Below are 57,671 nucleotides of genomic sequence, written 5' to 3' on the forward strand. Positions count from 1 at the left end.
TCCTTTCGCGACGTCTTCTCCCATCATCAATGTATTTACTTTCCCTGCCATCATAAGAGATGCAATCCATCCTATTAATAAATATGGGAATACAGATTGTAAAATTTCTAACTTTCTCCCTTGCACAGATCCAGCAAGCCAAAATAATACCTCTTCAAGTGCTTTTTCATTTAACACAAGTAATCCTTGTGTTAATGATGAAAATAATGCACTAATTGCGACCCCTGCTAACGTTAACTTAAGAGGAGTAGTCCCTTCTTTTCCTAAAGAACTAGAAGCAAATACAAGTACAGCTGCAACCGCCGCTCCTAAAAAGGCAATCCATGTGAAAGCTGATAATGATGTTACTGAAAAGATTACAATTGCTACAACTATAAAGAACGCAGCACCTGAATTTAATCCAATAAAATCTGGAGAAGCAAGTGGATTCTTAGTTAAAGTTTGCATAAGACAACCCGCGATGGCTAAACTAGCACCAACACTAGCTGCAATTAACGCCCTAGGCAGACGTACATTTTGAATAATAATATGTTCATTGGAACCGTTAAAATGGAAAAAAGCATCCAATGCTAGTTTCCAACTCGTATTTGTATATCCGAAAATAATACTTCCCCAAATACAAATAACGACTGCAATGATTCCAACAAATAATCCAATCCATTTTGCTCGATTTGTTTTTAATAACATGCAGCGTTTCCCCTTCAATGTATAATGATACGTTGTTAGTGTATTTCAACTTAATTCTCATTGTCAACGGAAATGAGAATTATTTTCACCCATATGTATTGACAATCAAAAGATAAAGGCTTAATATCATGCTTGCTATTGAAAAATATTCTCAACATATAGGGGGTACATAATGAATTTCATGCGGAAGAAATCGTTTACAGTATTTGTATTTTTACTAGCATTTTCAATGCTTTTAAGCGCTTGTGGAAAATCAAATAACAAAGAAGAATCTACAAAAGAAGATAATAAAAAAGAAGTGGTTACTGTAGAACATGCAATGGGTAAAACAGAAGTTCCTGCTAATCCAAAACGTGTAGTTATCTTAACAAATGAAGGAACTGAAGCTTTACTTGAATTAGGTGTGAAACCAGTTGGTGCTGTAAAGTCTTGGACTGGTGACCCATGGTATCCACATATTAAGGATAAAATGAAAGATGTAAAAGTTGTTGGTGATGAAGGACAAGTTAACGTTGAAACAATCGCTTCTTTAAAACCAGACTTAATTATCGGTAACAAAATGCGCCACGAAAAAGTGTACGAACAATTAAAAGCAATTGCACCTACTGTGTTCTCAGAAACATTACGTGGTGAATGGAAAGATAACTTCAAATTTTATGCAAAAGCATTAAATAAAGAAAAAGAAGGTCAAAAAGTTGTAGCTGATTACGAATCACGTATGAAAGATTTAAAAGGCAAACTTGGCGATAAAGTAAATCAAGAAATCTCTATGGTTCGTTTCATGCCTGGTGATGTTCGTATTTATCATGGCGATACATTCTCTGGTGTTATTTTAAAAGAACTTGGATTTAAACGTCCTGGAGATCAAAACAAAGATGATTTTGCAGAGCGTAACGTATCTAAAGAGCGTATTTCTGCTATGGATGGTGACGTATTATTCTACTTCACATTCGATAAAGGAAATGAGAAAAAAGGATCTGAACTAGAAAAAGAATATATAAACGATCCTCTATTTAAAAATTTAAATGCCGTAAAGAATGGTAAAGCATACAAAGTCGACGATGTTATTTGGAATACAGCTGGCGGTGTAATTGCTGCTAACCTATTACTAGATGACATCGAAAAGCGCTTTGTTAAATAATACACCTCTAGTCAGCACCCTTCTATGGTGCTGGCTATTTTCTATTTCACTGAAGTGTCACATTATTTCATTTTGTATTTTTATTCCCAATATGTTATATTATAAAAGTGAATAGAATATATTTTCTCTATATTAGAATAGATATTTTAATCTAAATTTTCTGATTAATCACTATTTTATTTTCTTTTAGAATTCAATTATTACATTTGAAAACGCTTATCATCTCGTTTTCAGGGCAAAATACAGTAACGGTTGAAGAAAAATAGAACTTTTTTAGAAATTTTCTTTCTATTTCCATATAATTCTATTGACTTCTAAATATTTTGTAAATTAAAATGATTACATAAATATCCGTTATACAGGATTAGGGGGAAACAAAAATGGATGCAGCTTTAAAATTAGACAAAGCTGGAGAGCAACAATCACCAAAAAAACATCCACCAGGGTTATACTTGTTGTTCTTTACAGAAGCATGGGAAAGATTTAGTTATTACGGAATGCGTGGCTTATTAGTTCTTTATTTAACAACGAGCTTAGTAAGCGGCGGTTTAGGATTTGATAAAGCAGTTGCAGTTCAAATTTACGGTATTTTCACAATGTTAGTATACTTCACACCGATTATCGGTGGTTGGTTAACTGACCATTTCATTACGAAGCGACATGCCATTACTATTGGTGGTATCATCATGGCACTTGGTAACTTTGTACTATTTTCAATGAACACAAAAACCGGACTATTTTTAGGATTAGGATTATTAGTTATTGGTAATGGATTCTTCAAACCAAATATTTCGACTTTATTAGGTCAATTATATAGCGAAAACGATTCTCGTCGTGATAGTGCCTTCACTATCTTCTACATGGGAATTAACTTAGGGGCTTTTGTTGCTCCATTCATTTGCGGTTATTTCGCAGATTATAAATATGGATTCTTAACAGCTTGTATCGGTATGATCATAGGTCAGATTGCCTTTAACTTATTAGCACCTCGTTACTTAGGATCTATCGGAACAACTGTTGTAGGGAAAAAATCTAAAGAAAAAAATGCAAAAGTAATTGAGAAAAAACCTTTAACAACACAAGAGAAAAAACGCACTGCTGCAATTTTAATTTTAACTTGTTTCGTAGTATTCTTCTGGGCAGGATTTGAGCAAGCTGGTAGTTCTTTAACACTTTACACAGATAAGTTCGTAGATCGTACAATCGGTGGATTTACAATTCCAACACCTTGGTTCCAATCTGTAAACCCACTATTCATTATCTTATTAGCATTACCAGTTTCTGCATTATGGATTAAACTTTCAAAAACAAAAAATGGTGATTTAAAAATCCCAACAAAAATGGCATTAGGTATGATTTTACTAGGAATTGGATATCTAGTTCTAACTTTAGCTGTATTAAAAACTGGTAGCGATGAAAGTAATATTACAATAAAGGCAAACTTACTATTCATTGTATTCACTTACATGTTCCATACAATCGGTGAGTTATTCTTATCACCTATCGGATTATCTATGGTAAGTGCAATCGCTCCTGTTAAATTAGCATCATTATTAATGGGTGTATGGTTAGCTGGTACTGGCTGCGCAAACTTATTAGCAGGACAATTAGCTGCTTTCACTCAATCTTTAGGATATTTAGAAGTATTCGCAAGTATCGGTATTATCGTAATTGTACTGGGATTAGTACTTCTTATGTTCTCTAAGAAAATTGCACATATGATGGAATAACAAAAAGACGCTTCTCAATTGAGAAGCGTCTTTTTTATTATTTCTCCTCTAAAGCTGTCACGTCCACATGAACGCTCTCACCAGGATTAGATACATCATACACTTGAGCACTCCCCTTCTGCTCATCACAGCTCTCAATCCATACTGGTACGCCCTCATATGTAACGTCAATTCTACTTGAAGAAGATAAAATTTGTTTCACACGTTTCACATCCATACTACTGTCCCTCCTTTTGCTTACTACACTCCTTTCTATTTTTTCTTTTCCTTTTAGAATATATTCCGTAAGGCAGCATGTTGATTGGTAGTCATTTCTTCCTCACATGCTAATATTTACTCTCTCGCTACCTTTCTGACAAATAAAAAAAGACGTATATTCCATACGTCTTTTTCCATAATATTCAAATTTTAAGAAAATAATGTTTTTACTACCGCACTTACTTTATCATTATGGATTTGATAATACACTTCTAATCCTCGTCTTTCAAAGCGCACTACTTTATTTTGCTTTAACTTCGTTAAATGTTGTGAAACCGTTGATTGCGGAATTTCTAATACTTCCTGTAGTTGTGTTACATTACATGTTCCTCTTTGCATAAGTTCCATTACTAGACGTAGACGAAGTGGGTGAGCTAACGCTCTTAACATTTGTACATCTTCTTCTGAAATACGACATTCGAATTGATTTTGGCTCATAAAGTTCCCCTCATTTTCGTTTTTATTTGCGTTTTTATGTTCTTTTTATTTATTTATATATCTGTTCTTATATTTCCTGTTACGACATAACTTTATCAACCTATAAAGCCGAAAAATTTTTCCATCTTTATCAGCAAAAATTCAGGAAAAAATCCTTGCTGATTTTGAATATTATACTATATGATATAACGAAAAAGCAAAATAATGGCCTACGAATACTTTGCTTGCAAACGTTGTTTTATCAAGCTTTTTGTTATATTTTCACCTCATTGAAACGCACAGTAACGGTATTGTAAAATACCGTCTATAATTGATAACCTATCGTAATGTAGTTGAACTATAATTAACCTCTTTGTTACGCTAAAAGGAATTTTCAGTAAAAAGAGATGATGTGATATTAAAAATTTGTTTCTAATTTTTTATTCGTATTGCAAGCGGTTGGACTGTTGTGCAAAACTTCCTATTTAAATCCACTCACCAATCCTCCCTCACACTAGATCAAATAGGACAGATCAGTTCATATATCAAACTTTATACTCGATATAAAAGATGGCATCTAATATACACTTATAGGAAACATGCCAGCTGAATAAGCAAAATAATATGCAAATAGTTTATACAGCACACTTAAATTCATTTGAGTGTGTTTTTTGTCTACTTTATGAACAAAGCTTTTCTTTTAACACTATTATGGAATAATTATACTTTTTTACGTTGACAATAGTGTTGAAGGAGAATATACTAAGCATGTAAGTTGATTGTGAATAGTTTCACAAATAATGTGAATTTCTTCACATATAATAGATAGGAGTTGTCATTATTATGAGTACTTGGACACAAATTTATGACCCATTAAACAATATTTGGTTATCTGCACTAATCGCAGCACTTCCAATCTTTTGTTTCATCATTTGTTTAATGGGATTCAAAATGAAAAGTTACATGGCTGGTCTTTATAGTGTGATTGTCGCTATTATCCTTGCAATATTTGTTTATAAAATGCCAGCAACAGTAGCTGTAGCATCTGCTGGATTCGGTGTTTTATCTGGATTTTATCCAATTTGTACTATCGTTATCGCCGCAATTTTCCTTTACAAATTAACTGTTAAAACAGAGCAATTCAATATTATTCGCGATAGTATTTCAAGCATTACAAATGATCAACGTTTACAAGTATTATTAATCGCTTATTCTTTCGGTGCTTTCTTAGAAGGTGCAGCTGGTCTAGGGGTTCCAGTTGCTATTACAGCCGCACTACTTGTAGGTATGGGCTTTAATCCATTAAAAGCAGCAGGTATTTGTTTAGTAGCTAATATTGCTGGTGGTGCTATGGGTGCTATGGGTATTCCAGTTACAGTGCCAGCACAATTAACTCAACTTGACGCATTAACTATTGGTCGTCAAACTGTTCTTATTTTACCTTTCATTAGTATTATTTTACCTTTCTTACTTGTTTCAATGGTCGATGGAATTAAAGGTATTAAAGAAACTTGGCAAGGTATTCTTGTAAGTGGTGTTTCTTTCGCTATTACTCAATTCGCTGTGACTTACTTCTTAGGTGCAGAACTTACTAATATTTTCGCAGCAGTTGTAAGTATGATTGCTCTTGCATTATTCTTACGTGTTTGGCAACCAAAATCTTCTACTAAAGAAGAAAAACAAGAAACTAAAGTATCACATACATTCAATCAAATTTTATACGCTTGGTCTCCATTCGTATTCTTAACTGCATTTGTAACAATCTTTAACTTAAAACCGATTAAAGCTTTATTTGCTCCAGATGGTGCGTTAGCAAACTTAGTATTTAACATTCAGTTCCCTGGTCTTCATAATGCTGTTATGAAAACTACACCAATTACAAAAGCTGATACACCTTTCGCAGCTGTTTTCAAATTTGATGTATTCTCTTCTACAACTACTGCGATTGTACTAGCAATTATCGTTTCACTTATCGTTTACCGCGTAAAAGGTAAAATGGTTAAAGAATTAATGATTGAAACAATGAAAGAATTAAAAGCTCCAGTATATACAATTTGTAGCGTTATCGCTTTAGCTTACGTAGAAAACTACTCTGGTATGTCATCTACACTTGGACTTGCATTCTCTTCTACTGGTAATGCATTCCCAGTTCTTTCTCCAATCTTAGGATGGATTGGCGTATTCATTACAGGTTCAGTAGTTTCAAGTGGTTCTTTATTCGCACCACTTCAAGCAGTAACAGCAGACCAGTTAAACATCGTTCCTTCTACACTCGTTGCCTTAAACGTAGTAGGTGGTACAATGGCAAAAATGGTTTCACCACAATCTGTAGCAGTTGCTTGTGCCGCAGTTGGACTAGTTGGTAAAGAATCTGCTCTATTTAAAACAGCAATGAAATACAGTTTAATCTTCTTAGCTGTTATTAGCTTACTTCAATTAAACGCTGTATTTAATATCTTTTAAAAATAAAACACCGATCCAAGTGGATCGGTGTTTTTCACATTACATTTTTTTATTTTTTAATAAAGAAGCTCCAGCAATTTCAGGGTGAGTCATTTCGAATGGATCTAAAATAATATCCAATTCCTCTTCTGTCAGTACACCATGTTCTAAACATAACTCCCTAACAGATTTCCCTGTTTCAATTGCTTCACGTGCAATACGAGATGCTACTTCATAACCAATATGAGGATTAACTGCTGTAATAATTCCAACACTTTTCTCAACATATTGCTTCAGCAATTCTTCATTTGCCGTAATTCCTTCAATACAATATTCACGGAATACACGGAATCCATTATTCATAATACTAATAGATTGAATTAAATTAAATACAAGCACAGGCTCCATTACGTTTAACTCTAATTGTCCTGCTTCTGATGCTAAGCAAATTGTATGATCGTTTCCGATTACTTGGAATGCGACTTGGTTAATCACTTCTGCCATAACTGGATTTACTTTACCTGGCATAATCGATGAACCTGGCTGACGTGCTGGCAATTGAATTTCAGCTAACCCAACACGTGGTCCAGACGCCATAATACGAAGATCGTTTGCAATTTTAGACATGTTCATCATACATACTTTAAGTGCTGCAGATACTTCTGTGTATGCATCTGTATTTTGCGTTGCATCAACTAAATGCTCTGCACCAACAAGTGGGAATCCACTAAACGTTCTTAAATGTTTTACCACTTGTTCAATATACATAGGATTTGCATTCAATCCTGTACCAACAGCTGTCGCCCCCATATTCACTTCATATAAATGCTGACGAGACTGTTTAATTCTTTTTATATCACGCGCAAGCACTCGGCTATACGCTTCAAATTCTTGTCCAAGGCGAATTGGAACTGCATCTTGTAAATGTGTGCGTCCCATTTTAATAACGTGATCAAACTCTTTTGCTTTTTTACGAAAAGCAGAATGAAGTTCTTCCATTGTAATAAGAAGCTTTTCTAACATCATAAGAGTTGCAATATGAATCCCTGTTGGAAACGCATCGTTCGTTGATTGGGCCATGTTCACATGAGTGTTTGGGCTAATTTTCGCATACGCCCCTTTTTCATATCCCATACGTTCTAACGCTCTATTCGCAATTACTTCATTTGTATTCATATTAATAGAAGTTCCGGCTCCGCCTTGAATAGGATCCACGATAAATTGATCATGAAACTTTCCATCAACAATTTCTTGCGCTGCTTCTGCAATTTCATGTCCAATGTCTTTAGCTAAGTAACCAGTATCTATATTCGCAAGCGCCGCCGCTTTTTTCACAATTGCCATTGCTGTAATGAGTGATGGATGAATGCGATATCCTGTAATTGGGAAGTTTTCTACGGCACGTAATGTTTGTACACCATAATAAGCTGCACTTGGTACTTCTTTTTCACCTAAAAAATCTTTTTCTATACGTATATCCTTCGTTGCTATCATTTTTATCACCTATACTTTTTCATTCTAAATCCTTATCCAAAAAATCCGCCCTCTAAAAACACGAGTATCATTCAGAAGAATTTTTCAGTATCCACCTTCACTATATAGCACCTTTTTTGAAAGCGCAAACATTTATTTTTCTGTATATCCTTTTTATTAAAGTTTATAGAAAATCATTCTTCTACTTTCCTTATTTCCACTCGTTTAATTTGATGCATATCCTTTTCAAGGACTTTAAAATAAAAACCGTGTTTCTCAATAATATCTCCTTCAGCAACGATTTGTTTTTGTACCATAATCCAGCCACCAATTGTATCTACATCATCAGCAATTAAATGTATGCCAAGCAAATCATTTACTTCACTAATAAGCACTTTTCCTTCTACGATTTTATAACCTTCACTTATATGCTCTATAGGGGGATTCTCATCTTCATCGTATTCATCTCGAATTTCTCCAACAATTTCTTCTAAAATATCTTCTAGTGTAACAATCCCAGCTGTACCACCATATTCATCATACAATACAGCTAATGGAATGTGTTTTCTTTGCATTTGTAATAGTAAATCATGAATTGGAATATTTTCTAGCACTTCAATAACTGGCCTTGTATATGGCATAATTGAGCACTCCTCATCCCGATTACCATCCATATAACGAATAAATAAATCTTTTACATTAACCATCCCAATAATTTCATCTTTATCTTCACCAAATACAGGATATCTCGTGTACTTTTCTTGCGCGATTACTTTAATATGTGTTTCAAATGGTTCGTCCTCATATAAGCCTACAACTTCCGTACGAGGTACCATAATTTCTTTTGCTACTCTATTATCAAATTCAAAAATATTATTTACATATTTAAATTCCCTTTGGTTAATCTCTCCGCTCTCATAGCTCTCAGATAAGATTAACCTTAATTCTTCTTCTGAATGAGCTACTTCATGTTCAGAAGCTGGATGTAATCCGAATAAACCAGTTACAACCCTCGCTGAACCATTCAAAGCCCAAATAAACGGATACATAACTCGGTAAAAATAAATAAGTGGTTTCGATAACAATAAGCTAACTTGTTCTGCTTTTTGTATAGCAAATGTCTTTGGAGCAAGTTCCCCAATGACAACATGTAAAAATGTAATTACTGCAAAGGCAATAATAAATGAAACTGTACTGGAAATTGCAGGTGAGAATTTTAATTTTAAAAACAACGGCTCGAGTAAATGTTTAATGGTTGGTTCCCCTAACCACCCAAGCCCTAAAGCAGTAATTGTAATACCTAGCTGACAGGCCGATAAATATTCATCTAAATTTGAAGTTACCTTTTTAGCTGCCAGTGCACCTCGTCTTTTTTCGCTAACGAGTTGATCAATACGACTGCTACGTACCTTAATAATTGCAAATTCAACAGCCACAAAAAATGCTGTTAACCCAATAAGAATGACTACCATCAATAATTTTAAAATATCCACATATGCTCTTTAGCTTTCTTAGCTAAAGTTACACCTCCTTTTAAAAAGAAGTTTCACTTTAGTTTCTTCAATTATTGGACAGCAACTCTATATAAAATCCACCAATTTTCAAACCTCATACAATTCTAAAGGTAAAGCATCAGGGTCTTGGAAAAAGACGAATTTCTTCCCCGTTATTTCATCAATACGGATCGGTTCCGTCTCAACACCACATTGGTTTAAATGCTTCACAGCTTCTTCTATATTTGTAACAGCAAATGCTAAATGTCTAAGACCGGCTGCTTCTGGAAAACTTTTGCGCTCAGGCGGATTTGGAAATGAAAATAATTCGATTTGATACTCTTCTCCTACACATAAATCTAATTTATAAGAATCTCGTTCCTTTCTATATACTTCATTTATCTCTTTAAACCCTAATATCCTAGTATAAAAATCCTTTGACATCTCATAATTCGAACAAATAATTGCAACGTGATGCACTCTACATATATTCATGCTCTCTCTATTCCTTTCTTTACCAAAGATGCATATTCTCACTTGAAATGAAAAACATATATAGCAGAATATCTCTTTTAGGGGGCTTACCATGAAATTCATTACTTTTTTCGTCGGACTAATTGTTGTTTTCTTGCTCGCTTATATTGCTAGCAATAATAAGAAGCATATTAAATTTAAACCAATTTTTATCATGCTTATTATACAGTTAATTTTAACCTATTTACTATTAAATACAGAAATCGGCCTCATACTTATTAGAATCATTTCCAGTTTGTTTACCAAGCTACTCGAGTATGCTGCTGATGGAATAAATTTCGTATTTGGTGGTCTTGCAAATAAAGGTGAAATGCCATTTTTCCTTACTGTATTATTACCAATCGTCTTTATTTCTGTTTTAATTGGTATATTACAACATTTCAAAATACTACCATTTTTTATTCGTTGGATCGGGTACTTTCTTAGTAAAATAAATGGTCTTGGTAAATTAGAATCTTACAACGCTATCGCCTCTGCCATTGTCGGCCAATCAGAAGTTTTTATTACAGTGAAAAAACAATTAGCTCAAATTCCAAAACACCGTCTTTATACACTTTGTGCCTCTGCTATGTCAACCGTATCTATGTCTATCGTAGGTGCCTATATGACAATGATTGAACCTAAATATGTAGTAACTGCACTCGTTCTCAATTTATTTAGCGGTTTTATTATCATACTCATCATTAACCCTTACGACGTTAAAGATGACGAAGATATTTTAGAAATCAAAGGTGAAAAACAAAGCTTTTTTGAAATGCTTGGAGAATACATTCTTGATGGTTTTCGTGTAGCCATTGTTGTCGGCGCTATGCTCATCGGATTCGTCGCATTAATTAGTTGTATTAATGACCTGTTCCTCATTATATTCGGTATTACGTTCCAACAATTAATCGGCTATGTATTTGCACCTATCGCATTTCTTATCGGTGTACCCAGTTCTGAAATTGTCGCGGCTGGCAGCATTATGGCAACGAAGCTTGTAACGAATGAATTTGTCGCAATGATGGACCTTAGTAAAATTTCTAATAGCCTTTCTCCCCGTACAGTTGGTATTATTTCTGTTTTCCTTGTATCTTTTGCCAATTTTTCTTCCATTGGTATTATTTCAGGTGCGGTAAAAGGACTAAACGAAGAACAAGGAAACGTTGTTGCGAGGTTTGGCCTTAAATTACTATATGGAGCTACTCTCGTTAGTATTTTATCTGCAATTATCGTAAGCATTATGTTGTAATTAGGTAAAATTTTATCATTTTCTTATCCCTATCTTTTGTATACAATAACGAATAGGTGTCTTATAAATAATCAAGACATCTATTTTTTATACATGTACAATCGCTTTTATTTAGCGTAAAATATTTTTTATGTGTTTGAATACACTTCTAAATGTATACACTTTGATAGTTTTAAAGGAGAAAAAATGATGAAATCCGACACGAACAACAATACGCGAGCCAAAAAAGGACGCTCAAAGAAAAAACGCCTACTTTGGTTCCTTCTTATTCCATTACTAATTGTAGCACTTGGAGCAGGAGGCTACTCCTTCCATATATACAGTAAAGCAAAGTCCGTCTTAAATAACGCTTATGCTGAACTAGGTCGAGGAGATAAGTCCAGTAAACGTGAAAAAGCTGTTAAACCTATGACCGACAATATTTCCGTACTAATTATGGGTGTTGATGAAAGTGATATTAGGGAAAAAGGTTATGGAAAAGCAACTCGAACAGATGCGTTATTACTTGCAACAATTAATAAAAACGATAAATCCGTTAAACTTGTAAGCATTCCACGTGACTCACGCGTCTACATTAAATCACGTGATAAATACGATAAAATCACACATGCGCACGTATTCGGTGGTGTAGACAGCACAATTGATACGGTAGAGAACTTTTTAGATGTTCCAGTTGACTACTATGTAAAATTCAATTTTAAATCCTTTATTAAAATTGTTGATTCTCTTGGTGGTATTACTGTAGACGTTCCAGTTGAGTTCACAGAGCAAAATAGTAAAGATGAAGCAGATGCCATTCATCTAAAAAAAGGACGTCAACATTTAAATGGAGAAGAGGCACTGGCACTAGCTAGAACTCGTCATATCGATAGTGATTATATGCGTGGTCAACGTCAACAGCTTGTATTAGAGGCCATTGCTGAAAAGGCACTATCTCTTAATTCCATTAATAAAATCGGTGGCCTACTAGACGCTGTCGATAAAGATTTAAAAACTAATTTAACTTTTGATGATATGATGACAATTACAAAAAATTCAATGGATTCAAATTTAAAAATGGAAAAAATGCAAGTAGAGGGTACAGATAAATATATAGGTGGTATTTATTATTACGTTCCAAATGAAAAAAGCGTCGATACTATTTCAACTACCCTTCAAAAACATCTCGGTGTTACGAATAAAAATGAACATAAAAAATTATAATAAAAAGGCTGCTAGATCTTTCTAGACAGCCTTTTTATTATATTTTTCAACATATTTTTCATACACATTGTGACAAGAAGTGACAATTATTACAGCGGTGTAACATTTTTTATGAAAACATTACACACACAGTGAAAATAATAGTATACTAGTACGTACATAATGTTATTTTCATCATTTTTATACAAAAAATGTAATACATATATTTATACATAAATTTCTGGGGGGAAATAAATGAAGCTAAGTAAAATACTGATTGGTTCTGCAATTGCTGGGGGCATATTACTTTGTGTAGGCGGTGTTGGGGGATATCAATATGTATCCAAATTAAATAATCAATTAGATACTACTGCATTACCAAATACTACATTTGAAGGTATTTCTCTCGACGGAAAAAATAAGAAGGATATTCAAGCAATTATTAATCAAAAGGTAACTGAGTTAGATCAAAAATCCCTTACCTACATATTCCAAAACGATAAACAAACTTACACATGGAAAGATTTAGGAATAAATTATAAAGAGAAAGATATTATTGACAAAATCTTCAAAGAACAAGAAGGAAACGTAATGAATCGTTACAAAATGCGTAAGCAAGCTGAAAACGGTGAATTAAAACGTGACTATAAATTAACACCACAATTAAATGCAACAGCTTATGAAACCTTTATAAAAGATAAATATAATGAAACATTAAAAAATCCTGTTAACGCAGAATTAAGTATTGAAGGCTCAACAGTAAATATTAGTCAAAGCCAAAACGGAGAAAAAATTGATAAAGGGAAACTAAGCGGTTTAACAAATGAAGCTATTACTACTGGTAAATCAGATGTTACATTACCAGTTACATTCATAAAACCAGAACGTTCTACAGAAGACATACAGAAAATGGGTATTAAAGAAGTCATTGCTGAATATTCTACTCCAATGGCTGGCCGTAACGGAAATCAATCATTTAACGTAAATAAGTCAGCTAATACTTTAAGTGGGGTTATTGTCGCACCTGATGAAACATTTAGTTTTAACGGTCGCGTTGGCGTAACTGATGCTGCACATGGTTATAAATCTGCAGCAGTATATTCACAAGGTAAAGTAATACAAAGTGCAGGCGGAGGAGTTTGCCAAGTCAGTAGTACATTATACAGTGCAGCTTTAAGGGCAGATTTAGGCATTGTTTCTCGAAGCAATCATTCTATGCCAGTAAATTATTTACCACTTGGGCAAGATGCAGCAGTAGCAGATTATGGTCCAGATTTAAAATTTAAAAATAATACAGGCAATCATATTTATATTCAAGCATTTTCAAATGGAGGTAGTATTACTACACGCATTTTCGGTACAAATACTGGTAAAAATGTTGAAGTTTCTTCTCAAGTAATTAGTAGAACTAGTGATAAAATCACCGCGGTTACGTATAAAAAAGTAACACAAAACGGGGAAGTAATATCAAATGGACAAATTTCAAAAAGCGTATATAAAAGCGCTCCAAAAGAATAGGTAATATCAACCGAATAACATAAAGAAAAAGGCGTGATTTAATCACGCCTTTTTCTTTTGCAGTAATAGTAAAAAAGTTTCAAGATGGTCTTTCGTTTCTTCTAAAGACCACATACGATTTCCTTGCTTCGCAGCTAATACACACGCCTCTTCCCACGCGTTCTTTTTCTTCATATTTATTAATTCATCACGTAATTTCAAAACAATTTCTTCATCTTCTTGTTCAATAAACTCTTCCATCACGCTTACTATTTCATCCTCATGAATACTTAACGTACAGTACGATTTAAGAAAGTATTGTAATGTCGTATACATAATGTACTCCCCCTTCTTATTTATCAGATGGATAAGAAGTAATAATCTTAAACCCTAATTCTCCTGACTTATCTCTTGCTAAAACAGTAACAGTTTTTACTAACTTGTCTTTTACACTCATATTTTTCTTTATTACCGTTTTTCCAACAGGAAATGAATGAGTTGTATTTAATACGAGACGAGCCTCTTTAGAATTTTTTAACCAATCTTGAATTTCCTTGTCATGTTGCTTCAAGCTATCTTTTACAGCTTTCGTCGCTGTTTCTTTATCATAGTATGTACTTGCGGCTGACACTTTATCTGTCTTCAAGCGATTCTTCAAATCCTCTTCTGACTTGCCTACATGTCTTTCAATCGTATGACCATTTTTAGGTGGTCCTTCCATTTCATCTAAAATATTATCACTAATTTTTTCTACCGATGTAGCTTGATTCCCTGTCTGTTTCTCTGTTTTTTGTTCTTTTCCTGCACATCCGCTTAAGATCAGCATTAATGCCAATAAACTACTGAAGAAAAGACTACTTATTCGTTTCATCATATCACCTCTTCCATGATTATTATCGCAACTTCACTAAAAGTCAATTTCACAACGAAAAAATCTATCAGTTTTCATTTTTTTATCTATTTTTCCATATTTACTCCAGCAAATTCATCAACCCTCTATTTTTCGCCTTTTATAATATATACCCCCTATATTTTTCGTTTATTTCCCAGATAAAATCACCGATAACATAACTATAAAACTCTTTTATACAAAGGTTTTTATAGTATTTTTAAAAATATTTTAAAATACCCCTATTTTTACATACCCAATACCCATATAAGGTATAAAACACCCTTCTTATCAACGTTTTTCTACATTATGTAAATTTCCCCTTGCCTATACAAACGAAATGTGGTGTAATGCAAAAAAAGATAAAGGATTTTAAACAATGGCTGAAACGATTCAAAATTTCTTAACAGAATACTATTCAATCGCAATTCCACTTAGTATCTTAATTAACATCATCATTAGTCTTTTAGGTTTTATCCCTAGTATTTTTTTAACCGCCATTAATATACAGCTCTTTGGCGTAACAAATGGTACTGTTATTTCGATCGTAGGCGAAGCATTAGGGGCTATTATCTCGTTTTATATTTACCGCATGGGCCTTCAAAAGTTCACTCACGATAAAGTAAATAAATACCCAAAGGTAGAGCGTCTTCTTTATGTAGAAGGTAGAGAGGCCTTTCTACTCGTTCTATCGTTTCGCTTGATACCTTTCATCCCATCAAGTATCGTGACTTTATTTGCGGCTCTAGGTAAGATGTCATTACTCTCCTTCAGTATTGCCAGCACAATAGGGAAAATACCGGCATTGTTAATCGAAGTATATTCTGCCTATCATGTCATCAACGGAACAAATGAAGCAAAGTGGATTGTGACAATTGCAGGTTGTATCGGATTATATTATTTGTGGAAAAAATGGAGAAAAAAATAAAGAAGGAGCATAGGCTCCTTCTTTATTTTTGAGGTATTTTATTAATAGCTATCCTTTAAATCCTTAGTTAATACCAACAGCACTAAATGATTGCTTAACTGCTGCTACTTCCGCAGAAGTCGCACCATATAAATCAGCTGCAGCTTGTACTGCACCAGCACGAGCTTGGCTAAATGTAGTAGATTGCGTGAAATATTGTGTGTTTGCACGGTAATAAATTGCACCTAACTTATCTTTACCAATGCCCGTTACAGTTACACCCGAATGCGTACCACCATTTGCTAATAAATAAGCTTGTTTGTTAATGATACCACTGTTTGTATGAACCCCACCGTTATCACTAGTACCAGTGTAACGCTTAGAATAATGGTCTGGATCACCGTATTTCGCTGGATCACTCATAGAGCGAAGCGCATCTCCTGCTTTACCAGGCGTATAAATATCTTCACCAATCTCCCAATCCGGGTTACGGTTATCATAGAATTCTACTAAAGTACCAAAAATATCAGAAATTGCTTCATTTAGCGCTCCTGATTCATTTTGATAAATTAAGTCCGAGCTATTTTCAGTAACAGCATGCGTTAATTCGTGACCAATTACATCAATTCCACCAGATAATGAAGTGAATGTTACACCATCACCATCTCCGTATACCATTTGTGAGCCATTCCAGAATGCATTATTATACTTACTTCCGTAATGAACTGTCGATTTTAACGGAGCTCCTGCATCATTAATAGAGTTTCTGTTAAATGTAGCTTTATAATAATCATATGTTCTACCTGCATAGTAATGAGCATCTACTGCTGCTGCATCATACGCTGCATTGAAAACATTATCTGCATCTACCCATAAAGTTCCTGGCAATGTAGTACGATTTTTCGCATCATATGTGAAAATTGTTGCCCCGCGCGTATTATCTTGTAAGTAGTAAGATGAACCAGATAACGTTGTATTAAGTGATTTCGTATCTCCTAATACACCTTTACCAGTTCCTACTTTATTTGTTCCTGTTACAGGTTTTACTACTGCTTTCGCATCCTGTTTAGGAGCCTCTTGCTTAACTGGTGATTTATCTTCATTTGTTACATGATCCAATTTATTATATTTATTTAATACTTTACCGCTGTCTGCTTCAATGAAATAGTAGTAGTTTCCTGGACTTGGATCTAAGAAGTTTAGATTTACAACGTATGCATATGTTGTTTCTTCACCATTTTGATATACATATAAGTCCGCTTTTGGTTCTACCTCATATTTCGGTGTTACCCCTAAATCTTGTTGCGCGATTTCAATCGCTTTTGCGCCTTCAATCTTATTTTTATTTTTCAACTTTTCCTTCTTGTCTAAATCAGGTGCAACTGTTCCAGACAATACTTTTAAAGAACCGTCTTTACTTACGTGAGCTACTTGAGTAGAACCCCATACAGGTACTCCTTCGTAAACTTGTTGCATACGTACTACTGTTGAATCAGTTACAGCATCTTTCTTCACTTGTTTCACTTTGAAAGAATCTTGCGCACTCTTTTCCCCTAGCTTGTAATCACCTTTTGCTGCATTTAAGTAATCAAACACAACAGATTCCGCTTTCTTACCAGTCGCTCCAGTTAGATCACCAGAAATAAACTCAGGTGACTGTACTGTCTCATTGTACTTCTTCGTAGAGAGTACATTTTTAGAATCCGCAAATGCAGAGCCTGTCCCTCCAAATGTTGTAACTGCCATTCCTGTCGCTAACACTAACGCTAAACTTTTCTTTTTCATGAACCTTCCCCCTAATAAAAAATTTTTTTGAAAAAGAGTAGTTTTATATTAGCATTATGTTTCCACTATTAATATACTAAAAATTCAAATAATTATTTTCTCAAGTTTTGTAGAATTTTGAGGAACAAATATTGAAAAAACCCTTTCCGGTTGGAAAGGGTTTTCTGTTAAGAATTTATTAATTCTACTACTTTTTCGCCTTGACCATAAATATCCGATGTCCAAGCATATTGCGGTTCCAATACCACTAATACAGCTACCAAAGCCAAAGCACCAATAATTATTTTTTTCATATTATTTTCCTCCCTTTTCTTCTAATAAATTAATTGCTAATTTATAGTAGTTATTACTTTCCTTAAATTCTAGTAATTCCTCGTGATATCCTGCTAGTTCTAAATACACCATTTTTAATTCCTTTTTATTTTCTTCGCCTCTAAAAAATGGGATTGCCTCAACTTCTAAAAATCTTTTATAAACATCTTTCGTTTCAAAGTATTTATTCTTAAGCATTGAAAGTATATATAACATACTTTTATACTTTTCATCCCTCTTGGCAACATCTATTCCTTTATTAATCCAATCTTTCGCTTCTTCAAATTCTTTTAATTCAATACACTGCAAAGCGATCTCATACACTGCATCAATATAATTTAAATCCTCTTCCTTTTTGTACTTTAGGCATTGTAAATAATAATCTTTTGCTTTTGCATAATCTTTTAAGTTATAGTACAAGAAGCCTAAATTATTTAAAGCAATAGCTGTTATACTTTCTTTATCAGCAAAAGAATTTGCTTCCCTCAAAATATTATTATAAATAGATAGTGCTTCATTATATTGCTTTTTTTGTATATAACTCAACGCAATAAGTAACTGGCAATTTATCACATAACGGAATTTATATTCATTCTTAAATCCTTCCATTGCTACATTAGCAAAATGTAAAGTCATATGTTCAACTTCTAATTCATTATAAACAAGAGCCAAATTGAAATATATTCCATTCTCATGATAACCTTGTTCCTTTGCCATTACTTCTGTTCGAGTCAAATACTCCAATGCCTTCTTATATCTATGTTGTAAAAAATAATATAACCCTTTGCTATACGTATATAATAATTTTTGGAATGGTGAATACTTTTTGTACATCTTCTTTAAGCTCTCTAACTCTTTTTCGACAGCAGGAAAATCCCTTTTCATAATTAAATAACGTGTATACAGCAGTTTATAATAATTTATAATTTCAAAATCCAACACATGCTTCATTTCACCTTGCAACTCTTCATATATACGTTCTACTTGTTGCTTGTCTAAATGAACTAGTGCATTTAACCATTCATCTAGCTTTCCCTTCACATCTTCTTCTACATCTCTCAAATCCGTCACAGCAATTTCTAGTCTTGTGCAGAGCAATTGTAGAATTTCTTCTGATGCTTCGATCTTTCCATTTTCGATCTTACTTAAGTATGAGACAGAACAAATGCCCTGACATAATTCTTCTTGTGTCATTTTTTGCTGGAGCCGTTTATAAAAGACTTGTTTGCCTATTTTTTCTAATGTTTGTTGCATTGTCCTCCTCCATTCTCATTACCCCCATTACTCTAATAATACATAAAATTTGGAGAAATATAAATTGATAAATATAAATTTTCTAAAAAATATGCATAATTTCATTTTTTTCTCTCTTGACTTCACATCAATATCTCTTCTTTGCTACGAATGGTGAAAAATTGGTATACTATAACCAAATTATGGAGGTGTTCTCGCGATGACTCATTATAAAGACGATAGTTATGCCTTACATACAGACCTATATCAAATCAACATGGCTTATACATATTGGAAAGATGGTATTCATAATCGCCGTTCTGTTTTTGATTTATATTTTCGAAAGCTTCCATTTGAGAACGGCTACGCTGTTTTTGCTGGCCTTGAGAAAATTGTAGAGTACATAGAAAATTTCAGTTTTACTGAAAGCGATATCGCTTACTTAGCAGAATTACAATTCGAAGAAGAATTCCTTCATTATTTACAAAATATGAAATTCACTGGGACGATTCGCAGTATGCAAGAAGGTGAAGTTGTATTTAATAACGAGCCTTTATTACGTGTTGATGCACCACTTGGTGAAGCACAAATTATTGAGACTGCCCTCTTAAATATTGTGAATTACCAAACATTAATTGCCACAAAAGCAGCACGTATGAAACATGCTGCAAGTAATGATGAGCTTTTAGAGTTCGGCACAAGACGTGCCCATGAGTTCGATGCTGCCCTTTGGGGGACGCGTGCTGCCTTTATTGGTGGTTTCTCCTCTACAAGCAACGTTCGTGCTGGGAAACGCTTTGGGATTCCTGTAGCTGGCACACACGCTCACTCTTTCGTTCAAGCATATCGCGATGAATACGTCGCGTTTAAAAAATACGCTGAAACTCATAAAAAGTGCGTCTTTCTCGTTGATACATATGACACATTGAAATCTGGTGTTCCAAATGCGATTCGTGTTGCAAAAGAATTTGGGGATCGTATTGATTTCTATGGCATACGTCTTGATAGTGGTGATATGGCTTATTTATCGAAAAAGGCACGAAAACTACTAGATGAAGCAGGGTTTACAAATACAAAAATTATCGCTTCTAGCGATTTAGATGAATACACAATTATGCACCTTAAATCTCAAGGAGCAAAAATTGACGTATGGGGCGTTGGAACGAAATTAATTACGTCCTTTGAGCAACCTGCATTGGGGGCTGTTTACAAACTCGTTGCGATTGAAGATACTGACGGAAAATTAAATGATACAATTAAAATTTCATCTAACCCTGAAAAAATTACCACTCCAGGACTGAAACGAATTTATCGTATTATCAATCGGGTTAACGATCATGCAGAAGGCGATTATATTGCGTTAGATTCTGAAGAACCAGGAAAAGAAGAGCGCTTAAAAATGTTCCATCCAGTTCACACATATATAAGTAAATTCGTAACAAACTTTGAAGCCCGTGAACTGCATAAAGACATTTTCGTTAACGGTGAAAGAACATATGAACTACCAAGTATATTAGATATTCAAAAATATAATGAACAGAGCCTCTCTCTATTTTGGGAAGAATATATGCGAACTTTAAACCCTGAAGAATACCCTGTCGATTTAAGCCAAGAGTGCTGGGATCATAAAATGAATTACATTCAAACAGTTCGAGAACAAGTTGAAAAAAACATACAAAAGTAAACAGAGAAGTTTCCCCTTCTCTGTTTTTTCAATACTATATGGATATTTGTAAAAAATATATTAAAATAATAAGACGAATGTATCTTATTTGTAAATTTTAATATTATACTATTTTAAAGTAAAATAATATTTGATATTATTTTATTGAGTCAATTTCAACAAAATCACCAATAAAAAAGAGGACGCGGTTCGCGTCCTCTTTTTTATAAATCTTTCACTCGTAATACACGCATTGCATTTAACACTGCAAGTAGTGTCACACCAACATCTGAGAAAACAGCTTCCCACATTGTTGCAATACCAAAGGCACCAAGTAATAAAACGATCCCTTTTACACCTAGAGCAAAGATGATATTTTGCCACACTATACTTCTTGTGCGTTTTGCAATTTTTACAGCTGTCGCAATTTTTGAAGGCTCATCAGTCATAATAACGATGTCTGCCGCTTCAATTGCTGCATCTGACCCTAAACCACCCATCGCAATACCAACGTCTGCACGGGCTAATACTGGTGTATCGTTAATACCGTCACCAACGAAGGCAATTTTTTCTTTTCCGTGCTTCGCTGCATCAATTTTTTCAATCTCTTCTACTTTTTGTTGCGGTAGTAATTCCGCATGAACTTCATCTAAGCCTAATTCTTTACCAACAGCTTCACCAACTGGTTTTGCATCACCAGTTAACATTACTGTCTTTTTAATACCTAGTTCTTTTAACTTTTGAATCGCTTGTTTCGAATCCTCTTTTACCTCATCAGAGATAACAATATAACCTGCATATCTTCCATCTACAGCAACGTGAACTAATGTACCTACTGTTTCTGGTTGCTTAAATTCAATATTTTCTTTTCTCATTAATTTTGCATTACCTGCAAAAATTTCTTTTCCTTGTACTTTTACGACTGTACCGTGACCAGAAATTTCGTTATAATCATCGATTATTTTTTCATCAATTGATTTTCCATATGCCTTTCGAATAGATTGGGCAATTGGATGGTTAGAATATACTTCAGCAAATGCCGCATACTCTAATAACTCTTCACTTGTAGTACCTTCGCTCGGTTCCATTTTTGTAACTTTGAAAACACCTTTTGTTAATGTTCCTGTTTTGTCAAAAACAATATATTTCACATCATTTAAAGCTTCTAAATAGTTACTACCTTTTACTAACACACCACTTTTAGATGCACCACCAATACCTCCAAAGAATCCAAGAGGAATGGATACAACTAACGCACATGGACAAGAGATTACTAAGAACACTAAAGCTCTATAAATCCACTCAGAGAATGTAGCTCCTTCTAAAATAAGTGGTGGAATAAACGCCATGATTGCCGCTGTAATAACTACAACTGGAGTGTAGTAACGTGCAAACTTCGTAATAAAGTTTTCCGTTGGTGCTTTTTTACTGCTTGCATTTTGAACTAAATCTAAAATTTTCGATACAGTTGATTCACCGAATTCTTTTGTAACTTCAATTGTCAACACACCGTTTTGGTTCACAAAGCCACTTAATACATCATTTCCAACTTCAACTTCACGTGGTACAGATTCACCTGTTAATGCTGAAGTATCTACCATTGATGTTCCTTCAATTACTTTTCCGTCTAACGGCACTTTCTCACCTGGCTTAACGATAATATAATCGCCAATTTGTACATCTTCTGGTGATACTTGTTTCGTTTCATTTCCAACCTTTACATTCGCATAATCAGGACGAATATCCATTAATGAAGTAATTGATTTTCGAGAGCGGTTTACCGCAATGCTTTGGAATAGTTCTCCTACTTGATAAAATAGCATTACTGCTACAGCTTCTGAGTATTGTTGAATTGCAAAAGCTCCTACAGTTGCAATTGCCATTAAGAAGTTTTCATCAAATACTTGGCCACGAGTTATGTTTCTTACCGCTCTCCAAACGATATCTCCACCTATTAATAAATAAGCAAGGACGAATAACGGAATTGTTACCATTTGTGGTAAGCCCGCTAATGCAGCAATTGCTGTCAAAATTCCGCCGACCACTAATCTCCCTACCATCTTTTTCACATTTGCTTCACCATGATCATGACTATGCCCGTGGTCATGACCGTTCTTCTCTTCACGAACAACTTTCACGTCTGGCTCTAACTTTTGAACGACATTTGTTATATTTGCTACAGTCGCTTCTAGTTCTCTTTTATTCGCAACTTCTACTCGTAGTTTCTTCGATACGAAATCAACAGTTGCTTCTGAGACAGCTGGCATTTCCTTAACTTTATTTTCAATTTTCATTGCACAGTTCGCGCAATCTAAACCTTCTAATATAAATACTTCTTTAGCAATTTTATTTTTTTGTTCTTCTTGCACTTTAATATGCGGTTCTAATTTTGTAACGAGTTGTTTTGCTTCCGTAACAACTTCGTTTTCTTTATTTTGTGCCGTTTCTAAAATCATTGTCTTTGTTGCAAAGTTTACAGAGCAAGAATTTACTCCTTCTATATTCCCAACACCTTTTTCAATTTTCATTGCACAATTCGCACAATCTAAACCTTCTAACATCAGTTTCTTTTTCACTAACGCTTCAGCCATCGTTCTCCCTCCTCGCGTTCTTTTTATTCTTCTTCGTTTACGTGTTCAAACGCTTGCTCGAAGATATGAATTACGTGCTGGTCAGCTAACGAATAATAAACAACCTTTCCTTCTTTACGATTCTTCACAAGTTTCGCTTGCTTTAACACACGAAGCTGATGCGAAATAGATGATTGTGTCATTCCTAATAAATAAGCTAAATCACAAACGCACATTTCAGCTTCAAATAGCGCATGTAATATTCTCGTACGTGTACGGTCACCTAATACTTTAAATAGTTCTGCTACTTTACTTAAACTTTCATCAGTTGGAATTGTTTGTTTTACTTGCTCTACAACTTCTTCATGAATTATCGTTTGAGAACATGTCTCTTGTGGTGTTTCTACTTTATTTCCAGCCATTATAGCTCACCTCTTTAATTGAACATATGAACAATCATTCATGTATCTTATACTCTTATTATATGAGCGCCTACTCATATGTGTCAATGAAATCTGAATTTTTTTTATGAACATTCCGTTCACATTTTAATAAGTCGTATACATATTTTCCGCACCCTCTATATTCTCATACAAAAAAGGATGCACAATTCGCACACCCTTTTTCATATTCCGACATAAAAATTCAACAAAGTAATATACATTCCCTTTATTTCAACAAAAGAAAAAGCCTTGCGCGCTCCCTAGACGCACAAGGCTTACTATACTTATATCCCTTTTAATTAAGCTTTTAATTAGCTTGTTCTAAATTATCCTGCGAACTTCCATCGTCTTTTAAATGACTATGTTTTTTCGAATAAACAAAGTATACAACTACTCCAATTGCTAACCAAGCACCGAAGTACATCCATGTTTTTAATGGTAGATTTACCATTAAGAATAGACAACATGCAATCGAAATAATCGGCAAGATCGGTACAAGTGGTACCATAAATCCACGTTGTAATTTTGGATGTGTTTTACGAAGAATAATAACTGACACACCAACCATCGCAAATGTTAACAACGCTCCAATATTCGCTAAATTCGACAATTCTTTTAAATCGATAAATCCAGCAATTAAAGCACTACCAATTCCTGTTAACCAAACTGTAAATGTTGGCGCTTCTGTCTTTTTATTAATTTTCGCGAAAGATTCTGGCAATAAACCGTCACGGCTCATCGCAAAGAATACACGTGTCGTTGCATAAATGTAAGCAAAAATTACTGCCATAATACCAATTACAGCTCCAATTGCGATTACACCTGCTACTTTATCTTGTCCTACAACTTCTAACACATATGCCATAGCTTCTGGTACATCTAATTCTTTATAAGAAACCATACCCGTCATAACGAGACAAACTACAACATAAATGATTGTACAAATGACTAACGAAGCGATAATACCAATCGGTAGATCACGTTGCGGATTTTTTACCTCTTCAGCAGAAGTTGCTAATGCATCAAATCCTAAGAAAGCAAAGAATACTGCTGCTCCCCCCGCGAAAACTCCACTTAAACCGTACGGTGCAAATGGTATCCAGTTTTCTGGTTTCACGTAGAATACACCAACTGCAATGAATAAAACAACGATACCAATTTTAATTAATACCATTATGTTATTCACGCGTTTACTTTCTTTCGTACCTCTTGATAATAACCAAGTTATAACTAATGTAACGATAACTGCTGGTAAATTCACCATACCACCTTGAGACGGAATCGTTAGCAGTGCTTTTGGAATTTCAAGCCCTAATCCACTCACTAAGTTATGGAAGTAACCAGTCCATCCGCCAGCTACTGCGGCAGTCGTTACAACATATACGGATAGTAATGTCCATCCCATTAAATGAGCTACAAACTCACCAATTGTTGCATATGAGTATGTGTACACACTACCTGAAACAGGAAGTGTAGAAGCAACCTCTGCGTAACATAATGCTGCAAATCCACAAACGATGGCTGCAATCATGAATGAAAAAATAACTGCTGGACCAGCATCTCTTGCTGCTACTAATCCAGTTAATACTAGAACTCCTGTACCAATTATCGCACCAATCCCTAGCATTGTTAGGTCAAATGCCCCTAGCGTTTTCGTCAAAGTTTTACTTTTACTTTCCCCTAACAATTGCGTAACGGATTTCTTTTTAAATAGGTTGGCCACGATGTATGCCCCCTTTTGCCAAGAAGAGCTAAGAGATCTTCACTCTTAGCTCTTATCATGTTGTTTTATATATTGTTCGATTTTGTTTTGTATAATGCTTCTATTAGCAAGATACTGTTTCTGCTTCTAATAATTCTTTAGCACCTTTGTACTCTACACCGTGAGCTTCTGCAACTGCTTCGAATGTTACATAGCCATCTAATGTGTTAATACCTTTTAGTAATGCAGAGTTGCCTAGGCAAGCTTCTTTGTAGCCTTTGTTAGCAATTTGTACTGCATATGGTACTGTTACGTTTGTTAATGCAAGAGTTGATGTACGTGGAACCGCACCTGGCATGTTTGCAACTGCATAATGAACAACGCCGTGTTTTTCGTAAGTTGGGTTATCATGAGTTGTAATACGGTCAGTTGTTTCGAAAATACCACCTTGGTCAATCGCGATATCTACAACAACAGAACCTGGTTCCATTGATTTAATCATTTCTTCTGTTACAAGTTTTGGAGCTTTTGCACCTGGGATTAATACTGCACCGATTACAAGATCAGACTCTTTAACAGCTTCTGCAATATTGTAAGGATTAGACATTAAAGTTTTTACTTGGTTTCCGAAAATGTCATCTAATTGACGAAGACGTTCTGCGCTTAAGTCGATGATTGTTACATCCGCACCTAGTCCAACTGCAATTTTAGCAGCATTTGTACCAGCTTGTCCACCACCGATGATTGTTACTTTACCACGTTTAACCCCTGGAACACCTGCAAGTAAGATACCTTTACCGCCTTTGTTTTTCTCAAGGAATTGTGCACCAATTTGTGCAGCCATACGACCAGCTACTTCACTCATAGGTGCAAGTAATGGTAATGAACGGTTTTCTAATTGTACTGTTTCATATGCGATAGAAACAACTTTTTTCTCGATTAAAGCTTTTGTTAATTCTGGCTCTGGAGCTAAGTGTAAGTATGTGAACAAGATTAAGCCTTCACTGAAGTGTTTGTATTCGCTTTCAATTGGTTCCTTAACTTTCATAACCATTTCCATATTCCAAGCTTCTTCGGCTGTATCAACAATTTTTGCTCCCGCTTCAACATACTGAGCATCTGTGAAACCAGACCCTAAACCTGCACCCTTTTGAATGAATACTTCGTGATTGTTACGAATTAAATGTACAACACCTGCTGGTGTCATTGCCACACGGTTTTCGTTGTTTTTAATTTCTGCTGGTACCCCAATACGCATAATGAAATGCCCCCTTATAATTAACAGAAAAAAGAGATTCTTTTTTCTTTTTGTAATAATTAATAACTTATGTCCTTATTCTAGCATAACTTAAAAGTTATGAAAACGCTAACATATCATTTTCCTAAAGTTTTTATATTTAGAATAGTGTAAATATATAAAACATTGATTCTATTAGGGGTTTCGTGTCATTCCATTATCTTTCACTCTATTTTTATTATACTGCTTCAAAATAAACAGCAATCATTTATTATTTGACAATAATTTAACAATGTAAGAAACCTAAGCGATAACGTATACATATACAGTTATTACTTTACTCAATACTTTAGAGATATATTCTTTTCACAAAAAAACAGCTGCTAGCATTTAGCTAGCAGCTGGGTAACTTATAAATAACTTAGAAAATAGATCATCTGTCGTTTCAGTAATTTTATCAAACAGATCACTTTCTTCCGCTTCTTGCTCTTTTAACATCTTAATTGTTTCACGTGCATCTTCAGGGTAATCGGTTATAATACCATCTACGTTTAACTTATAATATGCCTTTAAATTTTCCATATCATTTACTGTCCATACGTAAATTGGTTTGTTTAACTTCCTTGCTTCTTTTACTAATTTCTTATTTAACATATATTCTTCTGCTACGTAAAAGTCAGCCTTCACATTCTTTAAGTTAGCTCTACTTGCATACAGTATATACCCTACTTTTATATCTGGATTTGCACGCTTAAACTCTTTAATAAGTGGATAGTGTAACGTTTGAATTACACATTGCTTCTCAAATTCATTATCTTTAATCGTTTTTAAGACTTTGTTTACAAAATCTTTTTCGCCCCCATGAAGCTTCACTTCTATATTAAGTTTGATTTTGCCATTTGCTAGCTTAATGATTTCATCAAGTGTACTTATTTGTCCTGAAAGTCCATCTTGACTAAGGGTAAGCTGCCTTAACTCAGCCATCGTTAAATCTGACACATGTACATTGGCATTTGCGAGACGTTTCAGCTTCAAATCATGTATAACCGCTAGCTCACCGTCTTTCGTTTGTAATACATCTATTTCAGCGTAGTCTGCTTTTGCATCAATAGCACCTTGCACAGCTTCTTTCGTATTTTCTACGCCTTTTGATATATACCCGCGGTGCGCCATAATAATCGGTTCTTTATACGAATTTGAAATAAACGTTACAATGAAGGCAACGACCATTCCCGCAGTAATAATCCCTACAATGTATACGCCAATGAATTTCCAACGATGTTTTTGGAAAAAGCATTTATCTGCTTTCGTTTTCGAATAATCTAATCCTTCTTCTAATAAAACATCTTCAACCGGTACCTTTTGTAAGTATAATCGCGTAATCGCCATAATATAAAATGGCGTCACGATAAAGCTGAATAAATACAATGTGCTCGTTAAAAATACCGAAATCGTTGATTCAGCTAATAATGCAAATGTTCCTTTCGGGCTTGTAAATTCATAAATACCCCATAGGCACAATAAATACATTCCCAAAAACATGACATATACAATTCCAATTGAAATAAAAAATCCTACTAAAAAGAATAGTACTTTAAAAAAGCTTTCCTTTACTAAAGTTGCACTTTTACGTGCTGCCACGCGAAATGGTTTTTGCTCTAAAACAACAATAGGTAGAACGAAAATCCATCTAAGATTCAAATACGCGACTACAGCAAAGAACGTGTAATAACCAACTTGTCCCATCGTTGTCTTAAACAGCTCTCCTGTAATAAAGTTAGGAATTTGAATTTGCGGGATTAATGCCGTTTCATATCCCATATTTAAAAGAGGCAACAATACGACAGCATATAAAATAAATCCTGGTAAGCAATATGTGAAAAGAGTAGGTAAATACGTTACCGTTTTATATAAAATCGGACGTAATTTCACCTTCTGTCTTTTATGAGCGAAATACGAAATAATAATAAGCACCGCAAATTCTGTAAAGATAAGAAACAGTGCTAACAATGATAAAATTACGATTGCTAAGATGCCATAAGGCGTCTTTAAAAACGCTAATAATTCATCATTTGTCGCATTTGCATAACCACCAAAATACAATAACTTATTAAAAATGATTCCAAATAGCGGAACAAACACAATCGCTGCTAATAATTTATAAGCAAGTTGAAAAGTTAATACATTCCAAAAGGCAAATTTAACTGTTTGAAAGGAATGTCTCATTACTCCTGGTATAGATAGTTTTTTACGGTGTTGCATATATTCCTCCAAATTCTAAAACGGTATTTGAGATGGATTCCATATTTCCAGTTCTAATCCATCTTTTTAATAATAATATATTCCGCTTAACATGAACACACTTATACATATAATGAAAAAAGTGATGGCTACTTCCCATCACTTTTTCATTTATTCTATTTTTTCTCTAGCCCTTGTCCAAATGCTTTCAAGAAGCTAAAACCGAATGTAATAGCTCTATTGATATCTGGATCTTTTAATACTTTAAAGAAATCCATCACTTTTGTTTTTTTACCACTATTTAATTCATCTGTTGCAAATTGCAATCCTGTAACTAAACTTGACGTAATTTGCTTCGTTATTTCTGAGTCAACTGAAGATAACGCTTCTCCTGCCCCCATCATATTATTTAACGCATTTTTAACGGGTTCACGATTTAATTGCTCCACAGCGATTTTTGAAACATCTTCCTTCGCAGCAAGTAAACTAATTGCCGCATCTAATATACCAGCCTTCTGCAACTGTGCTAAAAGCTGCATCGTTTCTTCTACTGCTTCACGATTATTAGATAGCTCATTTAGAAGTTCATCTGCTACTTGCTGTTTCTGTTCTTCCTCTGTTACAACTTTCTTTTTAATTACAGTAATTTCTTTCGCCACTATCTCCGCCCCCTAGTCCACAAGTGATACGTATTGTTTTCTTTGCCATTTTTGCTGGATTTCAACACCGTTTTGCGGATTACGCTTTTTATCTCTCGGGTTTGAAGATGGTAACGGACGATTCCCTTTTTCACGTAGTACACGCATCTTTACCATCGTTTGTTTGTACGCTGGTGTACACGTATAAAGATCTGTCGCCGTTCCAGTTAAAATATTGATTGCCTCTTCATTTACCGTTGCATGCATCGGTAAATATAGCTCTTTCCCCGTTACACGCTCTGTAACAAGTGCCTGTACTTTAATTTTCCCAAATGGTGATGCTAATTCTACAAGGCCACCATCTTTCACATTGCGCTCTAGGGCAAGTTCAGGCGAGATTTCAACGAACACTTCAGATACTTTAGATAAAATACCAGCCGATTTATTCGTCATATTCCCTTCGTGGAAATGTTCTAACATACGACCATTATTTAAAAGTAAATCATACTCATCTGGCGCTACAACTGGTGGTACCCATTCATCTAATGATAGACGAGCTAGTTTATCCGGGAAGTTAAATCCGTCCACATATAATAGCGGTGTATCGCTACCATCATGGCTACCCCAACATAAACTATTCCATCCTTCTAAACGATCGTATGTTGCCTGAGAATATAAAGGTGCAAGCGATGCAATTTCATCCATGATTTCACTTGGACTTTCATAATTCCAGTCCCCGCCAAGCGCACGAGCTACTTTTTGTAAAATCCACCAGTCTGGCTTTGAATCACCAAGCGGCTTCAATACTTCATATAATCTTTGAATACGGCGCTCTGTATTCGTAAATGTTCCCTCTTTTTCTAAGCTTGGTGCTGCCGGTAAAATAACATCAGCAAAACGAGCTGTTTTCGATAAGAACATATCTTGAACAACAAGGAAATCTAAATTCGCTAAAATATGTTGTACATGGTTGGCATTCGAATCTACTAAAGCCATTTCTTCACCCATAACATACATACCACGCAGTTTTCCTTCATCTGCCGCAAGTAACATTGCAATATTATTTAAGCCTGGTACTTTCGGAATTGTAGTACCGTATGCTTTTTCAAATTTCGCACGGAGCGCATCATCTGAAACCGCTTGGTAACCTGGAAGCCAGTTTGGTAATGTTGCCATATCACAAGCGCCTTGTACGTTATTATGTCCGCGTAATGGATATGCTCCTGCACCAGGACGACGATAATTACCCGTAACAAGCAATAGATTTGAAATTGCTGCTGAAGTTGTACTTCCTCCAGTATTTTGCGTTACACCCATTCCCCAAAGTACACAAGTACCATCTGCTTCATATACCATACGAGCCATTTCTTTCAGATTTTCTTTCGAAATCCCCGTAATTTCTTCTGTATAATCAAGCGTATACTTTTCTACCATTTTGCTATATTCATCAAAATTCTTCACATTTTCAGCTATGAACTTTTTATCGTGCCAATCTTGATCAATAATATATTTCGTAATACCAGCGAGCCATACATAATCAGTTCCTTGGCGCGGATGAATGAATAAATCCGCACGCTCTGCCATTTCATGTTTACGAAGATCCGCCACAATTAATTTTTGGTCATGTAATTTATGAGCACGTTTTACACGCGTTGCAAGTACAGGATGCCCTTCTGTCGGATTTGCTCCAACGATAATGACAAGGCCTGCTTCCGCAATATCTTTCACTGTTCCAGCGTCCCCGCCCATACCGACAGTTTTAAATAAACCGTCTGTTGCTGGAGATTGACAATAACGGGAACAGTTGTCTACATTATTCGTTCCATATATTTGACGGGCTAGTTTTTGCATAAGATAATTTTCTTCATTCGTTACTTTCGAAGAAGAAATAAACCCAAATGCATCACTTCCATATTCTGATTTAATATGCTGCATATTGGATGCAACAACTTCAAGAGCCTCTTCCCATGAAGCTTCAACAAACATATCCCCTTGGCGAATTAATGGCTTTGTAATACGATCTTCACTGTTTACAAAATCCCATCCAAATTTGCCTTTTACACATGTTGAAATACCGTTAACCGGCGCATCTGAAACAGGCTGCACTTTCAAAATGTGGCGGTCTTTCGTCCATACTTCAAATGAACAACCTACACCACAAAATGTACAAACTGTTTTTGTTTTATTCACTTTCGTCTTACGCATCGCAGCCTCTACTTCTGAAACTGCTAAAATACTACTATATCCCGGCTCTACATCCTTTACAAAATCAATCATCGGATCTAACACATCCGGTTTCAATCCTGTCATGAATCCAGCTTCACCTAACATTGATTTCTCCATCAACGCATTACATGGACATACTGTTACACATTGCCCGCAACTTACACAAGATGAGTCATTTATACTTACACCATTGTCCCATATAACACGTGGACGGTCTAAGCTCCAGTCTATCGATATAGTTTCATTCACTTGTAAGTTTTGACATACTTCTACACACTGTCCACAAGCAATACATTGATTTGGATCATATCGATAAAACGGATGTGACATATCCACTTCACACGCACTTACTTTTGGCTCATACGGATATTTCTGTTCCTCAATTCCCATCATATGTACTGTATTGTGGACTTTACAGTTACCATTATTGTTATCACAAACGGTACAATACAGTAGATGATTCTCTAATATTCGATCCATTGCCTCAGTCTGTGCCTCTTTTGCACGCTGGGACTGTCTTTCGATATGCATACCGTTCTCTAATTTCGTTGAACAAGCACGCAATAACTTTCCATTTACTTCTACAATACACGTATCACAAGTTTGAATTGGATCTACTTCTGGTACATGACAAATTTGAGGATGTTCCAAATTACTCTCGTTAAATAATTGTAGTATCGTCTTTTCACCTGATGCAGAAAATTCTTTACCATCGACGGTTACACGGACTGTCTGTTCTGCCATAGTTTCCCCACTCCTTACAACCAACTGTACAACACAATCATGAATCCGTTTTCAAAATCGCATTACTGTACATTTTTTTGAAACGCTCTACCCAAATACTTTCTTATGAAGTCGATTCTAGATGTTATAAGGTATAACTACGAAAGCTTGAAAATATCACTATTCTACAGTTCTATTATATCGTACATATACAATAATAACCAAAATAATCTGTGATCTTCTTGTTAATAGGTGTTTTTATTTTTCCCATTGTTTTATGATAAATGTGGGAGAGAAATACATATAAAAGGGGAATTAAATATGGGGCCTACGCAAGAGACTTATACAATTGTACGTTATCAATCTGGTACATTTTCAAAACAACTTGATGAGATTGTTACAGAATCTCCTATTACTATTAAATTGAATGGTGAAGAATATGTAACAGTCGTATGCACCCCAAATTATATTGAAGATATGGTAATTGGTTTTTTAATTTCTGAGGGGATTATTTCTTCCTATAACGATGTTGAAGAACTATGGGTTCAAAAAGATAACGGAATTGTCCATGTAAAATCATCAAAAGTGAATCCGCTCTATCAAACTTTATATAATAAACGATACGTCACTTCTTGCTGCGGAAAAGGTAGACAAGGTTTTATTTTCGTAAACGATGCGGCAAAAGCAAAAGACTTACATGATATACATGTAAAAATTACTCCTGAAGAATGTTTTTACTTAATGAATACTTTACAACAATCTTCCACTACCTTTCGCCAAACTGGTGGTGTTCACAATACCGCGCTATGTGATCGAAATAATATCCTTCTATCAAGAATGGATATCGGAAGACATAATGCATTAGACAAAATATACGGTCATTGTTTACGCAATGATATATCTGTTAAAGGAAAAATTATCGCATTTAGCGGACGTATTTCATCTGAAATTTTACTCAAAGTTTCAAAAATCGGATGTGAAATTGTTCTATCTAAATCTGCCCCAACAAAACTAGCATTGCAACTGGCTCACGATTTAGGCATTACAGTCGTAGGATTTATCAGAAATGAATCCTGCAATATTTACACACATCCACATCGAATTGATGGTTATCAATCGAATAACTAAAATAACTCCTCAATTGAGGAGTTATTTTAGTTATGAAAATGTAATATATTAAAGACTTGAATAGTTAATAAAGTTAATATATAATTTCGTTACATATTAAAAAACAAAACATTGTAGCATATATCTTTTCATTCTTTTACAAATTAAAAGAGACTGCTAACAAAACACATACACACTCTTATAAAAGTAATGGATTTATTTTATTTGAAATCGACCAAGGAGGTTACAACTATGGAAATTCGCTTATTAACGACAGAGGACGCAGAAATATATTTAAAAGTTTGTATGGAAGGTTTAACGAAGAACCCGGAAGCTTTTAGCTCTTCCTATGAAGATGTTTTGAAACATGAGGATCCTGTAGCTGCTATGGCAAAACGATTAAGCAATCCGGATAAGTATACTCTAGGGGTCTTCAAAGATAACGATTTAATTGGTATCGCTACTTTAGAAACAAAGCCTTTCATTAAACAAGAACATAAAGCAAAAATCGGTTCCGTTTTCGTTTCCCCAAAAGCGCGTGGCCTTGGAGCAGGACGAGCTCTTATTAAAGCAATTATTGAAAATGCCGATAAATTACATGTAGAACAACTTATGCTCGATGTTGTAGTTGGTAACGCTGGTGCCAAAAAATTATATGAATCATTAGGTTTCCAGACTTACGGCGTACAAGAGCGTTCATTAAAACATAACGGTCAATATTGGGACGAGGAACATATGGTTCTGTTCTTAAATGATTAATACTTCAATATAGTTTTCCAAAAGCATCTTTTTATTAAGAAAGATGCTTTTTTCATTACAACAATGTAATCTTCATGTCACCTTTATCGATCGTACCAAACCTTTCCATTCATTATACTAAAAATATAAAGTGAAACTTTACTCAGTGGGGAACTACATCCCACGCTGATCGCATGTACTTGATATGTAGAGGAGAATGTGACATGAAACAAAACAAACGAGCTATGCTTTTAATATTTACTACAGCAATTGTAACTTCTGGATTAGCAATTTTACCTTGGTTTATTATATGAACACTCCCCCTAACAATGAAAAAAGCTGATTGCTTCTTAAGAAGCAATCAGCTTTTTTTATATTATAAAATCCCCAAAATTTTATTTACGCAACTTATAATAATAACCATAGATACGGCAACGCACATGACAACCGTATTACGATCTTGCTTTTCTTTTTTTGAAATTTCTTCTTTTGAATTCATGTGTATGATCTCCTTTTAAAAAAAGTGTGAGATAGGAAATTTTTCTTATCCGATGCGAGGTGAATACGAAAACCCTCTCTATCTCACATACACAATAGAATGGAATTGTCATTTTATAAATAAAATGACATGACGTTATGTCGCAACATAGGGTATTTTGTGTCGCTACGTTTTCTATTATAAAAAATAGTTGTGCAAAACTAGTGCATTTTTTATGTCAATTACTCTGAGCGAAAAAATCAGCCCTCCATTCAATCACATAAAAAGAGTTTTTTATTATTTTCATGTAAACTATACAAGTAGAATGAACAGTTTGGGGTGCACAAGATTATGGTAAAAATTTTATTAGTAGACGATGAAGAACGTATGTTACGATTATTAGATCTGTTCTTAAGCCCTCGCGGCTATTTTTGTATGAAAGCTACCTCTGGCCTTGAAGCACTAAAATTAATCGAACAAAAAGAATTCGATATTATTTTATTAGATGTTATGATGCCAAGTATGGATGGATGGGATACTTGCTATCAAATTCGTCAAATTTCCAACGTTCCTATCATTATGTTAACAGCTCGCAACCAAAACTACGATATGGTGAAAGGCCTCACGATGGGCGCAGATGATTATATTACAAAACCATTTGATGAGCATGTATTAGTCGCACGAATCGAGGCTATATTACGCCGTACAAAAAAAGATGGCTTTGTTAGTTTCAATGGTATTGAGTGGGATAAAACGAAACATACTGTCACAGTTTATGATGAAAAAATCTCATTAACTCCTATCGAATTTTCGTTACTCGGACTATTTTTACAAAATACAAACCGTGCTTATAGCCGAGATGATTTAATCGAAAAAATTTGGGGCTATGAAACAGATATCGAATATAGAACAATTGACTCACACATTCGTAATATCCGTGATAAACTACGCAAAAAAGGATTTCCGATTGAAGATTACCTAGAAACGGTCTATAAAGTCGGATATAAATGGAAAAGTGAATAATTACTTCGGTCAGTGGGAAATCGTATACCACTGACTCTTTATTATGAATAAGGTATGGTGAAAAAATGAGTAAACTTTCCCTTAAAATTGGGACATACTTTTTAATATTAGCTTTATGTATTGAAACAATTGCTTTCGTATCTTTTTATAAAAGCCTTTCAAAAATGCGTATTGTAGAGGAAACAGATGCTCTTTTAGAGAAAGGTAATCGCTATAGTAAAAAAATTAAAAGCCGCGAGAGACGGGATGAATATTATAAAGAAATGAAACACGCTGAACATAATAAAAATCCTAAACGTCCTGTGTACCCTGAGTTCGATATTACGAATGAGGCTGCACACTTAGTTGAATCGGAATCAATTTCTAACTCCGATATAGCTATCATTATTACTGACCATAATGGCAAAATTATTTCCACCTCAGAACCCGTAACAAAAGATATGCAAAAACAACTTACTTGTAAAACAGAAACTGTCCCAGACGGCGGATTGGTCGTTGAAAGGAACTGGAAAAAATCAAAGTTCATCACAACAGTAAGCCCACTTAACACAACAAAGTTTCAAGGAAAGCTATATATGTTATTAAAAACATCTTTCCTAGAAAATATGTTACTTAAACTCATGAACCAATTTCTTATCATTAGCGTTTTAACAATTATTTTAACAACAATTTCTGTCTTTGTTTTTTCACGCGTTATTACAGAACCACTTGTAAAAATGAAGAGAGCGACAGAAAAAATGTCAAAATTAAACAAGCCAATTCAATTAGGTATTAAACGAAATGATGAACTCGGAAGTTTAGCAAAAACAATTGAAGATTTATCGAGTGAACTTACGTATATGAAAAAAGAGCGCAATGAATTTCTCGCTAGTGTCGCTCATGAACTATTAACTCCATTGACCTATATGAAAGGTTATGCGAAGGTAGCAAAGAGAGACTCTTTAACAAAAGAGGAGCGAGAAGAATACTTACAAATTATTGAGGATGAAACGGATAGTGTAACCGATCTCGTCCAAGATTTATTTATGCTTGTACAATTAGAACAACACCAATTTGTTATAAAAAAACAAAAAGTGCTTCTTCAGCCATTTTTAGAACGAATGGTAGAAAAAACAAAAACAACATTAACAAATAAGCAAATGCAACTTCATGTATATTGCAAAGATGATTTAGAAGTTTGTATAGACGAAAGACGTATGGAACAAGTTATGTTAAATTTATTACACAACGCTTATCAACATTCGCCAGAAAACACAGCCATTACGATACGTGTACTCATGGAAACAGATTCTTTTACAATAAGTGTACAAGATGAAGGTGAAGGTATTCCTGAAGAAGATATCCCGCATATATTTGACCGTTTTTATCGTGTCGATAAATCTAGAACACGAGCTACAGGCGGAAAAGGTATCGGGCTAGCTGTTGCAAAGGAAATTGTAGAATTGCATAACGGTTCTATTCTAGTAACAAGCCAATTAGGAGCGGGAACAAACTTTATAATCGAGCTACCTTTTGAATAATATGCGTGTGAAAACACCAGTAGCAGTAAACACTACTGGTGTTATTTTGTTCATAAAAACAGCTCATATAAGCTAAGCTTTTGAAATTATTCTTATTTCAATATAAAATAAAGGTACATTTGCAAAGATTTGGAGGGTGATATAATTGGATATCCATGTATTAACAAAAGACGAAGCAGAAATTTACTTAGAACTTCGCGTAGAAGGATTAAAGCAAAACCCTGAAGCATTCAGCTCTTCTTATGAAGATATTATTAATAAAGAGTGTGCGATTGAATATAAAGCACAAAAATTAGCACAAGATGAAAACTATACGCTAGGTGCATTTAAAGATGGAAAATTAATCGGGGTTGCAACACTGGAAACGAAACCATATGTAAAACAAGAACATAAAGCTAAAATCGGTTCTGTATATGTATCTCCAAAAGCGCGCGGACTTGGAGCAGGAAAAGCACTTATTAAAGAATGTCTTGAGCTTGCTAAATCTTTAGAAGTAGAACAAGTTATGCTTGATGTTGTTGTTGGCAACGATGGAGCGAAAAAACTTTATGAATCATTAGGTTTTAAAACATTCGGTGTACAAGAACGTTCATTAAAATATAACGGACAATATTGGGACGAAGAGCATATGGTCTTATTCTTAGATGAAAATAAATAATAAAAAACATCCTCATGTTTGGAGGATGTTTTTTACTTTCTTGTAAACCATGCCGTGTGTAATAATTGAATCGCTTTCGCAATTTCTTCCTCTGATAATATCGCAAACCCAAGTAAAACTACATTTTCAGGTGCAGTATCGTCTTTATAGTACGTAGACACAGGATATATTTTGATACTATGTTTCGCAGCTTCTTGAATTAATTCTTCTTCCCGCATTCCATTATGCACTTTTAATAAAATGTGTAATCCTGAATCTTCTCCTATCACTTCAACACGATTAGAGAAATACTTCTCTATTTCAAAAACAAGTCGATCTCTCTTCTTTCGGTAGACGACACGCATTTTATGAATATGTTTTTCCCAATAGCCTTCATTTAAAAATCTTCTAATCACTTCTTGGTCCATTCTTGAAACACTTTGTGTATAAAATAAATATTGCTGTTGATACTTTTTAATTAATTTCTTCGGCAACACCATATAGCTCATCCGTAGCGATGGTAATAATGCTTTAGATAGCGTCCCCATATAAATAACTTTCCCCTCTGTATCTAACCCTTGCAGCGCCGGTATAGGCTTTCCAGAATAGCGAAATTCACTATCATAATCATCTTCAATAATATACCTGCTCTCTTTTTTCTTGGCCCATTGTAAAAGTTGCATCCTTCTCGTAATAGGCATAATCATTCCATACGGAAACTGATGGGAAGGTGTAACAAATACAACATTCGCATTGCTATTTTCTAAATCTGCAATACAAATTCCATCTCTATCTAAAGATAACATTTGGACTCTTGCTTCTCCCTGTTCAAAAACAACCATCTTTCTATGATACCCTGGGTTTTCAACTGCATAATTGCTTCCCTTTAACAATTGAAACAACAGTTTCACTAATATTTGTGTTCCCGCTCCTAATACAATTTGACTAGCTGAACAACGTACACCTCTAGATTCATACAAATAATTCGTAATCTCTTCTCTTAAGCTCGCTTCTCCTTGAGGGTGTCCTAGAAAGAGAAGTTCGTTATTATGCGGCTGCCATATTTCATTTACAATTTTCCGATACATATTGAATGGAAAAGCATTTGTATCAATTCCTGTTTGTGTAAAATCAAATTTATAACTCTTCTCCTGAAACGGTACTTCTTCTATTCTCTCTCCGCTATCCTCTATATGAGCCATTTGCTCAATCTTGCATACAAAATAACCTTTTCTCGATATTGACTCAATATAACCTTCTGCAAGTAATTGTTCGTACGCTGCCTCTACTGTATTTTTACTTACTTGTAAATGTATCGCTAACTTTCGCTTAGCCGGTAATTTCGTAAAAGGGACAATTGATCCATCTTTAATCTCTTTTTTTATATACTCATACAATTGCACATATAATGCCTTTTTACTATTCATATTTAAATTAGGCGTTAATTCTAACATAGTATCTGACCCCTTAATAAAACTAAAATCTGATACTTTTTACAGTACCAGAAGTTATATATAATTCCTATTATCATGTCACACATAAAAAATCAAATACCGGAGAGGAGAAACATGATAATGAACAATGGTAGACGTATCGGACTTATTATGATTATTACAGGGGCTACATTATGGGGATTATCTGGTCCAATGATTCAGTGGCTATTTCAGCATACTAATGTATCCTCAATTGATTTTTTAACAATTCGATTGTTGCTTGCAGGAATATTTATTTTGTCTTTCTTACTTATAAAGAAACAAAATATATTTCAAATTTGGAAACACCCTAGATATTCTATACAACTTATTATTTTTTCTATTCTCGGCATGCTCGGTGCGCAATACGCCTTTATCGAAACGGTTCATATTAGTAATGCAGTCACAGCAACGCTATTTCAATTTCTAGGTCCTGTTCTTATTACCATGTATGTTGCATTTGAACAAAGAAAATTCCCTGCTTCCATGCAACTATTCGCAATTATAGCCGCGCTAATAGGAACATACTTTATTATTACAAATGGCTCAATTGAAAATATTGTTTTATCCAAAGAAGCTATTATTTTTGGACTATTAACAGCAATCGGATTTGCATTTTATACCCTTCATCCGGCTTCTCTCATTAAAGAATGCGGGACAACTGTAGTAATTGGTTGGGGGATGTTAATCGGAGGAATTGCACTACTTATTTATAATCGTTCATTCGGGTGGAATCAATTTTCACAAACCCTTACACTAAAAACTTTTTCTATGCTTATTCTTATCATTATTAGTGGTACCCTTTCTTTCCTTCTATATATCGGTAGTCTTAAATATTTAGCAGCAACAGAAACAAGCATTTTATCTAGCATTGAACCCCTTGTAGCTGCCATCGTTTCAATCACTTGGCTAAATGAATCTTTTGGAACATATCAATTATTAGGCGGCGTATGTATCGTTCTGTCCGTTATTTTTTTGACGATGCCTCAAAAAGAAGCCGAACCAACCTATACAACGGAACAAATATAAAATGAAACTTTAATTAGTGGGGACTATCTCCCACTAATTATTAACCTACACCAATCGGGCTTTTACGGGATAAAAATGTCAAAAGAGGTCGTACAAAACTTACGACCTCTTTTTATACTTTAAAGGAATTGTCCCGCCTTCTAGCAAATACAATTACACTAACAATAAAAACTAGGAGTGTGGCACCATGAAAAAAATCGGAACTATGCTACTTCTCTCCTTCCTCATCACTGGATGCACACAAACGCAACCGGATTCAAAAGAACAAAAAAAAGACGTAATAGCAACGTCATCCACTCAAGTGAACGCACCTTCCTTCTTTCACCTTAGTGTTTTAAAAGATGTAAATTGGGAAGAAACACCTTCTTTCATAGAAGGAAAAATGCCTTTAAAAGGCATCGAAGGTAAAGTCGCAATGGCTGATAGTCCTATTATCGCAAATGAACAAAATGAAATAATGTGGCACTTTCTAGATTCTGAAATACCAACTGGAAAATTGTCTATTATTGCGCTAAAACAAGGATCTGTAACTCCGACACAAGTACTCTTTCAAAAAGAAACTTCCAAACAAACTTGGACTACTTCAAATACAATCGATTCTACTACAAACGAACTCCCTCTCACTATGTCACTACCTTCATCTGGATTATGGTTATTAAATATATATGTGAATGAAAAATATTATGATCAGTTTGTAATCACTGCTGAGTAAAGTGACAAAAATAAACCACTTTCTTACAACAATGTAATTTCTACGTCATGTACTTCAATAGTTGAATTATCTCTCTTCTCTTATACTTAAAGTAAGAAATGAAACGAGGAGAGATGAGAGATGAAAAAAATGATAGAAGTGATCGTAGCAGTAACTGAGGTTTTAGTGAATGGTAAACAAGTTGCAATGGAATTAAATAAATAGTGAAGAAACATAAATAATTCTACACTTCTTCATTATTTTGATTTCTTATCTCAAAAAAGCAGTGCCTTTTAGGCACTGCTTTTCGCTATTAATAACGTGGTATTTTCGTAATTTGTGCCACGCCTGAATCAATAGCTGCTTTCGCTACTGCTTCTGCAACACTTGGAACAACTCTTTTATCTAATGGATTCGGGATTACATAATTCGCATTACGTTCTTCATCAGTAATGATGTTAGCGATCCCATATGCTGCCGCTAATTTCATCTCTTCTGTAATATCAGTTGCGCGCACATCTAACGCACCGCGGAATATTCCGGGAAACGCCAATACATTATTTACTTGATTCGCATAATCCGAGCGTCCAGTTCCTACTACAGCTGCCCCAGCCTCTAATGCATCCTCAGGGAAGATTTCTGGAATTGGATTCGCCATTGCAAACACAATTGCTTTCTCATTCATCGTCTGTACAAGTTCTTTCGTTAATACGTTAGGAGCAGATACGCCAATAAAAATATCAGCTTGGTGAATTGCTTCTTTTAACGTTCCACGCACATGTTCACGATTTGTCTTTTTTGAAACTTCAATTTGTGCTTCGTTCATCCATGTTTCACCTTCACAAACAATACCTTCTAGGCTAACTAACGTAATGTGCTTTGCACCAGCCTTTAATAATAATTTTCCAATTGCAATTCCTGCCGAACCCGCACCGTTAATAACGATTTTCACATTATCCATTTGTTTGCTAACAACTTTTAATGCATTAATAACAGCTGCTAAAACGACAATAGCTGTTCCATGTTGATCATCATGGAATACAGGAATATTCGTTTCTTCTTTTAATCGTTTTTCAATTTCAAAACAACGCGGTGCTGCAATATCTTCTAAATTAATCCCTGCAAATGTAGGCTCTAAATTTTTTACAAGGGTAACGATTTCATCTACATCCGTTGTGCCTAAACATAATGGGAAAGCATCTACATTCGCAAACTTCTTAAACAAAATACTTTTTCCTTCCATAACAGGCATAGCCGCTTTCGGTCCAATGTTTCCTAAACCGAGTACCGCTGTTCCATCTGAAACAACTGCCACCATATTGCCACGTGCTGTATAGTCATACACTGTTTCTTCATCTGCCGCAATTGCTTTACACGACTCCGCTACACCTGGTGTATACGTCAGGCTTAAATCATCCGCTGAATTTACCTCCACTTTACTTGTAATTTCAATTTTCCCTACTAATTCTTTATGCAATAACAATGATCTTTCATTAATTTGATTTGCTAACATACTTATAATCTCCCCTTAATTTGACAAGCTAGCTATATGAATATAGCTAGCTTGTTTGATCATGAAAACATTTTTAATAATATTGTCGCCGTTACAACCATTGCCGCCCCGCCTAAACGAGTTGAAATTTGCGCGAACGGCATTAATTCCATACGATTTGAAGCCGATAAAATAGCAACATCTCCAGTTCCGCCTAAACCGCTATGACATCCAGTTACAATCGCCGATTCAACTGGATACATCTTCATCACTTTCCCTACAAGAAAACCTGATGCTACCATTGTAAGAACAACCGATGCGCACACAACAACATATCCTACTGAAAGAACTGCTGCTACGTCTTTTAACGGAATATATAGCAATCCTAATCCAACCATTAAAGGCCAAGTTAAATTCTTCGAAATAAATTTATATAAATGGAATGCTCCTTGCTCCATTTTTGCTGGCATTAATTTAAAGTATTTCACAAGTGCTGCTGAAAAAATCATAATGATTGCCCCAGGAATACCGATGAACTTAGAAGCAAATCCTCCAAAGATGAAGAACGTACACGCAATTAATAAACCTGCTCCCATTAATGAGAAGTCAATTGGCTTCTCTGTATTTTGTTCTTTTAATAATTCTGCTTGATTGTCTGTTTTCACTAATACACCGTTACCACTAAGCTCCGGTTTCTTCTCACCTAAACGCTTCATATACCCTGCACTTACAATTGCGAACATATTTCCAATAATAGCTGCTGGAATAAGCTGTGATACAAACGTCGCTGATGATTCATTTAAAATATCACTATAAGCTAGCGACAATGGTAAAATCCCTTCCCCGATACCACCACTCACAATTGGTACGATGATAAAGAAGAATGTGTGCTTCATTTCAAATCCAAATAATGAACCGACCAATAACCCTACTGCTACAGAAGCTAACGTCCCTACTACTAAAGGAATAAACATACGAACGAAACCTTGTACTAACACTTTACGGTTCATTCCTAAAATACTTCCGACTACTAAACAAGAAATATATAAATATAAAAAGTTCGATTTTTTCATTAACATAGTCGCAGCTTCCATTGAAGCTGGATTCATCCAGTTAAAAAATACAAGTAATGATGGAATAAATAACGAAAGTATTGCTGGACCGCCGATATTTTTTAAAATTGGAATTCTCATCCCAATATCGCCTAAGAAAATCCCCATGATCATAATAACTGCAAATCCACCAATCATATCTGCTGGCAATTTATTATATACAGATGCCCCATAAATAATAGCAGCCAATACTACATATAACGGTAAAGGTATAACACCGATTTTTACATTCATAATTTTAGAAGCGAAAGATTCTCTTTGTACTTCATTTCCTTCAGAAAATGATACCGCTTCCACATTCTTTTGAATTCCCATATGGCACCCCCTCGTTTTCTTAATAACAATATTAAAACGCTTTCAATAGTAAAAATAGTTTTTGTAAGTTTTGTAATTGATTTTGTAATTAAAAAAAGTATAAGCGACTTATATTAAGTCGCTTATACGTAAAACTCTATTTTCTTTTGATCAACACATCTTAATTTACTTACAGGTCTGCCCACATGTTGGTACATCATTTCGTTTTCTAACACTCCAATGTCAGTCAAAAACATTACATATTTTCGAATAGAAACTCTTGAAATTCCAACTAATTGTGCCATTTCATCTGTTGTAAACACTCTTCCATTCAACGACTCGATCTTCTGCCAAATTAATTGCAACGTTTGCTTCGTTAACCCTTTCGGAAGCTCTTTCGTGACAGTAGGCTCCCTTTTTTCTTTTTGTAAAATTAACGAATCTAATTCCGATTGACTAATTTTTTGTTGTTCTTTCATGAAAGTAAGTTTTTCTCGATATATAGTTAATGCCTCTTTAAATCGTTCAAATGTAAATGGTTTAATTAAATAATCTACTACACCATATTGTAATGCTTTTTTAATACTTCCCATATCATGTACAGCTGAAATCATTATAATATCAATTTCTTTTTCTTGGTTCCGGATATACATTAAAAGCTCAAAACCAGTCTCTTCAGGCATAAAAATATCAAGTAATACTAAATCTACTCGTGATTTCTCTAATATTTCGATCGCCGACTTTACTGAGTTAACTGCTTGAACAAGTTCAAATCCTCCTACTTGCTCTAAATAATGCGTATTTAGCATTGCTACCATCGGGTCATCTTCTACAATTAAAACTTTAATCATATTTGCCTCTCATCCCTACCTTTAGGTATTTCAATTGTTATCGTTGTTCCCTTACCTACTAATGAATGCATATGAATTTCCCCATTTATTCGCTGTATACTTTCTTTTACAAGATACAAACCATAACCGCGGTTATCTCCCTTTGTGGAATAACCTTTCGTAAATAATTGCTCTATTTCTTTTTCTTGTATACCTTTTCCCGTATCTTGTACTGTAATAGTTAGTATATCCCCATGTTGTATCTTAACTTCAACTCGCTTCTTTTCACAATTCGTAACTGCCTCTAATGCATTATCAATTAAATTTCCGACAATCGTAATAAGTTCATGAGTAATACTTTCATCATCTATTTCCGGCATATAAGAATCTTCACTTATAATTAATTTTATATTTTTCTCTCTAGCATAGCTGAGCTTACCTAGTAAAAAACCAGCAAATACTGAACTTTTTATTCTTTTCATAACTCCACCAATTTCATATTGATGCTCTGATACCATGCCGCTTATATACTTCTGTAATTCTTCATACTGCTTCATATGTGTAAGCCCTAATACGACATGCATCTTATTCATAAACTCATGAGATTGTGCCCGTAATGCTTCTGCATATAGTCTAATACCAGTTAGTTCCTCTGCTAGTTTTCTAATCTCTGTTTTATCACGAAATGTTGCAATTGCACCAACTATTTCTCCTTTTACATATAAAGGAACTCGATTCGTCACAATCGTAATTCCATAAATATTTTGTTCTTCGTTTAATTGTACTTCTCCCGTTTGCAATACTTCTTTTATACGTGAATTTGGCATATACAACTCAACATCTTTACCGATAAAATCTTCTTCAAGTCCGCTTTTTTTAAATAGACGTTTCGCTTCATTATTAATTAATGTTACTCTAGCCTCTTTATCTACAGCAATAATACCTTCCTTTACAGATTGTAGCATCGTATTTCTTTCTTCAAGAATTTTTGCTATCCTGTGCGGCTCAAGACCGAATAAACTTTTCTTTATATGTCTAGCTAGCAATATTGCTCCTATAATTCCGACTAATACACCAACTCCGACACCAATATAAATGATATGTCTACTTTCCTTAACTCTCTCTTTTACATTATCTGCTGAAATACCAACAGCCACAGCTCCAAGTTGTTCACCTGTTTCAGAAAATATTGGTACAAACACTCGCATGGAAATACCTAAAGTTCCTTCTGCTAACGATACATGTTCTTTTCCTTTCAATGCAGGCCCTTCATCTCCCCCAATAAAATGATGCCCTATTTTTTGAGGATTTGGATGTGACTTTCTTATTCCATTCATGTCCATAACTACAATAAACTGAACACCTGTGTTTTGTAATATTCTATTTGTATACGTTTGGATTGCAGAGGTATCTGCTTTCCCAACCAAACCATCGATTACAATCGAATCATTCGCCACAATGTGTGCAATTGTTTTTGCCTTCTCTGCTTGGCTATCCTCCGTCGTCCGTTCTACATTATGACTAATTAATATATCTGTCACAAGTAAAGAAAAAATTACAACTGTACAAACTAACAATGTAATCGTTTTCCATAAATTCCATAGTCTTTTTCTTTTTTTCATCCCGTTAATGACTCCCCTAATTGCTGAATAGAAAAATAAGTAAGGTGATATTATTTTCACCTTACTTATCTGCTGTTATTATACTTTAAATTTACTAGTCATCGCTTGTAGTTCTTCTGCCATCTCAGCTAAGTTTTGCGAAGCTGAACTAATTTCCTCCATGGAATTAACCTGTTCTTCTGTTGAAGCTGCAACACTTTGCATACTAGCTGTATTTTCTTCTGCAGCAGCTGCAATTTCATCAATAGCATTTGTCACTTCATTTGCATCCCCAGCAATTCTCTTCGTTGTTTCTACCATTTGATTAACTTGAGAAACAATATGTGTAGTAGAACTTAAAATTTCCGTAAAACTTACTTTCGTTTTTGTTACAACATCAAGGCCCTGTTGAACTTCTCCATTCACATTATCCATCGCCTTAACAGTATGTTCAATATCCGCCTTAATTTCTGCAATTAAATTTGCAATCTCTCCAGATGACTCTCCTGATTGCTCTGCTAATTTTCTAACCTCATCTGCTACAATAGCAAATCCTCGTCCCTGTTCACCTGCTCTTGCTGCTTCAATAGCCGCATTTAAAGCTAATAAGTTTGTTTGAGTTGCGATGTTTTGAATTGCTTCAGAAATAGCTCCTACTTGCTTTGATTTCTCATCAAGCAGTTTAATAATAGCATCTGACTCGGATACCGACCTAGAAATAGACTGCATTTGTTTTGCAGTTTGTTCAACTAAATCTTCTCCCTCTTCAGCTCTTTCTCGCGCATGTAATGAGGAAATAGAAATTGACTCTGCGCTTCCAGTTACATCTTGAATTGCTGTATTTACTTGTTGCAATGTAGCCGCACCTTCTTCAACACCTTGACTTTGTGATTCAGCCCCACCTGATACTTGTTCCATTGCAATTGTAATTTGATCTGTCGCATCATTTGCTTGCTGTACGCTCGCTGTTAACTCTTCTGCCGATGCTGCAACATGTTCTGCTGAAAAGCTAATTTGGGTAATAACATCTTGTAAAGACGTAGACATTTCATTAAATGAATTCCCTAATTTCCCTATGTCATCCTTGGAATGGATTGTAATTTTCTCTGTTAAATCTCCCTTACTAATTTTATATGCCGATTCAGCTATTTTTCGTAATGGCCTTGTAATAGACTTTGTAATGAAATAAATTAATATACTACCAAATGCAATAGCGATAGCAATGACAATCAAAGTCTTATAAAACACTGGACTGGCAGCTTGGGTAATTTCTTCATCGAACATAACACCAACTACTTTCCAGCCCGTTTTCTCATTTGTTGCAAAGATTAAATTCTTTTTATCATCTTGTTCTGTATAAGACACATTTCCTTGTTTATCTTCATAAATTGGTTTAATCCAAGGATCAGTAACTTTTGCACCTGGTTTTCTAGATGGATGACTAACAATTTGCTTATTTTGATCTAAAATAACTGCATAACCTTTTTCACCAATGTTAATCATTTTGGAAATTTTTAAGATGTTATCTAAATTTAAATTAATTCCTATAACACCTTTACCATCTTTTACTTCTTTCGCAATCGTCACTACCATATTTTTTGTAGATGCTGACTGATATGGCGCAGTAACAATTACTTTCCCTTTATTTTCATGTGCTTCTTTATACCAAGATCTATCTGTTGGATTATACCCATCAGCCATTTGAATAAATGGTTCTCTTATAAACTTTCCCGTCTCTGTTCCAATATAAATACCTTCTACTTCTGGATGAAGCTTTATATATTGTGCTAACTTCGTTCTTACTATTTCTTCTTGTCCATTTAGATATGTATCCTCTGTTAAGATGTCTGCAAAGTACGTCGCATCAACAAATTTCTCTTCTATATTTTGAGAAATAACAGTATTTAAAATCGAAATATTCTCCTTTGCCTTATCTGTCATTTGATGCTCAAAATTTGTTTTGGCAGTTTGATATGAAACACCACCGATAATAATTCCTGGTATAGTTAAAATAATAAAAAATGAAATGATTAATTTTTTATTGATACTCATACATTTAACCCAGTTAAATATTTTTTGCATAATAAGCCTCCTTTATGTAATGTGGATACTTGTGTCATTTTATACAATTAATATATATAAAACAACATATAATGATAACATGTAATTTTTTCGTCAATTATGCATTTTTGCATATCCACTCCTTATACGTATTTTAATCATAAAAATAAGAGAACTTTAGCATTATATATGCTAAAGTTCTCTTATTTCTTAACAGCTTCTACTCTATAAAACTTCTCTTATAATCCTCAAATCTTTACCCTTCGCCTTATAGTCATATTACTAAAACTCTTCGTCCTAATTTATTTAGCGCTCTTTACATAACTAATTGCCTGACTTCCCATTTGTACCCATGCCTGTTCAAAGGTTTCTCTCGGTACTTTTACATCTAAGCTATCCTCAAGTGGATCTCGAATATATACAGATTCCTGATCATACCCAATAAGTACAACACAATGTTCATTATACGTAATAGAAACATCTCCACTATTTGTTTCCCATGTAGTAAATTCAGCTTCATCTAATGGTGCAAATGTTGCATTTGTGATCATGACTACAGGTTGCCCTGCTTTTATACTCTTATAAATTTCTTCTATATTCTTCCCTGTTAAGTCTACAGCTTTATTAGGTAAATATTTTTCCGCTAACTGAAAAAGTGGCCCATGATATACACCATATCCCGATTCAGAAAATGTATAAATATTACCTACAAATCCTTCATTCGGATTCCCGCGCACACCATCGTCTATAAAATCAACTTTTTTTATTTCATTTGCTAATGTCATCTTATCCACTGAAACACCAGCGTATTGTAACATCATCGCTAAGCTCGTCACTTCACAGCCTCTATCCAATTCTGGTAACTGCTGAATTAAGGGAACATTTGCTAAGATGACTTTTTCATCGTTATTACTAAACTCCGTTTCTTTTCCTCTTTGTATATTTGAGAATGTTAACTTCTCTACATACTTTGGAATTCCATTTGTATATACACTCCATATTGCTGCACCTAGTAAAGCTGTACATATATACCACTTCAATTTTCTTATCGCTTTCACACCCTTATTAATTCGTTAAATAAGAATAAAATGCGTCAGCATCCGTTCGTACCATCGGTACAAAATTTAGTTCTTTTCCTTTTTCAGGCTGATCTTTTTTTATCTTTTCCGCTAACTCTTGAATATTCATATTCATTTTATCCATATTAAGCTCATCTGCCATTTGTAGCACCTTTTGTTCATTAATTTCTCTTAATATTTGATATATATCTTTACCATACAAATCAATATGATGTTTTTTTGCTTCTTCTTGTACTTTTTGTTCGTACACTTCTTGTGCTAACTCTTCAATTTCTTTTCCTTTTTGAGAAATATCTAACTTTCCTGCTTCTTCTCTTACTTTCTTTCCGTAGATTTCTTCCGCGATGTCTTCGATTTCTTTTCCATCTGTCGAAATACCTAATTTATCTGCTTCATCTTTAATTTTAATCGCATTAATTTGAGTAATTAAATCTACAATTGATGTATTCTCTATAGATATACCTAGCTTTAACGCTTCTTGCTTTACTTTTGTTTCATAGATTTCTTCTGACAGCATCCCAACATCTTTTCCTTCAATCGATATGCCTAACTGCTCTGCTTCCCTTCCTACTTCTGTTTCATGAATTTCTTTTTCTAGTGTAATTTGTTCTTTTCCTTCCGTTTCAATACCTAGTTTCTCTGCTTTTTCTTCTGTATGCACTGCATGTATCTTACCATTGTTCAATTGTTCTTTACTGCGCTGCGTGTAATCTGTCTTTCCTTTTTGTGTTTCAGAAGGAGAGGCCCCCCCTAATATACTTAAACTCATTACTCCAATAGTGAATACCGTCATCATTTTCTTTTTCAAAATTAATTCCTCCCTCTTATACTTTCTTTCCCATCATTCCCCTAGTTTTTTTAATACTATACATACATCTCATCGCTGCTTGAGATAACATTATGATTGATAAACCCCACTCACATACACCTAATCTCTTCTTCATGTAACGAACTTTCTTTATGCCATACATAATATAAATAGTTTCTTAACTTTCCCTTAAAAAAAGACGACCTTGTAAAAACAAGGTCGTCTTCTTACTTATATTTTTTGATTTTTAGGGAAAATCACTTCAAAACAAGTGCCATCTCCCCATTTGCTCTCTACTGATATTTTTCCGTAATGCTTTTCTACAATCCAATTTGCGATTGAAAGACCTAATCCAGCTCCTTCTGACGTACTTCTTGCTTTATCCCCTTGATAAAAACGATCAAATAATTTCGGAATATCTTCTTCTTTCACTCCTATCCCGTCATCTTTCACCTGTATGCGAATTGAACTACTCGTTTGCGTGCAATCAATTTGAATATGCCCACCTTCGTTTGTATACTTCATCGCATTATCTAACAGTATGACCATCATTTGATGAATCCGCTCTCTATCCCCCATAAAAGATACACCACGTTCTACTTTTAGCATCATTTCTTTTTCTTGATAAGAAGCAATCTCTTTATATGGAGCTACTATTTCTTCTAACAATTTATCAAGTTCAAATATTTTCTTATCCATCTCAATTTGATTAGAATCAGAACGTGCTAGCAATAATAAATTACTAACGAGTTTCGATAACCGCCTACATTCTTTTGAAATTGTAGAAATATCCATCGCTTTTTCTTCTATCGTAGCGGATGGTGACTGGAATAAAACATCCGTTTTTGATTGAATAACTGCAAGTGGTGTCCTGAGTTCATGTGATGCATCAGAAACGAATTGTTGCTGTTTCTCCCATGAACTTTGAATAGGTACAAGTGCTCTACCAGCTAGGAAAAAGCCAATACCTATCGCACAGAGGCTTCCTATGCTACAACCTATAACGAGAATTAAAAATAAAGTATTTAACATTCCTTCTTCCGCTGTTATATCTCGCACGATTTGAACTATTTCTCCATCTTTTTGAAGCGAAAATGCTCTAAAATATCGTCCTTGTACTTCAATATCTTGTAACTCCTCTAATTTTTCGGGAGAAAAACTTTCCAAATTCTCTTCAAAAATAGAACGGAATTTACGGTTATCGCCCTCTATTTTCACTATTTTCCCATTCCAAGTTATTCTAGTTACTCGCGGATCTCCAATTTGGATATTCTCCATGCGTTTTCTTGGTGGTACTTTAACATCTAATTTTTCTCTATACTGAGCTATCATTTTTATAGATTGATCTACTTCACTATAAATACGCTTGTATGTGTACGAATAAATAATACTGCCTAATATACCTATTAATAGAATAAATACTAATGAGTTCACTATAGTCAAACGAATGCGTGTTTTTTGAAACATACTTCCTTTTTTCATTGTTCTTTTAATATATATCCAATACCTCGAACGGTTTGAATATCTTTCTGATAACCGAATGGCTCTAATTTTTTACGTAAATGATGCACATACACTTCTACAATCGCTACTGTCGTATCTGAATCAAATCCCCAAACACGATCAAAAATTTGTTCACGCATTAAAATCTTTCCGCTATTTTGAACAAGGTACTCTAGAAGCTCATATTGTTTTAATGATAACTTCATACCTTTTCCATCTACTTGAACATCTTTATCTTTTCCGAACAATTCAATGCCTTTATAGCGAATTGTTTGCTGCGTTGTTAAACTACCACTTCTGCGTAGTAAAGCACGAATTCTCGCTTTTAATTCAGGGGCCTGAAATGGCTTAACAATATAGTCATCTCCACCAAAGTCCAATCCCTTCACCCGATCTTCTAAAGAATCTCTCGCTGTCAAAAACAGGACTGGTGTTTCAATCTTTTCATCTCGTATTTTTTGAATCACTTCAAATCCGTCCATCCCTGGCATCATCACATCCAGCAAAATTGCATCATATATATTTTGAAGAGCTAAAAACAATCCATCTTCTCCATTTATTGCCGTATCTACTTCAAATTCATCACGTAAAATTTGTACGATAGACTCTAATAACGAAGCATTATCTTCTACTACAAGTAAACGCATGCTCTCACCTTCCATCAAATAGTTCAATTCTATTTATTATTACATTTCTTCTCTTCATAACAAAAGAATGTAGTTACATTACGTAATTTCATTTTTAACTATTTCCTTCTAAAATTTTGAAGTTTTATTATAAAAACTTTGTCTTAAATTTAGCTTAATAAAAAATTGAAAGAAATAAGATTCCTCTTATCTCTTTCAATTTTTTATTACATATACCTTTTTACTCGGCAACTCTAAACAATTTAGCTGACCGCCATACACAGCCCCGCCATCAATCCCAATAATACGATTACTACCAAAATACACTCCGCAATCCTCACTACCATGAAGCGTTTTTGTTTCCGTATGCCCAAATACAATAACCTTTTCACCGCTATATCCATTATGAAATTCATTACGGATCCACATTAATGTATATGGTTCAGATTCAGAAACTCGTTTCATCGGTTCAACCCCAGCATGTACAAATATATACTCTTCTGTTTCAATGTAATGATCTAATTCTTGAATAAACTTTATATGTTCCTCTAATACACGAGAGTGTAAAATCGGTTTTTGGAAGTCTTTCTCATTAACCGCAATATCTTCTTCTACAAATCCATAGCTATATAATGTCTTATCTCCACCATTTCTTTTTACCCAATGGTTCCATGAACGTTCCTCATTTGTCGTTAACGCCTTAATCATCATATCTTCATGATTTCCTTTTAAAATGAGTGCTCCCTCTTTTTTCAATTCTCTTACCTTTTCAATTACAGCACGCGCATTTGGACCACGATCTACATAATCTCCCAGTAAGATTAATTGATCCTGTTTCGCATCATATTGAGCTTCTTCCAATAAATGTTCGAACTTTTCTATCTCTCCATGAATATCACTAATAACAAGAATTCTTTTCATATTATCCCCCCTCTTTCTAATTATAGTTCAAAACGACAGAAAGTTCAGAATTAAAATCCCGCATTAACGGGCAGTAAGCCCCCCACTGATTACAGTTTCACTTTATTACAAACTAAACTATTATCCTTACAACAATGTAAGTCTCTTGTCATCCAATTCGATAGTTGTAATTACTGTATTTCCTTATACTGAGAGTAAGAAATGAAACAAAAAATAAGGAGAGATGAGAGATGAAAAAAGTAATGGAAGTTGTAGTAGCGGTAGTAGAGGTTTTCGTAAATGGTAAACAAGTCGCAATGGAGTTAAATAAATAATGAAAAGGACAACATTCACTCTAGACCCTTTACTCATATAAAAGAGATAAGACTTCATCATTTCTTTGATCCCTTATCTCCCTATAAAGAAAGCCGTATCCCTTTTAAGGATACGGCTTTCTCTTATTTTTGACTCGTACGAGCTGAAATGCTAATTGCTCTATCTGTTGCTTTGGCAGCTTCATCTAACGCTTCTTTACTATTCTTCCCGTCATACATCGCTTCTAATGCTTTTACAACTGCATCTCGTGATTCTGGGAATACACTAATTAAAGCCCCTTGTGTTGCTGGAGATTGCTTCGTCGCTTGCAATTGATCTACTGTTACTTTCAACTGTGGATATTTTTCATATTGCTCTTTTACTAATGGCTCATTATATGCATCTGGATTAATTGAGAAATAACCTGTTGCAGTATGCCATTTTGCTTGTACGTCTGGCTTCGTTAAATATTTCATAAAGTCCCAAGCACCTTGTTGCGTTTCTTCTGAAACCATATTCGTCATCCATAATGATGCTCCACCAATAACAACACCATTTTGTTTCGAATCCTCAGGATACGGAATATATGAAACACCTACATTAAACTTAGATGCATCGATTAAATCAAGAACACCTGCTGAAGAATCTAAATACATAGCAACTTGTCCAGATTGGAACGCGGCACGAATATCATCCCAACTTGCTCCATACTTTCCAAGTGCGCCAGCTTTATTTAAATCATCTAACATTCCAAATACTTTCTGTCCTTCTTTACCGTTAAATACCGCCTTCTTTGCAGCATCTTTACGGCCGTTTTCGTTATCTACATATAAAGCACCTTGTGTCGCTAACAATTCTTCAAAGAACCAACCGTAGTTAAGCATGGAGAATCCATATTGTTTTACATTTCCGCCTTCTTTAATCGTTAACTTTTTCGCTGCTTCTTGTAATTCCGCATATGTTTTTGGAGCTTTCTCTGGATCTAAGCCCGCCTTTGCAAAAGCATCTTTATTATAAATTAATACTGGTGTAGATGAATTAAATGGCATAGAATACATTTTTCCATCAACTGAATAATAATTTGTAATTGCTTTTTCTAATTTTGACGTATCGTACTTATCTTTTTTTATCCAGCTATCAATTGGTGTGATTTTTTTGCTATCAATCATATATTTCGTTGTAATTTCACTCGATTGAACAAGAGCTGGCGCTTCTTTCGTTGCAGACATCGTTCTAAATTTCGTTAAAGACTCTTCATATGTCCCTTGGAACTCTGCCTTTATCTCATATTTATTTTGCGACTTATTATAGTCTGCAACAAGACCATCTAATACTCCTTGTGTTTTTCCACCCATCGCATGCCAGAAGCGAATTACAGTTTTATCACCATTTTTTTCAACAGGTGCTACTTTTGCCTGTACTTCAGGTTTTCCCTCTGTTTTACTATTTGAACAAGCTGCACTAGATAATGCCATTGTTGCTACCATTAATAGAGCAGCACCTTTTTTAACTAGACTCATTTAAATCTCACCTTCTCTTAGTTATTTAATTGCACCTTTTGTTAATCCTTGTTGTAATTGCTTTTGCCCTAAAAATAGTAAAATCAATGTTGGAATAACGATAACCGTAACACCGGCCATTACGCTTCCCCAATCAGTTGCAACTTCTTGAGACTGAAGCTGCTTTACACCGATTTGCACTGTTCTTACTTTTTCATCAGTGGTCACTAAAAGTGGCCATAAATACATATTCCATGTTGTTAAAAAGCTATATACTCCAAGCGTAATAAAACTCGTTTTACAATACGGTATTACAACGCTGAATAAAAATCTTATATTTCCAATCCCTTCAATAAAAGCAGCTTCTTTCAGTTCATTCGGGAGTGTCATAAAATGTTGACGTAACAAGAAAATACCGAAAGCTGTTGCAAAAAACGGCACTGTCATCCCGGCGAAACTATTGATCCAGCCAAAGTTTTGAATCGTTAAAAAGTTAGGCACCATCGTTGCTTCCCACGGAATAAGCATCGTTGAAATAAACAGGAAGAAAATTAAGTTTCTCCCTTTAAACTGAAGAAAAACAAAAGCATAAGCTGCTAAACTTGATACGATAAGTTGTCCAATCATAACGACTGTCGATACAATTAAACTGTTATATAAGTATGTAAAAAGCGGTACTTTTTGAAAAATATTAATGAAATTATCAAAAGTAAACTGGGTCGGAAATAACCTTCTCATTTGAATATCGTCTGGTGTCATAAAGCTTATTAAAAATGCATACAGTACAGGAAAAAATACCATCACTGCACTAATAATGAGTAGCATGTATAATAGGAAATTTTGTTTCCACTGTTTAACAATCATTTATAATGCACCTTTCTCTCAGCAAACTTAAATTGAAGTAATGTAGCAACGAAAATGAAAACAAATAATACCATCGCTTGTGCACTTGCTGTTCCAAATTGATGATTCACAAACGCCTCTTTGTAAATCGAGTACACAATTAAATTCGTTGCATCATTTGGTCCACCGTGCGTTAAAATATCAATTTGTCCAAAGCTTTGGAACGCACTAATTAATGTTACTGTTACAATAAAGAATAAAGTTGGTGATAGCATCGGTAATGTAACACGACGAAGCTTATATAAATAACTAGCACCATCTATAGATGCACTCTCATATAAAGACGTATCAATATTTTGTAAACCACCTAATATAACTAAAAATGCAAAACCTGTATTCACCCAAACTGTTGTAACTGATACAGAGAATAGTGCCCAGTCCGGACTCGTTAACCATGCGATTGCAGGAAGGTTCATAGAGGCTAATATATTATTAAATAATCCTACACTTGGATGAAATAAAAATAGCCAAATCACTGCACTAGCAGCTACTGATATTCCCATCGTCGAAGAAAACAGAACTCGGAATAACCCAATACCTCTTACCTTTCCATTTGCAATCAATGCAAGAAACAAAGCAAATATAATACTCGTAGGAACTGTATATAAAACAAATAATAAAGTTGATTTTATACTTTTGTAGAAGGCTGGATCAGAGAATAAATATTGATAATTTTCTAAGCCAACGAAAAGATTAGCTTCTCCATGTATATCGGTTAAATAAAAACTATAATAAATCGTCCTAAACAATGGATAGAACAGAAAAATCGAAAATAGCAAAATAGATGGCGCCAAAAACAATAATCCTATTCTTAAATCTTTCGTTCTCTCCCATAATTTTTTCTTTTTTGACACCTTTGTTTGAACTGGTAACTTACTTACTTCGATCATTATTTCGCCACCACTTTCAACTCTTCTTCAGCTACCACTTTTAAGCGTTCATTCGTGTTTTCGTTAAAGAAGCATAACTTTTCTTGCGAGAATAATAATTTTACTTTGTCACCTTTGTTCAGGAGTAACTGTCCGATAACTTTCGCACTCCAAGTTGTTCCATTTACCGCAAAGTTCAATATAGATTCATTCCCTAATACTTCTACAGATTGCAACGTCACTTCTTGTCCCTCCTCAGACAGTGCAATATGCTCAGGGCGCATGCCTATGCGAATTGTTCCTTCTGGTAATTGCTTTAACTGTCTAATAGATAATGGAATTTGCAATTGTCCTATATGTAATACACCTTTTTCTTTATTTACTTCCCCATCATTTATATTCATAGAAGGAGAACCTATAAAGCTTGCAA

Annotated in this window: 49 protein-coding genes and 1 pseudogene (2 of these 50 running past the window's edge); 15 read left to right on the top strand and 35 right to left on the bottom strand. The window is 34.5% G+C overall.

Features of this window, described 5'->3' with window-relative positions:
* Nucleotides 1-687: the 5' portion of a FecCD family ABC transporter permease gene (locus ACTFR3_RS22265; RefSeq protein WP_000925232.1), read on the bottom strand. Its footprint begins 318 nt before the window's first position; only the first 687 of its 1,005 coding nucleotides appear in the window; it begins with the start codon at nucleotides 685-687; its stop codon lies off the left edge, out of view.
* A 172-nt stretch (nucleotides 688-859) separates the two neighbouring features.
* Here ACTFR3_RS22265 and ACTFR3_RS22270 point away from each other — a divergent pair, with 172 nt between their 5' ends.
* Together ACTFR3_RS22270 and ACTFR3_RS22275 are read left to right on the top strand one after the other, a co-directional pair.
* Nucleotides 860-1,828, top strand: coding sequence for an ABC transporter substrate-binding protein (locus ACTFR3_RS22270; protein ID WP_001010276.1), 969 nt, complete (start codon nucleotides 860-862; stop codon nucleotides 1,826-1,828).
* Nucleotides 1,829-2,208: 380 nt separating this feature from the next.
* Entirely contained in the window at nucleotides 2,209-3,558 is a 1,350-nt protein-coding gene (locus tag ACTFR3_RS22275) for a peptide MFS transporter (protein WP_000338317.1), read from the top strand.
* Nucleotides 3,559-3,595: 37 nt separating this feature from the next.
* Here the strand turns inward: ACTFR3_RS22275 and ACTFR3_RS22280 are convergent, their stop codons facing one another.
* Together ACTFR3_RS22280 and ACTFR3_RS22285 are read right to left on the bottom strand one after the other, a co-directional pair.
* Nucleotides 3,596-3,775 carry an acid-soluble spore protein H gene (locus tag ACTFR3_RS22280; protein ID WP_000382679.1) on the bottom strand — a complete coding sequence of 60 codons (180 nt, stop codon included), beginning with the start codon at nucleotides 3,773-3,775 and terminating at the stop codon, nucleotides 3,596-3,598.
* A gap of 191 nt (nucleotides 3,776-3,966) precedes the next feature.
* Nucleotides 3,967-4,254, bottom strand: coding sequence for an ArsR/SmtB family transcription factor (locus ACTFR3_RS22285; protein WP_000081428.1), 288 nt, complete (start codon nucleotides 4,252-4,254; stop codon nucleotides 3,967-3,969).
* An 822-nt stretch (nucleotides 4,255-5,076) separates the two neighbouring features.
* Here ACTFR3_RS22285 and ACTFR3_RS22290 point away from each other — a divergent pair.
* The gene (locus tag ACTFR3_RS22290) at nucleotides 5,077-6,696 is read left to right on the top strand and encodes an L-lactate permease (RefSeq protein WP_000109096.1); all 1,620 of its coding nucleotides are present in this window, start codon (nucleotides 5,077-5,079) and stop codon (nucleotides 6,694-6,696) included.
* 39 nt (nucleotides 6,697-6,735) lie between these two features.
* Here ACTFR3_RS22290 and aspA read toward each other — a convergent pair whose 3' ends face one another.
* From aspA to gloA2, 3 genes are all read right to left on the bottom strand, one after another.
* Complete coding sequence (gene aspA, locus ACTFR3_RS22295; RefSeq protein WP_000562128.1) at nucleotides 6,736-8,169, bottom strand: aspartate ammonia-lyase; 1,434 nt, start codon at nucleotides 8,167-8,169, stop codon at nucleotides 6,736-6,738.
* 173 nt (nucleotides 8,170-8,342) lie between these two features.
* On the bottom strand, nucleotides 8,343-9,641 hold the full coding sequence (locus ACTFR3_RS22300) for a hemolysin family protein (RefSeq protein WP_000353313.1): 1,299 nt from the start codon (nucleotides 9,639-9,641) through the stop codon (nucleotides 8,343-8,345).
* A gap of 108 nt (nucleotides 9,642-9,749) precedes the next feature.
* Nucleotides 9,750-10,136: an SMU1112c/YaeR family gloxylase I-like metalloprotein gene (gene gloA2, locus ACTFR3_RS22305; protein WP_001017671.1), complete on the bottom strand. Its 387-nt coding sequence runs from the start codon at nucleotides 10,134-10,136 to the stop codon at nucleotides 9,750-9,752.
* Between the two features lie 91 nt (nucleotides 10,137-10,227).
* On the opposite strand from gloA2, the gene ACTFR3_RS22310 reads away from it, so the two are divergent.
* From ACTFR3_RS22310 to ACTFR3_RS22320, 3 genes are all read left to right on the top strand, one after another.
* Nucleotides 10,228-11,406, top strand: a complete 1,179-nt coding sequence (locus ACTFR3_RS22310; protein WP_000668866.1) for a NupC/NupG family nucleoside CNT transporter — start codon at nucleotides 10,228-10,230, stop codon at nucleotides 11,404-11,406.
* Between the two features lie 186 nt (nucleotides 11,407-11,592).
* A complete protein-coding gene (locus ACTFR3_RS22315) occupies nucleotides 11,593-12,609 on the top strand; it encodes an LCP family protein (RefSeq protein WP_002163841.1) in 1,017 nt (338 codons plus the stop codon).
* 234 nt (nucleotides 12,610-12,843) lie between these two features.
* Nucleotides 12,844-14,106: a VanW family protein gene (locus tag ACTFR3_RS22320; protein WP_000777355.1), complete on the top strand. Its 1,263-nt coding sequence runs from the start codon at nucleotides 12,844-12,846 to the stop codon at nucleotides 14,104-14,106.
* Nucleotides 14,107-14,148: 42 nt separating this feature from the next.
* Here ACTFR3_RS22320 and ACTFR3_RS22325 read toward each other — a convergent pair whose 3' ends face one another.
* Nucleotides 14,149-14,421: a hypothetical protein gene (locus tag ACTFR3_RS22325; RefSeq protein ID WP_000288803.1), complete on the bottom strand. Its 273-nt coding sequence runs from the start codon at nucleotides 14,419-14,421 to the stop codon at nucleotides 14,149-14,151.
* A gap of 16 nt (nucleotides 14,422-14,437) precedes the next feature.
* Nucleotides 14,438-14,956 (bottom strand): RNase A-like domain-containing lipoprotein, encoded by a 519-nt coding sequence (locus ACTFR3_RS22330; RefSeq protein ID WP_000822694.1) that lies wholly within the window; start codon nucleotides 14,954-14,956, stop codon nucleotides 14,438-14,440.
* Nucleotides 14,957-15,353: 397 nt separating this feature from the next.
* On the opposite strand from ACTFR3_RS22330, the gene ACTFR3_RS22335 reads away from it, so the two are divergent.
* Nucleotides 15,354-15,902, top strand: a complete 549-nt coding sequence (locus tag ACTFR3_RS22335) for a TVP38/TMEM64 family protein (protein WP_000852224.1) — start codon at nucleotides 15,354-15,356, stop codon at nucleotides 15,900-15,902.
* Nucleotides 15,903-15,965: 63 nt separating this feature from the next.
* On the opposite strand, the gene ACTFR3_RS22340 is transcribed toward ACTFR3_RS22335, so the two are convergent.
* The 3 genes from ACTFR3_RS22340 to ACTFR3_RS22350 form a co-directional block, all read right to left on the bottom strand.
* Nucleotides 15,966-17,666, bottom strand: coding sequence for a M4 family metallopeptidase (locus ACTFR3_RS22340; RefSeq protein ID WP_000730383.1), 1,701 nt, complete (start codon nucleotides 17,664-17,666; stop codon nucleotides 15,966-15,968).
* A 167-nt stretch (nucleotides 17,667-17,833) separates the two neighbouring features.
* Entirely contained in the window at nucleotides 17,834-17,959 is a 126-nt protein-coding gene (locus ACTFR3_RS22345) for an NprX family peptide pheromone (protein ID WP_000720172.1), read from the bottom strand.
* 1 nt (nucleotide 17,960) lies between these two features.
* Nucleotides 17,961-19,232, bottom strand: coding sequence for a helix-turn-helix domain-containing protein (locus ACTFR3_RS22350; protein ID WP_001187959.1), 1,272 nt, complete (start codon nucleotides 19,230-19,232; stop codon nucleotides 17,961-17,963).
* A 199-nt stretch (nucleotides 19,233-19,431) separates the two neighbouring features.
* On the opposite strand from ACTFR3_RS22350, the gene ACTFR3_RS22355 reads away from it, so the two are divergent.
* Entirely contained in the window at nucleotides 19,432-20,895 is a 1,464-nt protein-coding gene (locus ACTFR3_RS22355) for a nicotinate phosphoribosyltransferase (protein WP_000150184.1), read from the top strand.
* Nucleotides 20,896-21,098: 203 nt separating this feature from the next.
* Here the strand turns inward: ACTFR3_RS22355 and ACTFR3_RS22360 are convergent, their stop codons facing one another.
* The 7 genes from ACTFR3_RS22360 to fdhF form a co-directional block, all read right to left on the bottom strand.
* Nucleotides 21,099-23,465, bottom strand: a complete 2,367-nt coding sequence (locus ACTFR3_RS22360) for a heavy metal translocating P-type ATPase (RefSeq protein ID WP_000796569.1) — start codon at nucleotides 23,463-23,465, stop codon at nucleotides 21,099-21,101.
* A gap of 23 nt (nucleotides 23,466-23,488) precedes the next feature.
* Nucleotides 23,489-23,866 (bottom strand): ArsR/SmtB family transcription factor, encoded by a 378-nt coding sequence (locus tag ACTFR3_RS22365; RefSeq protein ID WP_000918378.1) that lies wholly within the window; start codon nucleotides 23,864-23,866, stop codon nucleotides 23,489-23,491.
* Nucleotides 23,867-24,194: 328 nt separating this feature from the next.
* The gene (locus tag ACTFR3_RS22370) at nucleotides 24,195-25,610 is read right to left on the bottom strand and encodes an amino acid permease (protein WP_001284893.1); all 1,416 of its coding nucleotides are present in this window, start codon (nucleotides 25,608-25,610) and stop codon (nucleotides 24,195-24,197) included.
* 103 nt (nucleotides 25,611-25,713) lie between these two features.
* Nucleotides 25,714-26,847, bottom strand: a complete 1,134-nt coding sequence (gene ald / locus ACTFR3_RS22375) for an alanine dehydrogenase (RefSeq protein ID WP_001219742.1) — start codon at nucleotides 26,845-26,847, stop codon at nucleotides 25,714-25,716.
* A 369-nt stretch (nucleotides 26,848-27,216) separates the two neighbouring features.
* Nucleotides 27,217-29,088: a glycerophosphoryl diester phosphodiesterase membrane domain-containing protein gene (locus ACTFR3_RS22380; protein WP_001164714.1), complete on the bottom strand. Its 1,872-nt coding sequence runs from the start codon at nucleotides 29,086-29,088 to the stop codon at nucleotides 27,217-27,219.
* 155 nt (nucleotides 29,089-29,243) lie between these two features.
* A complete protein-coding gene (locus ACTFR3_RS22385; protein WP_001040541.1) occupies nucleotides 29,244-29,726 on the bottom strand; it encodes a DUF1641 domain-containing protein in 483 nt (160 codons plus the stop codon).
* Between the two features lie 12 nt (nucleotides 29,727-29,738).
* Complete coding sequence (fdhF, locus tag ACTFR3_RS22390) at nucleotides 29,739-32,675, bottom strand: formate dehydrogenase subunit alpha (protein WP_440044814.1); 2,937 nt, start codon at nucleotides 32,673-32,675, stop codon at nucleotides 29,739-29,741.
* A 300-nt stretch (nucleotides 32,676-32,975) separates the two neighbouring features.
* Between fdhF and fdhD the strand changes: the two genes are divergently transcribed.
* Entirely contained in the window at nucleotides 32,976-33,782 is an 807-nt protein-coding gene (gene fdhD / locus ACTFR3_RS22395; protein WP_061456760.1) for a formate dehydrogenase accessory sulfurtransferase FdhD, read from the top strand.
* Nucleotides 33,783-34,013: 231 nt separating this feature from the next.
* The gene (locus ACTFR3_RS22400) at nucleotides 34,014-34,520 is read left to right on the top strand and encodes a GNAT family N-acetyltransferase (protein WP_000405874.1); all 507 of its coding nucleotides are present in this window, start codon (nucleotides 34,014-34,016) and stop codon (nucleotides 34,518-34,520) included.
* Between the two features lie 355 nt (nucleotides 34,521-34,875).
* Here ACTFR3_RS22400 and ACTFR3_RS22405 read toward each other — a convergent pair whose 3' ends face one another.
* A complete protein-coding gene (locus ACTFR3_RS22405) occupies nucleotides 34,876-34,998 on the bottom strand; it encodes a hypothetical protein (RefSeq protein ID WP_001085006.1) in 123 nt (40 codons plus the stop codon).
* Nucleotides 34,999-35,328: 330 nt separating this feature from the next.
* Here ACTFR3_RS22405 and ACTFR3_RS22410 point away from each other — a divergent pair, with 330 nt between their 5' ends.
* From ACTFR3_RS22410 to ACTFR3_RS22420, 3 genes are all read left to right on the top strand, one after another.
* Nucleotides 35,329-36,000 carry a response regulator transcription factor gene (locus ACTFR3_RS22410; protein ID WP_000238957.1) on the top strand — a complete coding sequence of 224 codons (672 nt, stop codon included), beginning with the start codon at nucleotides 35,329-35,331 and terminating at the stop codon, nucleotides 35,998-36,000.
* A gap of 65 nt (nucleotides 36,001-36,065) precedes the next feature.
* On the top strand, nucleotides 36,066-37,520 hold the full coding sequence (locus ACTFR3_RS22415; protein WP_000041022.1) for a HAMP domain-containing sensor histidine kinase: 1,455 nt from the start codon (nucleotides 36,066-36,068) through the stop codon (nucleotides 37,518-37,520).
* 145 nt (nucleotides 37,521-37,665) lie between these two features.
* Nucleotides 37,666-38,178 (top strand): GNAT family N-acetyltransferase, encoded by a 513-nt coding sequence (locus ACTFR3_RS22420; protein WP_000351212.1) that lies wholly within the window; start codon nucleotides 37,666-37,668, stop codon nucleotides 38,176-38,178.
* Nucleotides 38,179-38,210: 32 nt separating this feature from the next.
* Here the strand turns inward: ACTFR3_RS22420 and pdxR are convergent, their stop codons facing one another.
* Entirely contained in the window at nucleotides 38,211-39,611 is a 1,401-nt protein-coding gene (gene pdxR / locus ACTFR3_RS22425; protein ID WP_440044815.1) for a MocR-like pyridoxine biosynthesis transcription factor PdxR, read from the bottom strand.
* A 120-nt stretch (nucleotides 39,612-39,731) separates the two neighbouring features.
* Here pdxR and ACTFR3_RS22430 point away from each other — a divergent pair, with 120 nt between their 5' ends.
* On the top strand, nucleotides 39,732-40,658 hold the full coding sequence (locus ACTFR3_RS22430) for a DMT family transporter (RefSeq protein ID WP_440044816.1): 927 nt from the start codon (nucleotides 39,732-39,734) through the stop codon (nucleotides 40,656-40,658).
* A gap of 187 nt (nucleotides 40,659-40,845) precedes the next feature.
* Complete coding sequence (locus tag ACTFR3_RS22435; RefSeq protein ID WP_440044817.1) at nucleotides 40,846-41,370, top strand: DUF4871 domain-containing protein; 525 nt, start codon at nucleotides 40,846-40,848, stop codon at nucleotides 41,368-41,370.
* A 292-nt stretch (nucleotides 41,371-41,662) separates the two neighbouring features.
* Here the strand turns inward: ACTFR3_RS22435 and ACTFR3_RS22440 are convergent, their stop codons facing one another.
* The 15 genes and pseudogenes from ACTFR3_RS22440 to ACTFR3_RS22510 form a co-directional block, all read right to left on the bottom strand.
* The gene (locus tag ACTFR3_RS22440) at nucleotides 41,663-42,862 is read right to left on the bottom strand and encodes an NAD(P)-dependent malic enzyme (protein ID WP_000880780.1); all 1,200 of its coding nucleotides are present in this window, start codon (nucleotides 42,860-42,862) and stop codon (nucleotides 41,663-41,665) included.
* 59 nt (nucleotides 42,863-42,921) lie between these two features.
* Nucleotides 42,922-44,268, bottom strand: coding sequence for a 2-hydroxycarboxylate transporter family protein (locus tag ACTFR3_RS22445; RefSeq protein ID WP_000512722.1), 1,347 nt, complete (start codon nucleotides 44,266-44,268; stop codon nucleotides 42,922-42,924).
* 122 nt (nucleotides 44,269-44,390) lie between these two features.
* Nucleotides 44,391-45,098 (bottom strand): response regulator, encoded by a 708-nt coding sequence (locus tag ACTFR3_RS22450; protein ID WP_000598666.1) that lies wholly within the window; start codon nucleotides 45,096-45,098, stop codon nucleotides 44,391-44,393.
* On the bottom strand, nucleotides 45,095-46,699 hold the full coding sequence (locus ACTFR3_RS22455) for a sensor histidine kinase (RefSeq protein ID WP_440044818.1): 1,605 nt from the start codon (nucleotides 46,697-46,699) through the stop codon (nucleotides 45,095-45,097). Before ACTFR3_RS22455 ends, ACTFR3_RS22450 begins: the two co-directional genes overlap by 4 nt.
* A 78-nt stretch (nucleotides 46,700-46,777) precedes the next feature.
* Nucleotides 46,778-47,725, bottom strand: coding sequence for a methyl-accepting chemotaxis protein (locus ACTFR3_RS22460; RefSeq protein WP_433846465.1), 948 nt, complete (start codon nucleotides 47,723-47,725; stop codon nucleotides 46,778-46,780).
* Nucleotides 47,717-48,760 (bottom strand): annotated as a pseudogene (locus tag ACTFR3_RS22465) (cache domain-containing protein); the annotation flags it as partial. The gene ACTFR3_RS22460 and the pseudogene ACTFR3_RS22465, both read right to left, overlap by 9 nt.
* A gap of 281 nt (nucleotides 48,761-49,041) precedes the next feature.
* A complete protein-coding gene (locus ACTFR3_RS22470; RefSeq protein ID WP_033689701.1) occupies nucleotides 49,042-49,797 on the bottom strand; it encodes a C39 family peptidase in 756 nt (251 codons plus the stop codon).
* Nucleotides 49,798-49,804: 7 nt separating this feature from the next.
* Nucleotides 49,805-50,626, bottom strand: a complete 822-nt coding sequence (locus tag ACTFR3_RS22475) for a hypothetical protein (RefSeq protein ID WP_000728585.1) — start codon at nucleotides 50,624-50,626, stop codon at nucleotides 49,805-49,807.
* Nucleotides 50,627-50,857: 231 nt separating this feature from the next.
* Nucleotides 50,858-52,108 carry a sensor histidine kinase gene (locus ACTFR3_RS22480; RefSeq protein ID WP_000715835.1) on the bottom strand — a complete coding sequence of 417 codons (1,251 nt, stop codon included), beginning with the start codon at nucleotides 52,106-52,108 and terminating at the stop codon, nucleotides 50,858-50,860.
* Nucleotides 52,105-52,776: a response regulator transcription factor gene (locus tag ACTFR3_RS22485; RefSeq protein WP_001238621.1), complete on the bottom strand. Its 672-nt coding sequence runs from the start codon at nucleotides 52,774-52,776 to the stop codon at nucleotides 52,105-52,107. The genes ACTFR3_RS22480 and ACTFR3_RS22485 overlap by 4 nt, the downstream gene beginning before the upstream one ends.
* Nucleotides 52,777-52,971: 195 nt before the next feature.
* Nucleotides 52,972-53,676: a metallophosphoesterase family protein gene (locus tag ACTFR3_RS22490; RefSeq protein ID WP_000821952.1), complete on the bottom strand. Its 705-nt coding sequence runs from the start codon at nucleotides 53,674-53,676 to the stop codon at nucleotides 52,972-52,974.
* Between the two features lie 437 nt (nucleotides 53,677-54,113).
* Entirely contained in the window at nucleotides 54,114-55,490 is a 1,377-nt protein-coding gene (locus tag ACTFR3_RS22495) for an ABC transporter substrate-binding protein (RefSeq protein ID WP_440044819.1), read from the bottom strand.
* 21 nt (nucleotides 55,491-55,511) lie between these two features.
* A complete protein-coding gene (locus ACTFR3_RS22500) occupies nucleotides 55,512-56,333 on the bottom strand; it encodes a carbohydrate ABC transporter permease (protein ID WP_000635946.1) in 822 nt (273 codons plus the stop codon).
* Entirely contained in the window at nucleotides 56,330-57,262 is a 933-nt protein-coding gene (locus tag ACTFR3_RS22505) for a carbohydrate ABC transporter permease (protein WP_000573797.1), read from the bottom strand. Before ACTFR3_RS22505 ends, ACTFR3_RS22500 begins: the two co-directional genes overlap by 4 nt.
* A protein-coding gene (locus ACTFR3_RS22510; RefSeq protein ID WP_000571372.1) for an ABC transporter ATP-binding protein crosses the window boundary here: on the bottom strand, nucleotides 57,262-57,671 show its 3' end. The gene runs 688 nt beyond the window's last position; 410 of the gene's 1,098 nt are visible here — the last part of the coding sequence; its start codon lies beyond the right edge, outside the window — the gene reads right to left on this strand; its stop codon occupies nucleotides 57,262-57,264. Before ACTFR3_RS22510 ends, ACTFR3_RS22505 begins: the two co-directional genes overlap by 1 nt.

Origin of the sequence: Bacillus cereus group sp. MYBK14-1, assembly GCF_051916885.1 — a bacterium.
Classification (GTDB): domain Bacteria; phylum Bacillota; class Bacilli; order Bacillales; family Bacillaceae_G; genus Bacillus_A; species Bacillus_A cereus.

Coding starts and splice junctions, on each gene's coding strand:
- ACTFR3_RS22450 (WP_000598666.1), bottom strand. CDS start 45,098: ATGATTAAAGTTTTAATTGTAGAAGATGACCCGATGGTAGCAATGCTA.
- fdhD (WP_061456760.1), top strand. CDS start 32,976: ATGGGGCCTACGCAAGAGACTTATACAATTGTACGTTATCAATCTGGT.
- ACTFR3_RS22280 (WP_000382679.1), bottom strand. CDS start 3,775: ATGGATGTGAAACGTGTGAAACAAATTTTATCTTCTTCAAGTAGAATT.
- ACTFR3_RS22445 (WP_000512722.1), bottom strand. CDS start 44,268: ATGGGAATTCAAAAGAATGTGGAAGCGGTATCATTTTCTGAAGGAAAT.
- ACTFR3_RS22270 (WP_001010276.1), top strand. CDS start 860: ATGAATTTCATGCGGAAGAAATCGTTTACAGTATTTGTATTTTTACTA.
- pdxR (WP_440044815.1), bottom strand. CDS start 39,611: ATGTTAGAATTAACGCCTAATTTAAATATGAATAGTAAAAAGGCATTA.
- ACTFR3_RS22330 (WP_000822694.1), bottom strand. CDS start 14,956: ATGAAACGAATAAGTAGTCTTTTCTTCAGTAGTTTATTGGCATTAATG.
- ald (WP_001219742.1), bottom strand. CDS start 26,847: ATGCGTATTGGGGTACCAGCAGAAATTAAAAACAACGAAAACCGTGTG.
- ACTFR3_RS22355 (WP_000150184.1), top strand. CDS start 19,432: ATGACTCATTATAAAGACGATAGTTATGCCTTACATACAGACCTATAT.
- ACTFR3_RS22495 (WP_440044819.1), bottom strand. CDS start 55,490: ATGAGTCTAGTTAAAAAAGGTGCTGCTCTATTAATGGTAGCAACAATG.
- ACTFR3_RS22350 (WP_001187959.1), bottom strand. CDS start 19,232: ATGCAACAAACATTAGAAAAAATAGGCAAACAAGTCTTTTATAAACGG.
- ACTFR3_RS22325 (WP_000288803.1), bottom strand. CDS start 14,421: ATGTATACGACATTACAATACTTTCTTAAATCGTACTGTACGTTAAGT.
- ACTFR3_RS22480 (WP_000715835.1), bottom strand. CDS start 52,108: ATGAAAAAAGGAAGTATGTTTCAAAAAACACGCATTCGTTTGACTATA.
- aspA (WP_000562128.1), bottom strand. CDS start 8,169: ATGATAGCAACGAAGGATATACGTATAGAAAAAGATTTTTTAGGTGAA.
- fdhF (WP_440044814.1), bottom strand. CDS start 32,675: ATGGCAGAACAGACAGTCCGTGTAACCGTCGATGGTAAAGAATTTTCT.
- ACTFR3_RS22290 (WP_000109096.1), top strand. CDS start 5,077: ATGAGTACTTGGACACAAATTTATGACCCATTAAACAATATTTGGTTA.
- ACTFR3_RS22415 (WP_000041022.1), top strand. CDS start 36,066: ATGAGTAAACTTTCCCTTAAAATTGGGACATACTTTTTAATATTAGCT.
- ACTFR3_RS22275 (WP_000338317.1), top strand. CDS start 2,209: ATGGATGCAGCTTTAAAATTAGACAAAGCTGGAGAGCAACAATCACCA.
- ACTFR3_RS22335 (WP_000852224.1), top strand. CDS start 15,354: ATGGCTGAAACGATTCAAAATTTCTTAACAGAATACTATTCAATCGCA.
- ACTFR3_RS22365 (WP_000918378.1), bottom strand. CDS start 23,866: ATGGCTGGAAATAAAGTAGAAACACCACAAGAGACATGTTCTCAAACG.
- ACTFR3_RS22380 (WP_001164714.1), bottom strand. CDS start 29,088: ATGCAACACCGTAAAAAACTATCTATACCAGGAGTAATGAGACATTCC.
- ACTFR3_RS22505 (WP_000573797.1), bottom strand. CDS start 57,262: ATGATCGAAGTAAGTAAGTTACCAGTTCAAACAAAGGTGTCAAAAAAG.
- ACTFR3_RS22405 (WP_001085006.1), bottom strand. CDS start 34,998: ATGAATTCAAAAGAAGAAATTTCAAAAAAAGAAAAGCAAGATCGTAAT.
- ACTFR3_RS22340 (WP_000730383.1), bottom strand. CDS start 17,666: ATGAAAAAGAAAAGTTTAGCGTTAGTGTTAGCGACAGGAATGGCAGTT.
- ACTFR3_RS22345 (WP_000720172.1), bottom strand. CDS start 17,959: ATGAAAAAAATAATTATTGGTGCTTTGGCTTTGGTAGCTGTATTAGTG.
- ACTFR3_RS22400 (WP_000405874.1), top strand. CDS start 34,014: ATGGAAATTCGCTTATTAACGACAGAGGACGCAGAAATATATTTAAAA.
- ACTFR3_RS22485 (WP_001238621.1), bottom strand. CDS start 52,776: ATGCGTTTACTTGTAGTAGAAGATAATGCTTCGTTATTAGAGTCTATC.
- gloA2 (WP_001017671.1), bottom strand. CDS start 10,136: ATGAATATATGTAGAGTGCATCACGTTGCAATTATTTGTTCGAATTAT.
- ACTFR3_RS22455 (WP_440044818.1), bottom strand. CDS start 46,699: ATGAAAAAAAGAAAAAGACTATGGAATTTATGGAAAACGATTACATTG.
- ACTFR3_RS22490 (WP_000821952.1), bottom strand. CDS start 53,676: ATGAAAAGAATTCTTGTTATTAGTGATATTCATGGAGAGATAGAAAAG.
- ACTFR3_RS22310 (WP_000668866.1), top strand. CDS start 10,228: ATGAAATTCATTACTTTTTTCGTCGGACTAATTGTTGTTTTCTTGCTC.
- ACTFR3_RS22440 (WP_000880780.1), bottom strand. CDS start 42,862: ATGTTAGCAAATCAAATTAATGAAAGATCATTGTTATTGCATAAAGAA.
- ACTFR3_RS22430 (WP_440044816.1), top strand. CDS start 39,732: ATGAACAATGGTAGACGTATCGGACTTATTATGATTATTACAGGGGCT.
- ACTFR3_RS22500 (WP_000635946.1), bottom strand. CDS start 56,333: ATGATTGTTAAACAGTGGAAACAAAATTTCCTATTATACATGCTACTC.
- ACTFR3_RS22460 (WP_433846465.1), bottom strand. CDS start 47,725: ATGTCTACGTCTTTACAAGATGTTATTACCCAAATTAGCTTTTCAGCA.
- ACTFR3_RS22435 (WP_440044817.1), top strand. CDS start 40,846: ATGAAAAAAATCGGAACTATGCTACTTCTCTCCTTCCTCATCACTGGA.
- ACTFR3_RS22360 (WP_000796569.1), bottom strand. CDS start 23,465: ATGGCTGAAGCGTTAGTGAAAAAGAAACTGATGTTAGAAGGTTTAGAT.
- ACTFR3_RS22410 (WP_000238957.1), top strand. CDS start 35,329: ATGGTAAAAATTTTATTAGTAGACGATGAAGAACGTATGTTACGATTA.
- ACTFR3_RS22315 (WP_002163841.1), top strand. CDS start 11,593: ATGATGAAATCCGACACGAACAACAATACGCGAGCCAAAAAAGGACGC.
- ACTFR3_RS22320 (WP_000777355.1), top strand. CDS start 12,844: ATGAAGCTAAGTAAAATACTGATTGGTTCTGCAATTGCTGGGGGCATA.
- ACTFR3_RS22285 (WP_000081428.1), bottom strand. CDS start 4,254: ATGAGCCAAAATCAATTCGAATGTCGTATTTCAGAAGAAGATGTACAA.